The organism is Streptomyces sp. NPDC041135, from assembly GCF_055592085.1.
This window is the reverse complement of record NZ_JBVIYZ010000003.1, coordinates 477,855-534,431: the sequence shown is the minus strand read 5'-3', so window position 1 is coordinate 534,431 and position 56,577 is coordinate 477,855. Positions and strand designations below refer to the sequence as shown.

Annotated in this window: 49 protein-coding genes (1 of these 49 cut by a window edge); 23 read left to right on the top strand and 26 right to left on the bottom strand. The window is 74.1% G+C overall.

The genetic code is table 11. From position 1 onward, the window contains the following. On the bottom strand, positions 1 to 1,326 hold the 5' portion of the coding sequence (locus ACZ6CZ_RS10575; RefSeq protein WP_469017658.1) for an NAD(P)/FAD-dependent oxidoreductase. Its footprint begins 27 nt before the window's first position; 1,326 of the gene's 1,353 nt are visible here — the first part of the coding sequence; the start codon lies at positions 1,324 to 1,326; its stop codon lies off the left edge, out of view. Positions 1,327 to 1,493: 167 nt separating this feature from the next. Between ACZ6CZ_RS10575 and ACZ6CZ_RS10570 the strand changes: the two genes are divergently transcribed. Next, on the top strand, positions 1,494 to 2,459 hold the full coding sequence (locus ACZ6CZ_RS10570; protein WP_469017656.1) for an LLM class F420-dependent oxidoreductase: 966 nt from the start codon (positions 1,494 to 1,496) through the stop codon (positions 2,457 to 2,459). A 61-nt stretch (positions 2,460 to 2,520) separates the two neighbouring features. Here ACZ6CZ_RS10570 and ACZ6CZ_RS10565 read toward each other — a convergent pair whose 3' ends face one another. The 11 genes from ACZ6CZ_RS10565 to ACZ6CZ_RS10515 form a co-directional block, all read right to left on the bottom strand. Further along, positions 2,521 to 2,985 carry a phage holin family protein gene (locus ACZ6CZ_RS10565; protein ID WP_469017653.1) on the bottom strand — a complete coding sequence of 155 codons (465 nt, stop codon included), beginning with the start codon at positions 2,983 to 2,985 and terminating at the stop codon, positions 2,521 to 2,523. A 28-nt stretch (positions 2,986 to 3,013) separates the two neighbouring features. Then, positions 3,014 to 3,577 carry a GNAT family N-acetyltransferase gene (locus ACZ6CZ_RS10560; RefSeq protein WP_469017651.1) on the bottom strand — a complete coding sequence of 188 codons (564 nt, stop codon included), beginning with the start codon at positions 3,575 to 3,577 and terminating at the stop codon, positions 3,014 to 3,016. 39 nt (positions 3,578 to 3,616) lie between these two features. Further along, positions 3,617 to 3,868 carry a LapA family protein gene (locus tag ACZ6CZ_RS10555; RefSeq protein WP_469017649.1) on the bottom strand — a complete coding sequence of 84 codons (252 nt, stop codon included), beginning with the start codon at positions 3,866 to 3,868 and terminating at the stop codon, positions 3,617 to 3,619. A gap of 133 nt (positions 3,869 to 4,001) precedes the next feature. Beyond that, positions 4,002 to 4,925, bottom strand: coding sequence for a S66 peptidase family protein (locus ACZ6CZ_RS10550; protein WP_469017646.1), 924 nt, complete (start codon positions 4,923 to 4,925; stop codon positions 4,002 to 4,004). Then, positions 4,922 to 6,895: a S9 family peptidase gene (locus ACZ6CZ_RS10545; RefSeq protein ID WP_469017643.1), complete on the bottom strand. Its 1,974-nt coding sequence runs from the start codon at positions 6,893 to 6,895 to the stop codon at positions 4,922 to 4,924. Before ACZ6CZ_RS10545 ends, ACZ6CZ_RS10550 begins: the two co-directional genes overlap by 4 nt. 10 nt (positions 6,896 to 6,905) lie before the next feature. Continuing rightward, positions 6,906 to 8,210 carry a M20/M25/M40 family metallo-hydrolase gene (locus tag ACZ6CZ_RS10540; RefSeq protein WP_469017640.1) on the bottom strand — a complete coding sequence of 435 codons (1,305 nt, stop codon included), beginning with the start codon at positions 8,208 to 8,210 and terminating at the stop codon, positions 6,906 to 6,908. After that, entirely contained in the window at positions 8,203 to 9,036 is an 834-nt protein-coding gene (locus ACZ6CZ_RS10535) for a M55 family metallopeptidase (protein WP_469017637.1), read from the bottom strand. The genes ACZ6CZ_RS10540 and ACZ6CZ_RS10535 overlap by 8 nt, the downstream gene beginning before the upstream one ends. Before the next feature lie 99 nt (positions 9,037 to 9,135). After that, the gene (locus ACZ6CZ_RS10530; protein WP_469017635.1) at positions 9,136 to 9,855 is read right to left on the bottom strand and encodes a class I SAM-dependent methyltransferase; all 720 of its coding nucleotides are present in this window, start codon (positions 9,853 to 9,855) and stop codon (positions 9,136 to 9,138) included. Between the two features lie 213 nt (positions 9,856 to 10,068). Next, a complete protein-coding gene (locus tag ACZ6CZ_RS10525; protein ID WP_469017632.1) occupies positions 10,069 to 12,561 on the bottom strand; it encodes a SpoIIE family protein phosphatase in 2,493 nt (830 codons plus the stop codon). A 153-nt stretch (positions 12,562 to 12,714) separates the two neighbouring features. Continuing rightward, complete coding sequence (locus ACZ6CZ_RS10520; protein ID WP_469017630.1) at positions 12,715 to 15,105, bottom strand: MFS transporter; 2,391 nt, start codon at positions 15,103 to 15,105, stop codon at positions 12,715 to 12,717. Positions 15,106 to 15,329: 224 nt separating this feature from the next. After that, positions 15,330 to 15,773 (bottom strand): SRPBCC family protein, encoded by a 444-nt coding sequence (locus ACZ6CZ_RS10515; RefSeq protein ID WP_469017627.1) that lies wholly within the window; start codon positions 15,771 to 15,773, stop codon positions 15,330 to 15,332. Between the two features lie 134 nt (positions 15,774 to 15,907). Here ACZ6CZ_RS10515 and ACZ6CZ_RS10510 point away from each other — a divergent pair, with 134 nt between their 5' ends. Then, positions 15,908 to 16,948 (top strand): Rv2578c family radical SAM protein, encoded by a 1,041-nt coding sequence (locus ACZ6CZ_RS10510; RefSeq protein WP_469017624.1) that lies wholly within the window; start codon positions 15,908 to 15,910, stop codon positions 16,946 to 16,948. 134 nt (positions 16,949 to 17,082) lie between these two features. Next, positions 17,083 to 18,696 carry an alpha/beta hydrolase gene (locus ACZ6CZ_RS10505; protein WP_469017622.1) on the top strand — a complete coding sequence of 538 codons (1,614 nt, stop codon included), beginning with the start codon at positions 17,083 to 17,085 and terminating at the stop codon, positions 18,694 to 18,696. Between the two features lie 68 nt (positions 18,697 to 18,764). On the opposite strand, the gene ACZ6CZ_RS10500 is transcribed toward ACZ6CZ_RS10505, so the two are convergent. Next, entirely contained in the window at positions 18,765 to 19,346 is a 582-nt protein-coding gene (locus ACZ6CZ_RS10500) for an adenylosuccinate lyase (RefSeq protein WP_469017619.1), read from the bottom strand. A 387-nt stretch (positions 19,347 to 19,733) separates the two neighbouring features. Between ACZ6CZ_RS10500 and ACZ6CZ_RS10495 the strand changes: the two genes are divergently transcribed. The 9 genes from ACZ6CZ_RS10495 to pssA all read left to right on the top strand — a co-directional run bounded on the left by ACZ6CZ_RS10495 (position 19,734) and on the right by pssA (position 30,724). Continuing rightward, positions 19,734 to 21,539 (top strand): 3-hydroxyacyl-CoA dehydrogenase family protein, encoded by a 1,806-nt coding sequence (locus tag ACZ6CZ_RS10495; protein ID WP_469017616.1) that lies wholly within the window; start codon positions 19,734 to 19,736, stop codon positions 21,537 to 21,539. A 157-nt stretch (positions 21,540 to 21,696) separates the two neighbouring features. Beyond that, the gene (locus ACZ6CZ_RS10490) at positions 21,697 to 22,512 is read left to right on the top strand and encodes a TetR family transcriptional regulator (protein WP_469017613.1); all 816 of its coding nucleotides are present in this window, start codon (positions 21,697 to 21,699) and stop codon (positions 22,510 to 22,512) included. Positions 22,513 to 22,949: 437 nt separating this feature from the next. Further along, entirely contained in the window at positions 22,950 to 24,287 is a 1,338-nt protein-coding gene (ccrA, locus tag ACZ6CZ_RS10485) for a crotonyl-CoA carboxylase/reductase (RefSeq protein ID WP_469017913.1), read from the top strand. 9 nt (positions 24,288 to 24,296) lie between these two features. After that, positions 24,297 to 26,345, top strand: coding sequence for a protein meaA (locus ACZ6CZ_RS10480; RefSeq protein ID WP_469017610.1), 2,049 nt, complete (start codon positions 24,297 to 24,299; stop codon positions 26,343 to 26,345). Further along, the gene (locus ACZ6CZ_RS10475; RefSeq protein ID WP_469017607.1) at positions 26,342 to 27,304 is read left to right on the top strand and encodes an HpcH/HpaI aldolase/citrate lyase family protein; all 963 of its coding nucleotides are present in this window, start codon (positions 26,342 to 26,344) and stop codon (positions 27,302 to 27,304) included. The genes ACZ6CZ_RS10480 and ACZ6CZ_RS10475 overlap by 4 nt, the downstream gene beginning before the upstream one ends. A gap of 15 nt (positions 27,305 to 27,319) precedes the next feature. Then, positions 27,320 to 27,847: a MaoC family dehydratase gene (locus ACZ6CZ_RS10470; protein ID WP_469017604.1), complete on the top strand. Its 528-nt coding sequence runs from the start codon at positions 27,320 to 27,322 to the stop codon at positions 27,845 to 27,847. A gap of 3 nt (positions 27,848 to 27,850) precedes the next feature. Further along, a complete protein-coding gene (locus ACZ6CZ_RS10465; protein ID WP_469017602.1) occupies positions 27,851 to 29,056 on the top strand; it encodes an acyl-CoA dehydrogenase family protein in 1,206 nt (401 codons plus the stop codon). A gap of 170 nt (positions 29,057 to 29,226) precedes the next feature. Continuing rightward, positions 29,227 to 29,883: a phosphatidylserine decarboxylase gene (locus ACZ6CZ_RS10460; protein WP_469017600.1), complete on the top strand. Its 657-nt coding sequence runs from the start codon at positions 29,227 to 29,229 to the stop codon at positions 29,881 to 29,883. 22 nt (positions 29,884 to 29,905) lie between these two features. Further along, entirely contained in the window at positions 29,906 to 30,724 is an 819-nt protein-coding gene (pssA, locus tag ACZ6CZ_RS10455) for a CDP-diacylglycerol--serine O-phosphatidyltransferase (protein ID WP_469017910.1), read from the top strand. 101 nt (positions 30,725 to 30,825) lie between these two features. Here pssA and ACZ6CZ_RS10450 read toward each other — a convergent pair whose 3' ends face one another. After that, complete coding sequence (locus ACZ6CZ_RS10450) at positions 30,826 to 31,989, bottom strand: glycerate kinase (RefSeq protein ID WP_469017597.1); 1,164 nt, start codon at positions 31,987 to 31,989, stop codon at positions 30,826 to 30,828. 150 nt (positions 31,990 to 32,139) lie between these two features. Here ACZ6CZ_RS10450 and ACZ6CZ_RS10445 point away from each other — a divergent pair, with 150 nt between their 5' ends. The 3 genes from ACZ6CZ_RS10445 to ACZ6CZ_RS10435 all read left to right on the top strand — a co-directional run bounded on the left by ACZ6CZ_RS10445 (position 32,140) and on the right by ACZ6CZ_RS10435 (position 34,556). Continuing rightward, positions 32,140 to 33,234, top strand: coding sequence for an ADP-ribosylglycohydrolase family protein (locus tag ACZ6CZ_RS10445; RefSeq protein ID WP_469017594.1), 1,095 nt, complete (start codon positions 32,140 to 32,142; stop codon positions 33,232 to 33,234). 37 nt (positions 33,235 to 33,271) lie between these two features. Beyond that, complete coding sequence (locus ACZ6CZ_RS10440) at positions 33,272 to 33,763, top strand: NUDIX domain-containing protein (RefSeq protein ID WP_469017591.1); 492 nt, start codon at positions 33,272 to 33,274, stop codon at positions 33,761 to 33,763. Positions 33,764 to 33,830: 67 nt separating this feature from the next. After that, a complete protein-coding gene (locus ACZ6CZ_RS10435; RefSeq protein ID WP_469017588.1) occupies positions 33,831 to 34,556 on the top strand; it encodes an SIR2 family NAD-dependent protein deacylase in 726 nt (241 codons plus the stop codon). 123 nt (positions 34,557 to 34,679) lie between these two features. On the opposite strand, the gene ACZ6CZ_RS10430 is transcribed toward ACZ6CZ_RS10435, so the two are convergent. From ACZ6CZ_RS10430 to ACZ6CZ_RS10405, 6 genes are all read right to left on the bottom strand, one after another. Beyond that, positions 34,680 to 35,162, bottom strand: a complete 483-nt coding sequence (locus ACZ6CZ_RS10430; RefSeq protein WP_469017907.1) for a methylated-DNA--[protein]-cysteine S-methyltransferase — start codon at positions 35,160 to 35,162, stop codon at positions 34,680 to 34,682. Positions 35,163 to 35,167: 5 nt separating this feature from the next. Next, on the bottom strand, positions 35,168 to 36,673 hold the full coding sequence (locus ACZ6CZ_RS10425) for an AlkA N-terminal domain-containing protein (protein WP_469017585.1): 1,506 nt from the start codon (positions 36,671 to 36,673) through the stop codon (positions 35,168 to 35,170). 69 nt (positions 36,674 to 36,742) lie between these two features. Beyond that, a complete protein-coding gene (locus ACZ6CZ_RS10420; RefSeq protein ID WP_469017582.1) occupies positions 36,743 to 37,252 on the bottom strand; it encodes an O-acetyl-ADP-ribose deacetylase in 510 nt (169 codons plus the stop codon). Then, a complete protein-coding gene (locus ACZ6CZ_RS10415) occupies positions 37,249 to 38,658 on the bottom strand; it encodes a phytoene desaturase family protein (protein WP_469017579.1) in 1,410 nt (469 codons plus the stop codon). Before ACZ6CZ_RS10415 ends, ACZ6CZ_RS10420 begins: the two co-directional genes overlap by 4 nt. Before the next feature lie 87 nt (positions 38,659 to 38,745). Then, positions 38,746 to 39,591: an inositol monophosphatase family protein gene (locus tag ACZ6CZ_RS10410; protein WP_469017576.1), complete on the bottom strand. Its 846-nt coding sequence runs from the start codon at positions 39,589 to 39,591 to the stop codon at positions 38,746 to 38,748. A gap of 129 nt (positions 39,592 to 39,720) precedes the next feature. Further along, positions 39,721 to 41,532, bottom strand: a complete 1,812-nt coding sequence (locus tag ACZ6CZ_RS10405; RefSeq protein WP_469017573.1) for a gamma-glutamyltransferase family protein — start codon at positions 41,530 to 41,532, stop codon at positions 39,721 to 39,723. Positions 41,533 to 41,876: 344 nt separating this feature from the next. Between ACZ6CZ_RS10405 and ACZ6CZ_RS10400 the strand changes: the two genes are divergently transcribed. The 8 genes from ACZ6CZ_RS10400 (at position 41,877) to ACZ6CZ_RS10365 (ending at position 48,153) form a co-directional block, all read left to right on the top strand. After that, positions 41,877 to 42,542 carry a hypothetical protein gene (locus tag ACZ6CZ_RS10400; RefSeq protein WP_469017570.1) on the top strand — a complete coding sequence of 222 codons (666 nt, stop codon included), beginning with the start codon at positions 41,877 to 41,879 and terminating at the stop codon, positions 42,540 to 42,542. Between the two features lie 86 nt (positions 42,543 to 42,628). Then, positions 42,629 to 43,153, top strand: coding sequence for an SRPBCC family protein (locus tag ACZ6CZ_RS10395; RefSeq protein ID WP_469017567.1), 525 nt, complete (start codon positions 42,629 to 42,631; stop codon positions 43,151 to 43,153). Next, positions 43,146 to 44,765 carry a phytoene desaturase family protein gene (locus ACZ6CZ_RS10390; RefSeq protein WP_469017565.1) on the top strand — a complete coding sequence of 540 codons (1,620 nt, stop codon included), beginning with the start codon at positions 43,146 to 43,148 and terminating at the stop codon, positions 44,763 to 44,765. Before ACZ6CZ_RS10395 ends, ACZ6CZ_RS10390 begins: the two co-directional genes overlap by 8 nt. 90 nt (positions 44,766 to 44,855) lie before the next feature. After that, a complete protein-coding gene (locus ACZ6CZ_RS10385) occupies positions 44,856 to 45,311 on the top strand; it encodes a hypothetical protein (protein WP_469017562.1) in 456 nt (151 codons plus the stop codon). 113 nt (positions 45,312 to 45,424) lie between these two features. Continuing rightward, entirely contained in the window at positions 45,425 to 46,303 is an 879-nt protein-coding gene (locus tag ACZ6CZ_RS10380) for an SDR family oxidoreductase (protein ID WP_469017560.1), read from the top strand. A 105-nt stretch (positions 46,304 to 46,408) separates the two neighbouring features. Continuing rightward, positions 46,409 to 46,663 (top strand): hypervirulence associated TUDOR domain-containing protein, encoded by a 255-nt coding sequence (locus ACZ6CZ_RS10375; RefSeq protein WP_469017558.1) that lies wholly within the window; start codon positions 46,409 to 46,411, stop codon positions 46,661 to 46,663. Between the two features lie 63 nt (positions 46,664 to 46,726). Beyond that, positions 46,727 to 47,215 carry an MSMEG_6728 family protein gene (locus tag ACZ6CZ_RS10370; protein ID WP_469017555.1) on the top strand — a complete coding sequence of 163 codons (489 nt, stop codon included), beginning with the start codon at positions 46,727 to 46,729 and terminating at the stop codon, positions 47,213 to 47,215. A 74-nt stretch (positions 47,216 to 47,289) separates the two neighbouring features. Further along, on the top strand, positions 47,290 to 48,153 hold the full coding sequence (locus ACZ6CZ_RS10365) for an oxygenase MpaB family protein (protein WP_469017904.1): 864 nt from the start codon (positions 47,290 to 47,292) through the stop codon (positions 48,151 to 48,153). Between the two features lie 18 nt (positions 48,154 to 48,171). On the opposite strand, the gene ACZ6CZ_RS10360 is transcribed toward ACZ6CZ_RS10365, so the two are convergent. The 6 genes from ACZ6CZ_RS10360 to ACZ6CZ_RS10335 all read right to left on the bottom strand — a co-directional run bounded on the left by ACZ6CZ_RS10360 (position 48,172) and on the right by ACZ6CZ_RS10335 (position 56,251). Then, positions 48,172 to 49,704 (bottom strand): NCS1 family nucleobase:cation symporter-1, encoded by a 1,533-nt coding sequence (locus tag ACZ6CZ_RS10360; RefSeq protein WP_469017552.1) that lies wholly within the window; start codon positions 49,702 to 49,704, stop codon positions 48,172 to 48,174. A gap of 139 nt (positions 49,705 to 49,843) precedes the next feature. Further along, positions 49,844 to 50,863 carry a TIGR03842 family LLM class F420-dependent oxidoreductase gene (locus ACZ6CZ_RS10355; RefSeq protein WP_469017550.1) on the bottom strand — a complete coding sequence of 340 codons (1,020 nt, stop codon included), beginning with the start codon at positions 50,861 to 50,863 and terminating at the stop codon, positions 49,844 to 49,846. Positions 50,864 to 50,872: 9 nt separating this feature from the next. Beyond that, entirely contained in the window at positions 50,873 to 52,312 is a 1,440-nt protein-coding gene (gene hydA / locus ACZ6CZ_RS10350; RefSeq protein WP_469017547.1) for a dihydropyrimidinase, read from the bottom strand. Between the two features lie 173 nt (positions 52,313 to 52,485). Continuing rightward, positions 52,486 to 53,769: an aspartate aminotransferase family protein gene (locus ACZ6CZ_RS10345; RefSeq protein WP_469017544.1), complete on the bottom strand. Its 1,284-nt coding sequence runs from the start codon at positions 53,767 to 53,769 to the stop codon at positions 52,486 to 52,488. Continuing rightward, positions 53,766 to 54,608 carry a nitrilase-related carbon-nitrogen hydrolase gene (locus ACZ6CZ_RS10340; protein WP_469017541.1) on the bottom strand — a complete coding sequence of 281 codons (843 nt, stop codon included), beginning with the start codon at positions 54,606 to 54,608 and terminating at the stop codon, positions 53,766 to 53,768. The genes ACZ6CZ_RS10345 and ACZ6CZ_RS10340 overlap by 4 nt, the downstream gene beginning before the upstream one ends. Positions 54,609 to 54,796: 188 nt before the next feature. Further along, complete coding sequence (locus tag ACZ6CZ_RS10335; protein WP_469017538.1) at positions 54,797 to 56,251, bottom strand: hypothetical protein; 1,455 nt, start codon at positions 56,249 to 56,251, stop codon at positions 54,797 to 54,799. Positions 56,252 to 56,577: the final 326 nt, after the last annotated feature.

Genomic DNA, 56,577 nt, shown 5'->3' with positions numbered 1-56,577 from the left:
AAGGTTCTGGGGGCCGGGGGCGGGCCGGTGCCCGGCGCTCGGGGAGGCGGTGTCCAGCGGCGCGTGACCGGACCGCGCGAGCCCCAACTGGGCGCCGTGGTGCGGCAGTACGGCGTCCAGCAGCCAGTCGGCGGCGACGCGTACGCGGCTGCCGGGCAGCGCGGCGAGGTGGTGGCCGCGGGTGACCGCACCGGCCAGCGGGCCGGAGAGCGGCAGACCGAACGGGTCGGCGGCGGCCTTGGCGCCGCCGAGGTCGACGGCGTCACCCAGGTCGCGGTGGCGGTAGGGCCGCGGGCGTGCCGGGCCGAGGCCGAGCGAGGCGGCCACGTTCCGCGCGGCCACCCGGCCCTGCCGCCAGGCGTGCCGGGCGGTCGCCGGGGTGAGCGCTCCCGGGTCGTCGAGGTCGGGCACCGCGGCGGCGTCGCCGCAGGCGAACACCGCGGGGCGGCCCGGCACCTGGAGGTAGGGGTCGACGATCAGGCGGCCCCGCTCCAGGGGTTGCCCGATGCCCGCCACGAGCGGGTCGGGCCGGGCGCCTACGCACCACACCAGGGTCCGTGACGGAACGAACTCGCCGTCGCCGAGCAGCACCCCGTCCTGGGCGGCCTCCTTCACCGAGGTTCCCGTGCGCACCTCGACGCCGCGTTCCCGCAGGGCCCGGGCGGCCGTCCGGGACAGCCGTCCGGCCAGGTCGGGCAGTACCCGCGGGGCGCTGTCGAGCAGGATCCAGCGCGGCCGGGGCCCGTCGCGCAGCGGTGAGCGGCGTACCAGGCCGTCGGTGAACCTCCGCAGGTGCGCGGCGACTTCGGTGCCGGTGTAGCCGGCGCCCGCGACCACGAAGGTGAGGCGGGCGGCGCGGATCTTGGGGTCGTCGCAGGCGGCGGCGAGTTCCACCTGCCGGGTCACGTGGTCGCGCAGGTACAGGGCCTCGGACAGCCCCCGGAACCCGTGCGCGCAGGTGGCGTCGCCGGGCACCGGCGCCAGTGTGCCGGCGCCGCCGGTGGCCAGCACCAGCCGGTCGTAGCGGACCGAACCGACGCCGCCCTCGGGGTCGGTGTAGTCCACGGTGCGCGCGTCGAGGTCGGCGTGGACCGCCCGGCCCAGCAGCAGGCGGACCCCGCGCAGGGTGCCGGGCAGCGAGACGGTGACCCGGCGGGCGTCCAGGACCCCGACGCAGACCTGCGGCAGCAGCGGCAGGTACAGGAAGTGGTCGGTGGGGTTGAGCAGCGTGACGTCGGCCCGGTCCCGGGTCAGCCGGACCAGGGTGCGGGCCGTGCGGTACCCGGCGAACCCGGCGCCGACGATCACGATGCGGGGTCGGCTCACGCTGCGCCTCCGGCGGTGGTGTCGGCCGCTGACTCGTCTCGTGCCTTCCGCGTAACCGGGGGCACAGCCCCCAAACGCCGCGCGCCGGGCGTTTCGCCCGTGCGGGCCCTGGTTACCCGTCGCCGGATCCGTCCCGGCCCGCCCCCACCCGCGGAGGTGCACTGTCCATGCCCGCATACGGCTACTTCCTGTCCACCGAGGAGTTCTCTCCCGCCGAGCTGATCGAGCAGGCCCGGATGGCCGAACAGGCCGGTTTCGAGGCGCTGTGGATCTCGGACCACTACCACCCGTGGAACGACGAGCAGGGGCAGAGCCCGTTCGTGTGGTCCGTGATCGGCGCCCTGTCGGAGGCGGTGTCGCTGCCCATCGAGACGGCCGTGACGTGCCCGACGGTCCGGATGCACCCGGCCGTGGTGGCCCAGGCCGCGGCGACCAGCGCGGTGCTGACCGGCGGCCGCTTCCGGCTCGGCGTCGGCACCGGCGAGGCGCTGAACGAGCACATCCTCGGCGACCGCTGGCCGGCCCTGCACGTCCGCCTGGAGATGCTGGAGGAGGCGATCCAGGTGATGCGCCGGCTGTTCACCGGCGAGGAGGTCAACCACCACGGCACGCACTACACGGTCGAGAACGCCCGCCTCTACACCGTCCCCGACGAGCCCGTGCCGATCGACATCTCCGGCTTCGGCCCGAAGGCGACCTCGCTCGCCGCGCGCGTCGGCGACGGCTACATCACGATGATGCCGGACGAGGACATGGTCGCCCAGTACCGCAAGGGCGGCGGCGGCGCCAAGCCGGTCAGCGGCGGCACGAAGGTCTGTTACGGCACCGACCGCGAGGAGGCGGTGCGCACCGTGCACCGGCTGTGGCCGAACCAGTACCTGCCCGGCGAGATGGGCCAGATCCTGCCCACGCCGCGCCACTTCGAGCAGCTGTCCCCGCTGGTCACCGAGGACATGGTCCGTGACAACACGGTCTGCGGCGACGACGTGGACGAACACGTCGCCACGCTCCGCGGCTTCGCCGACGCCGGCTTCGACCGCGTCTACGTCAACCAGATCGGCCCCGACCAGCGCGGCTTCTTCGACTTCTACCGCACGAAGGTGCTGCCGCAACTGCGCGGCGCCGGCGGCTGAGCAGCAGGGAGACGGGGGCGGCCGGTGTCGGTGACACCGGCCGCCCCCCGTCCACTGCCGGTCAGGCGCGGTGGTGCGGGCCGCCCGGGTCGATGTCCGGGGCCTGCGGCGGCATGGCCGGGTACGGCAGGCCCATCCCGCTCGGCGGCCCGGCGGGCGGCGTGCCCCCGACCACCCGGTGCGGAGCGGCGGGCTCATCGCCGTGGTCGTGCCCATGGCCGTGGCCGTGGCCGCGGCCCCGGTGGGCGGCGCCGCGCAACGCGTAGGCGATGACGCCCAGGAGTGCCGCGGTGATCAGCGCCGCGGCCCAGCCGGGCAGCCCGCTCGCCAGGCCGAGCCCCACCGCGAGCGCCACGGCGGCGCCCGCGTACAGGGCGACGGCGCCGGACGCGGCGTACATCATGGCCGTACGGCGTTGCCGGCGGGTCTGTTCCCGCAGTTCCTCGCGCACCGTCTCACGTGCCACCTGTGCCAGCTCGTCGACGAGGTGCCTGTCCAGATGTTCCAGGTGATCCAAGCGGTCCATGCGCCACGGGTACCCGGGTGGCGGACGGCTAGGCCCCGAGGGCTGTGTCCCGCATCTCCGTGGTGAGGGCCCAGCGCTCGTGGTCGCGCCAGGCGCCGTCGACGTGGAGCATGCCCGGGGAGAAGCCCTCGAGGCGGAACCCGGCGCCGCGGGCGAGCGCGATGGACGCGGCGTTGCCGGGCTGCACGTTGATCTCCAGCCGGTGCAGCCCCAGCGGGCCGAACGCGTGGCCGATGACCAGGTCGAGGCCCTCGCGCATCAGGCCGCGCCCGGCGGCGTGCGCGAAGGCGCCGTAGCCGAGGGCGCCGCAGCGGAAGCCGCCCATGACGATGTTGTTGATGTTGATGAACCCGGCGATGGCGCCGCCGTCGTTCTCGCAGACCAGGAAGCCGACCCGGGTGGGGTCCTCGATCAGGCTCCGGGCGTAGACGGCGTAGGCCCGGTCGCTGTCGGGCGGGAACAGCCACGGCCGGTGCAGATCCTTGCTCTCCCGGACCCGGGCGGTGAACTCGGGGCCGTCCGCGTAGGTGAAGGGGCGGATGCCCACCCGACGGCCCTCGGCCGGCCGGCGGGAGGAGGTGGTGTGCGGCATCCGGACAGCGTAACGCCGGGCTGGTCCCGGCGAGAGACCCTAACCGCGCCGTCGCGCGAGATAGGCCCCGCACACCCCGCCGATGACGCCGGTGGCGAGCAGGGCCGTCCACAGCGGTGTGCTGACCTCCGGGACCAGCAGCCGGATCCGGACGGCACCGGTGTTCTGGAAGATGAAGATCAGGGCGAGGACGGCGATGGCCGGCACGGAGAGCCGGGCGGACGTCGGCAGGCCGTTCCGGGCGCCGTCCTGCCCGGTGGTGGCCGCGCTCTCGGAGGTCTTCGGGCTCATGCGACCAGGGTGCGGCCACCGACCGGCCGCCCGCACCGCGAGCGGCGCCCTCCGGGTGACCCGGGGACCGCCCGGACCCGGCGGCGGACCCGCCCGGGCGCCCCGCGGCCACGCGCATCCCAGGGTGCCGGGCTCAGCGCAGGGCGGGCGCGTCCAGGGTCAAGGTCCCGGCGTCCGCGTCCAGTTCGGCGGCGACACCGAAGGGGACCGTCGACGCCGACGCGCAGTGGCCGAAGCCGAACTCCTCCACGACCGGCACACCGAGCCCGCCGAGCCGGTCGGCCAGCACCGCGCGCAGCTCGTCGTACGGCCCGCACCGGGTCCAGGAGCCGAGGGCGATCCCGGCGACCCCGTCCAGCCAGCCGGAGCGCAGCAGCTGGGTCAGCATCCGGTCCACCCGGTACGGCTGCTCCCCGACGTCCTCGATCAGCAGCAGCCCGCCGCGGGCGCCGGGGTGGGCGAGGGGGGTGCCCAGGTCGCAGGCGAGCATGCTGAGACAGCCGCCGAGGGTCACTCCCCGGGCCCGGCCGGGCACCAGCGCCGGTCCGGTGCCGGTGAGGGTGCGCACGCTCTCCGGGGCGAGGAGCGTGGCCCTGAGGTGGTCCTGCGCCCGGGCGCTCTTGACGAAGTCGACGCCGGCGGCCGCCGGGCCGTGCAGGGTGACCAGGCCGAGCCGGGTGGCGAAGGCCTGGTGCAGGGCGGTGATGTCGCTGAAGCCGACGAAGACCTTGTCGCCCGCGGCCCGCATCGCGGGCCAGTCGAGCAGGTCCGCCATGCGCTGGGCGCCGTAACCGCCGCGGGCGCACAGCACCGCGTCCACGGACGGGTCGCACCAGGCCGCCTGGAGGTCGGCGGCGCGGTCGGCGTCGCTGCCGGCGAGGTAGCCCAACCGGGCGTGCCGGTCCAGGACATGGGGTGCCACGACCGGGTCGAGGTCCCAGCCGCGCAGGATGTCCAGGCCCGCCTGGAGCCGCTCCTCCACCACCGGCCCGCTGGGCGCGACGACGGCGACCCGGGCGCCGGGGGCGAGCCGCGCGGGCCGTCTCAGTTCCCTCACGTGGTCAGCTCCAGCTCGGGCACACCGGGTACGTCCAGGCCGAACACCTGGGCGTACAGGGACAGTTCGGCCTCCAGTGCGCGCACCATGGTCTCGGCCCGCCGGAACCCGTGCCCCTCCCCGGGGAAGGTGAGGTAGGCGTGCGGCACGCCCCGGCCGGCGATCCGGGAGAGGAAGCGGTCGCACTGGGCGGGCGGGCAGATGACGTCGTCCAGGCCCTGGAGCAGCAGGAACGGCGCGGTCAGCGCCTCGGCGTGTTCGCAGGGCGAGCGTTCGGCGTACCGGGCGGGCACCTCGGCGGCCGGGCCGATCAGGCTCTCCAGGTAGTGCGACTCGAAGTCGTGGGTGTCCCCCGGGCCCCACCCGGCCAGGTCCAGGACCGGGTAGAGGATCGTGCCGCAGGCGTAGACGCCGGTCGTCGTCAGGGAGGCGGCCGCGGTCCAGCCGCCCGCGCTGCCGCCCCGGACGGCCAGCCGGCCGGGGTCGGCGGTGCCCTCGTCGGCGAGCGCCCGCGCGACCGCCGCGCAGTCCTCGACGTCGACGACGCCCCACTGCTCGCGCAGCCGCTCCCGGTAGGCGCGGCCGTACCCGGTGGAGCCGCCGTAGTTCACCTCGGCGACGCCGATGCCGCGTGAGGTGAAGTAGGCGATCTCCAGGTCCAGGACGAGCGCGGCCCGGCCGGTGGGGCCGCCGTGCGCCCAGATGACGTAGGGCGGCAGTTCGCCGGCCGGGGCGGTGCGGCCGGGGTGGCGCGGCGGGTAGACGTGGGCGTGCACCTCGCGCCCGCCCGGGCCGGTGAAGGTGCGCAGCTGGGGTTCGGGGTAGTAGGCGGGGTCCACCGGATCGCGGTGGGGGGCGCCGATCACCCGGGCCCGGCCCAGCCGGGCGTCCAGCTCGACGACCTCGTGGGAGGTGCGCGGCCCTGCGCCGACGCCGGCCACCCGGTCGCCGCGCACGGCGAGGGTGGGCGCGAACTCGGTCCAGGGTCCGGCCGCGTCGACGACCTCGCCGCTCTCCGGGTCGAGGATGCCGAGGGCGGCCGAGCCGCGGCCGTGCACGACGGCGACCAGCCCGTTGTCCAGCGGCGCGAACCAGCGGTGGCCGAGCTTCCACAGCGGCCCCGCGAACTCCTCCTCCCGCGGGCACAGCGGGACGCCGTCGCGGTAGAGGTTCCACCAGCCGTCGCGGTCGCTCGCCCACAGCAGCCGGCCGTCCGCCGACCACTCGACCTGCGCCACCGACTCCCGGGGGCCGCCGGCGACCGTCCGCGGCCCGTGCAGCGTGCCGTCGTCGCCGACGTCCGCGACGATCAGCTCGGTGCCGTCCCAGGGCATCCGCGGATGGTCCCAGGCCAGCCAGGCGGCCCGCCGGCCGTCGGGCGAGAGCCGGGGGCCGGTGACGAACCGGTGCCGGTCGTCGGTGAGTTCGCGTACGGCGGACCGGTCCTCGGCGGCCGACCCGTCGAGCGGCACGGCGGCCGCCACCCGCCGCACGTCTCCCGGGCCCTCGCCGGTGAACTCCTCCAGCACGCACCACACCTCGCCGCGCTCGAGGTCCAGCAGCGGCTCCGCCCAGCGCAGTCCGCCGCCCACGGGCGAGAGGGGGGTCAGCGGGCGCGGCTGCCCGCCGGGTTCGAAACGGTAGAGCCGCTGGTCGGCGAAGTGGGTGAACACCACGAGGGGCGTGTCCGCCGCCGTGCCCGCCGCGGTCCCGGCCCAGGGCCGGCCGCCGTACTCCACGACCCGGCTGCGCACGTTCCACGGCTCGGGCAGCACCGACTCCTGGGTGCCGTCGGGGCGTCTGCGCACCAGCGCCCGGCGGCCGCCCTCGGCCGGCCGGGGCTCGGTCCACCAGACCTCCTCGCCGACGAAGCCCACCCACTCGGGATGCCCGTCGTGCGCGGCGGCCAGCGCCGCGTCGATGGGCGAGGGCCAGCAACCGTACGCCGTCGTCCGCACCGCGTCCTCCATGTCCTGTCTCCTAGGCCGTGCGCAGGAACCGGTCGAGGACGCGGACGCCGAAGTGCAGTGCCTCGACCGGGACGCGCTCGTCGACCCCGTGGAACAGCGCCTGGTAGTCGAAGCCCTCCGGGAGCTTCAGCGGGGCGAAGCCGTAGCCGGTGATCCCCAGCCGTGAGAACTGCTTGGCGTCGGTGCCGCCCGACATGCAGTACGGCACCACGTGTCCCTCCGGCGCGAACTCCCGGACGGCGGCCCGCATCCGGGCGTACGTCGGCGAGTCCACCGGTGCCTGGAGGGCGACCTCGCGGTGCTCGAACTCCCAGTCGACGTCGGGGCCGGTGAGGGCGTCGAGGGTGTCGCGGAACTCCTCCTCGCCGCCGGGCAGGCAGCGGCCGTCCACGTAGGCCACCGCCTCCCCCGGGATGACGTTGACCTTGTAACCGGCTTTCAGCATGGTCGGGTTGGCGCTGTTGCGCACGGTCGCCTCGACGATCCGGGCGGCCGGGCCGAGCTTGCCCAGCAGCCGGTCCACGTCGCTCAGGTCGGGCTCGACGCCGTACAGCGCGGCGAGTTCGGTGAGCGCGGCCCGCACGGTCGGGGTGATCCGCACCGGCCACTCGTGTTCGCCGATCCGGGCGACCGCCGCGGCCAGCCGGGTCACCGCGTTCTCGTCGTTGACCTTGGAGCCGTGCCCGGCGCGGCCGCGGGCGGTGAGCTTCAGCCAGCAGGTGCCGCGCTCCCCGGCGGCGATCGGGTAGATCTGCCGTCCGGCGCCGTCGTGGAACGTGAACGCGCCGGACTCGCCGACGGCCTCCGTGCACCCCTCGAACAGCTCGGGATGGTGGTCGGCGAGGAACCCGGAGCCGTCCTCGGCGCTGGCCTCCTCGTCCGCGGTGAACGCGATCACCAGGTCGCGCCGGGGGCGTACGCCCTGCCGGGCCCAGGAGCGCAGGACCGCGAGGATCATCGCGTCCATGTTCTTCATGTCGACCGCGCCGCGCCCCCACACCACGCCGTCGCGCACCTCACCGGAGAACGGGTGCACGCTCCAGTCCGCGGCCCGCGCCGGCACCACGTCCAGGTGACCGTGCACCAGCAGCGCGTCGGCGCCCGGGTCGGTGCCCTCGACGCGGGCGACCACGTTGGTCCGCCCCGGGGTCCGCTCCAGCAGCACCGGCCGGCATCCCGCGCCGGCCAGCTGCTCGGCCGCGTACTCGGCGGCGGGCCGCTCCCGGCAGTCCCCGCCGCCGTGGTTGGAGGTGTCGATCCGGATCAGCTCGGAGGTGAACCGGACGACCTCGTCCAGCGCCGACTGGTCAGCCATACTGCTCCTCCACCGCGGCCGAGGCGATCGTCGTGACCGCCTTGAAGGTACGGATCGCCTCGTACATGGTCTCGTTGGTGTACGCCACCCGTCGTTCGCCGGTCCGCTCGACGCCGGGGACGACGGTCACCGCCGACGCCAGGTGCTCGGCGTCGAACTCGACGGCGACGGTGTGCGGCCCGTCCGCGGCCGGGTCCCGGCGTACCGCCAGCGCGGTCGCCTCCGCGGCCGCCGCGCGGATGTCGGCGGCCGTCCGGGCCGGCGTCCGGCACACGGCCGCGTACCGCGACACATGGTCCTTGACGGCGACCTTCAGTGCCTCGGGCGCGTAGCCGAGCGCGTCCTCGCAGGCCGCGTCGTCGCCGGTGACGAGCACGACGGGGACGCCGAACTCGGCCACGACCCGGGCGTTGAGCAGACCCTCGCTGGCCCGGTCGCCGTCCAGCCACACCCCGGTGATCTGGTTGGCGAGGTAGGTGTGAGCCAGGACGCCCTCGGCGCCGGCGCCCGCGTGGTAGCCGACGAAGGCGATGCCGTCCACGTCCCCGTGCTGCACGCCCTCCACCATGGACAGCGACTTGTGCCGTCCGGTGAGCATCTCGACCCGTTCGTCGAGCCGCTCCAGCAGCAGGTTGCGCATCGTCCAGTGCGCCTCGTTGACCAGCACCCGGTCCGCGCCGCCGTCGAAGAAGCCCCGGGCCGCGGCGTCGACGTCCGAGGTGAACAGGGCCCGGCAGCGCTCCCACTGCGGTGTCCCCGGCAACACGTCGGCGGGCCAGGTGATGCCCGTGGCACCCTCCATGTCGGCGCTGATGAGGATCTTCATGCTCCGTCACGTTACCCGGTGGGCGCGGCCCCCGACAGTCACGGCGGAGGCATTTCGGCAGGTGGTGCCGGGGGCCGCGCACCGGTGGCGGATCGCTGGTCAGCCGGCCGACAGGACGAACCAGCGGGCGGGCAGGTCGATGCGGGTGCCGTCGGCCAGGTACTCGGTCTGCGGCAGGGTGGTGTCGCCTGCGGCGAGTATCTCCAGGCCGGCCGCGCGCAGCAGCTCGGGGATCTCCTCGTCCGCGGCGTCGGCGGGCTTGAGGCCGTGGTGGAAGACCCGGCGCAGCTTGGGCGGCGGGCCGTCCGGGCCGGCGGCGGCGCGCTGGATCACGTCCCGGGAGGCGGCGGTGAGTTCGACGACGAACGCCCGTCCGGCGGAGCCGATGAACCGGGCGACCGCGGCGGCCACCAGGGGGCGGGCGGCCGGCTCGCTCTGGTGGATGACGGCCCGCATGTAGACGTTGCTGTCGCCGAGCCGGGTGTGCAGTTCGCGCACCGCCTCGGCGTCGGTCAGGTCGAGCTGCTGGAACTCGACGGGTTCGCCGTTCGCCGCGCGGCGGGCGTGCTCTATCGCGGCGTGCGACAGGTCGACGCCTACGGCCCGTGCGAACCGGGAGGCGAGGTAGCGGGTCTGGGTGCCGTTGCCGCAGCCCAGGTCGACTATGGGACGGGCGGTGTCGGCGTACGGCAGGAACAGCTCGCTGTGCGGTGCCGAGGTCAGGGAGGGGTCCGAGTCCCAGATCGCCTCGCCCCGGGCGTCCGAGGTCTCCCTCCAGTAACTCTCCCAGGCGGTCCGGTAGTTCTCCGAGACATTCATGCGCGCTCCCCACGGGTCGGTTCCGTGATCGGGATATCGCGCCGGCGGGGACGTCGGCAAGAGGCAGGAGCCCGTCTTTGCGAGACCCGAGCGATCCGGAGCGCCCGGAGGGCGTACGCGCGGCGCGTCACGCCCCCGCCGCGTCGGCGCCGCGCCGGCCGTCCGGCCCGGCTGTCCGGCCCGGCCCTCAGGCGTCGTGCCGGGTCCTGTCTCTCACGAGGCCCCGGGCGGGGTCAGGGCCTGTTCGAACCACACGGTCTTGTGGTGCCCGGTGGCGCTGGCGCCCCATTCGCGGGCCAGCCGGCTGACCACGCGCAGCCCGCGGCCCGACTCGTCGAGGAGGTCCGCGGCGAGCATGGTGGGCAGGGCCGGTTCCTCGTCGGTCACCTCGACCAGCAGCGCGTCGGTGCGCACCAGCCGCAGCCCGGTCCGCCGCCCGCCCGCGTGCCGTACGGCGTTGGTGAGGACCTCGCTGACCAGCAGCTCCGCCGTCTCCACCGCGCCGGGCAGGTTCCACTTCAGCAGCTGGGCACGGACCAGCCGCCGGGCCCGGCCGACCTCGCGCGGGTCGCCGACGAACTCCCACTCGGCGACGTGGTCGTCCGGGATGCCGTTGAGGCGGGCCATGAGCAGGGCGACGTCGTCCTTGCGGCCGTCGCCGGTGTTCAGGGCGCGGATGATGGTGTCGCAGGCGTCGTCCATCGAGGCCGCGGGGTGCGCGGCGGACTCGCAGAGCGCGGCGAGGCCGTCCCCGATGTCGGACCCGCGCACCTCCACCAGACCGTCGGTGCACAGCACCAGCCGGTCACCGGGCGCGACCCGGACGACGCTGGACTCGAACGCCACCCCGCCCACCCCTATGGGGGCGCCGGTGGGCAGCTCCAGCAACTCGCTGCGCCCGTCCGCGGCGCGCACCAGCACGGGCGGGATGTGACCGGCGTTGGCCAGGTGCAGCTCGCCGCGGATGGGGTCGTAGACCGCGTACAGACAGGTGGCGAGGTAGTTCTCCCCCAGGCGGCGGGCGAGGTCGTCGAGGTTGCGCAGCAGTTGGGCGGGCTCGGTGCCCATGACGGCCATGGTCTGCACGGCCGTGCGCAACTGGCCCATCATGGCGGCGGAGTTGAGCCCGTGGCCCATGACGTCGCCGACGACGAGGGCGGTGCGGGAGCCGGGCAGCTTGATGGTGTCGAACCAGTCGCCGCCGATGCGGCCGAGCCGGGTGCCGGGCAGGTAGCGGGTCGCCACGTCGCAGCCGGCCATACGCGGCGTCACCTGGGGCAGCATGCTGTCCTGGAGGGTGTCGGCGACGTTCTCCTGGAAGGTGTACATACGGGCGTTGTCCAGCACCAGACCGGCGCGGGCGGCGAGTTCGGCGCCGGTGGTGCGGTCCATGTCGTCGAACTGCGGCCGGTCCGGGCGGCGCATCAGGACCATGAAGCCGAGGACGACGTTGCGGGCCTTGAGCGGGACGATGAGCAGGGAGCGGCCGTTGATGAGCGGTCTGAGGTCGCGCTTCTCGAACTCCCCGGAGATCTTGTTGCCCAGTTCGTCGCTGATCCTGGGGATGAGCACCGGCTCGCCGGTGCTCATGCACTGGAAGAACGGGGTGTGCTCGGGGAAGGCGATGGACTCGCCGGTGGGCACGGTGTCGTCCCAGCGGCCCGGCTCGTCGTTGTGCTCGACCCACACCCGGTGCCAGACGGTGGTCACGTCCGGCGGGCCGTCCGGGAAGCCCTCGCCGGCCAGGACGGCGGCGCGCAGGTGGGTGCCGGCGAAGTCGGCGAAGCGGGGCACGGCGGCGCTGGTGACCTCGCGGATGGTCTCGCCCAGGTCGAGCGAGGAACCGATGCCGGAGCTGACCTCGTTGAGGAACTCCAGCCGCTCGCGCACGGCGGCGTACTCCAGGTCCTGTTCGGCGCCGACCGGGACCAGCGGCGCGGCCGGTGTCCGCCGCACGGCTTCGGCCCGCGCGCGTCCCGGGCGGCGCGGCACGCCCCAGTACGGCGTCACCGGCACCCGCTCGAACTGGCTGAACTCCAGCACGGGATAGCCCAGTTCGAGGATCTGGGAGACGATGCGGCCGCTGAGGCCGGGGCCCATGTTGGGCAGGATCTCGGGCAGCCGGCGGGCGAGTTCCTCGTAGTCGGACAGCTCGGTCCAGCGGGCGAAGCCGGGCGAGACGCGCTCGGTGACCGGGTCCGCGCAGCCGCGGTCGACCTGGAGCCGGCCGGCGTCGGCGGCGAGCACCAGCCGCCGCGCGGGGCCGGGGCCGACCAGCGGGTAGGCCCACCACAGCACGTCGATGCGGTCGTCGTCCGCGCCGCCGGCCGGTTCCCGCCCGGCTCGCGGGTCCGCCTCGGGCGCGCGGATGCGGATGCGGCCGGCCGTCGGGTAGCCGGTGCGGCCGCCGAGCGAGGCCTCCAGGTCGGGGCCGAGCCCGTCGTATGCCTCGTACGGGCCGTAGGCGTCCGCCGTGGGCTCGCCGTCGAGGTCGTCCGGGAGGGTGCCGGCGACGGGCAGCAGGTCCGCGGCGGGGCGGCCCACGGCGTCCTCGCGCGGGACGCCGAACAACCGGCGCGCGCCGCTGCTCCAGTGCGAGACGGTGCCTTCGCGGTCGACGACGACCACGCCCAGGGGAACGCGGCCGGCCGCGCCCTCCCCCGCGCCGCGGCCGGGAGGTGTGTCCCGCTCGCTGCCACGGTCCATGGCCCAGGCCCTCTCTCCCCAACGGCTGTCGTAAAAGATCTGCGCCGCCCGCCACCACGGTACGGCGACGGCCGGTCGGGATGTGTGGCAATACTGGAATTGATGTACCGGGCCGAACCGGCGCGCGGGGACGTGCGCCCCCGCGCGCCCGGCTCAGTCCTGGTGGCCCAGCTGGAGATCGCGTTCGGTCCGGCCGCCGCCCGCGACGCACAGCACGGTGGCGATCGGCGGGTAGCCGGCCGCGATGACGGTGTACTCGCCGGAGGACAGGTCGACGAACCGGAAGGTGCCGTCGGCGCCGGTGGTCAGGGAGTCGACGACGTTGCCGGCCGAGTCGAGCAGGGTCACCCGCGCGTCCTCGACGGGCCGGCCGCCGCCCGCCCGGACGGTGCCCCGCAGGACCGCGCCGCCCGCCAGCTCGACGTCCTGGCGGGTCTCCCGGGCGGCCTGGACGGTGACGGGCAGCGCGGCGGGCCGGAAGGCGGGCGCGCTCGCGGCCAGGGTGTACTCGCCGGCCACCAGCTCGGTGATGAGGTAGCCGCCCTCGTGGCCGCTGCGGGTGCTGGCGACGACCTCGCCGTGCACGTCGGTGAGCGTGACGGTGGCGTCCCGCACGGGCGAGCCGTCGGCGGCGAGCACCGCGCCCGCGAGGCGTCCGGCGCCGCCGAGGACCACGTCGAGGTCGACGGGCCGCTCGCCCACGGTGACCGAGACGGCCTGCGGCTGGTGGCCGCCCGCGGCGGCGATGAGGACGTACGAGCCCGGGCCCGGCGTGGGGAGCGTGTACCGCCCGTCCTCACCGCTGGTGCCCCGTCCGATCTGCAGCCCGGCGGCGTCGATCAGGGTGAGCGCCGCGCGGGGCACCGCGGTGGCGTCGGGGTGCCGCACCGCGCCCCGGACGGGGAACGAGCCGGGGTGGGGCGAGCGGGCCTGCGGGACCGGGGCGTCGGCCGGCGCGCTCTCCTGGCCGGCGGCGGGGGCGTTGTGGGACACCAGCGGTCTCTCCTTGAGGAAGAAGGCGATGAGCAGGCCGAGGACGAGCACCGGGACCAGGTAGAGGAAGACCCGGGGCATCGCGTCGGCGTAGGCGCGGACGTACGCGTCGCGCAGGGCCGGGGGCAGCGCGTGGACGAGCCCCGGGGTGAGCGACTCGGGGTCGGGCAGCCGGGCACCCGCGCCGGCGGGCAGGCGCCGGGCGAGGGCGTCGGTGAGCCGGTCGGCGAACAGGGTGCCGAAGACGGCGGCGCCGACGCTGCCGCCGATCTGCCGGAAGTAGTTGTTGGCGCTGGTCGCCGTGCCCAGGTCGGCGGGGCGCACCGAGTTCTGCACGGCGAGGACCAGGACGGGCAGCACCATGCCGATGCCGGCGCCGAGGACGGCCATCCAGATGCTGTAGTGCAGCCGGGGCGTGTCCGTCTCCAGCCGGGACAGCAGCCACATGCCGACGGCGGCGAGGGCGCTGCCGAGGACGGGGAAGACCTTGTAGCGGCCGGTGTGGCTGATGAGCTGCCCGGAGATCACCGAGGCGCCGACGATGCCCGCCATCATGGGCAGCATCAGCAGCCCGGACCCGGTGGCGGAGGCGCCGTCGACCATCTGCAGGAAGGTCGGCAGATAGCTGGCCGCGCCGAACAGGGCGACGCCGATGACCAGCCCGACCAGGGCGGTGACGGTGAAGACGGGGTCCCGGAACAGCCGCGGCGGGATGAGGGGTTCGGCGGCGTGGTGCTCGGCGACGAGGAAGAGGACGGCGGCGGCGGCCGCGCCCGCGCCGAGTCCGAGGATCTGCCGCGAGTCCCAGGCGTACTCGGTGCCGCCCCAGCTGGTGAGCAGCACCAGGCAGGTGGAGGCGGTGGCCAGCAGCAGCGCGCCGGGCACGTCGAGGCGGCCGCGGGAGGCCGGCTTGGGCAGTTTCAGCACGGCGGTGATCACGGCCAGGGTGAGCAGCCCGAAGGGGACGTTGATGTAGAAGCACCAGCGCCAGGAGAGGTGGTCGGTGAAGTAGCCGCCGAGCAGCGGGCCGGCGACGGAGGCGACGCCGAAGGCGGCGCCGATCAGGCCCATGTAGCGGCCGCGCTGCCGGGGCGGCACGATGTCGGCGATGATCGCCTGCACGCCGATCATCAGCCCGCCCGCACCGGTGCCCTGCACGGCACGGAAGGCGATCAGCTGGTCCATGCTCTGGGCGCGCCCGGCGAGCGCGGAGCCGGCGACGAAGACGAGGATCGCGAACTGGAAGACGCCCTTGCGGCCGAAGAGGTCACCGAGCTTGCCGTACAGCGGGAGGCCGACGGTGGAGGTGAGCAGGTAGGCGGTGATCGCCCAGGACATCCGGTCCAGGCCGTGCAGTTCGCCGACGATCCTGGGCAGGGCGGTGGCGACGATCATCTGCTCCAGGGCGGCCAGGAGCAGGGCGAGCATCAGCCCGACGAAGATCAGCCGTACCCGGCGCGGGGCGAGGCCGGTCTCCGCGGGGGGCGGCGGCGCGGGGGCCCGCACCGGCGCCGTGGCCGGCTCGTCCTGCACCAGAGTCGTGCCGCCCACGTCCCGCTCCCCTCGTCACGCCGCCCCACGCTTCCCGCGTAAGGCGACAACCGTGAAGGAGGACGGCGGGTTACGGCGTCCGGTACGGGCGCGGGGAGTTCCACCCGAACCGGTGAGACGCCGGTGCCCGAAGGGGCCGGTGAGCGGCCGGTGAGGGGCCGGGACCGGAGCCGGCGGGGCGGCCGGTGCGGGGGCAACGCCCGCGCACCGGCGGCCTCTTGGGCTCAGCCCTCGACCTCGCGGGCGAGGTTGGCGAGCACGGCGCCGTAGATGCGGCCGAGGCCCTTGGGGGCGAAGGTCCGCTCGAAGAAGCCGCCGATCCCGCCGGCGCCCTGCCAGGTGGTGGTGACGACCACGCGTGAGGCGCCCTCACCGGCGGGCGTGACGCGCCAGGTGGTGACCATGGAGGAGTTGCGGTCCTTCTCGACCAGTTCGCCGTCGGTGGGCTCGCTCACCTCCAGCAGGCAGTCGCGCACGCGCTTGCTGGTGGCCTGGAGCTTCCAGTGCACGAGGGTGCCCTCGCCGTCGCCGCCCTCGCGCACCTCGTACTCGCTGAAGTGCTCGGGCAGCAGCTTCGCGCGCGTGCCGCTGTAGTCGGCGAGGGCGTCGAACACCTTCTCCGCGTCCGCCGTGACGACCCGCTCCGTAGTGGCCTCGACCTGCGCCATTGACTTCCTCCAGGACCTGAGTGCTCGGGGTTGGGGCAAGCCAACCACCCCGGCGCCCGGCGCCCCAAATCGGGGCCCGCACGATCATGGGAACAGATGTTCTATTGTGTGGGCAGTGCTACCGAGGAGGCGTCATGCGCTGGGAGAACCTCACGGCGGAACCCGAACACGGCCGGGCCGACCCCGCGCTGTTCGGCGCGGACGCGGTCACCACCCGCACGTTCGACACGCCGGAGTTCCGCGGGATCACCTTCCACGAGATCCGGGCCCGCTCGGTCCTGAACCGGGTGCCGGGCGCCTCGCGCATGCCGTTCGAATGGACGGTCAACCCCTACCGGGGCTGCACGCACGCGTGCGTGTACTGCTTCGCCCGCAAGACCCACAGCTACCTGGACCTCGACACCGGGATCGGCTTCGACACCCAGATCGTGGTCAAGGTGAACGCGCCCGAGCTGCTGCGCCGTCAGCTCGCCTCGCCGCGCTGGCGGGGCGAGCACGTGGCCATGGGCACGAACGTCGACTGCTACCAGCGCGCGGAGGGCCGCTACCGCCTGATGCCGGGCATCATCACCGCCCTCACCGAGCACGCCAACCCCTTCTCGATCCTGACGAAGGGCACGCTGATCCTGCGCGACCTGGACCTGCTGACGCGGGCGGCGCAGGTGACGGACGTCGGCATCTCGGTGTCCGTCGGCTTCACCGACCCCGAGCTGTGGCGCACCGTGGAGCCGGGCACGCCCGCGCCCGAGCGCCGCCTGGAGGTGGTGCGCACCCTGGGTGAGCACGGCATCGGCTGCGGGGTGCTGATGGCCCCGGTCATCCCCTTCCTGGGCGACGACCCGGACCGGCTGCGGGCCACCGTGCGCGCGATCGCGGCCGCCGGGGCCACCTCGGTCACCCCGCTGGTGCTGCATCTGCGGCCCGGCGCCCGGGAGTGGTTCATGGCGTGGCTCGGGCAGCACCACCCGCACCTGGTGCGTCGCTACGAGCGGCTGTACGCGGAGGGCGCCTACGCGCCGCGCTGGTACCAGCGCCGGATCACCCGTCAGGTGCACGAGCTGGCCACCGAGTACGGCATCGGCCCCGCGCGGGCGGGCACGCCCCGCCGGGTCCGGCCCACCGGTCCGGCCGGGCCGGACCCGGCGCCCGGGCCGACCCAGCTCACCCTGCTCTGAGCGCGTTCGGGGTCTTCCGGCGGCCCGATCGGGTCACATGACGCCCCGGAGCGTTCCTTCCGGTGCTCCCGCCGGGACGATCCGGCGGGGACCGTCAGCCGCGCGGTCCGCGCCCGTCCGTCCCGGGAGGACCCATGAGCACACGCGCAGCCGCACTGTGCGCCGCCGCCGCGGTGGTGGTGGCCGGCCCGGTCACGGCCGCTCCCGCGCGGGCGACCGGCCCCGCCGCCCCGGCCGCGGAGACGGTCCGGAGCACGCCGGTCCGGAGCACGCCGGTCCGGGTCACGCCGGTCTGGAAGAAGTGCGCCACCACCGGCTACCCGGCGCTCCAGTGCTCCTCGCTCACGGTGCCCCTCGACCACGCGCACCCGGAGGGCCGGCGGATCACGCTGGCCCTCTCCCGCGTCCCGCACACCGCGAAGACCTTCCAGGGCCCGCTGGTGGTCAACCCCGGCGGCCCCGGGGGCAGCGGGCTGGCGCTGGCCGGGTTCGTCGCCGCGTCGCTGCCGAAGGCGGTGGCGGCCCAGTACGACGTCATCGGCTTCGACCCGCGGGGCGTGGGCCGCAGCACCCCCGCGCTGGACTGCGTGCCGGGGCACTTCCGGCCGGTGCGCGCCGACTCCCTGCCCAGCACGCCCGCCCTGGAGCGGGCCGGCGTCACACGCGCGCGGTCGTTCGCGGCCGCCTGCGGCCGGAAGTACGCGGGCCTGCTGCCGTACCTGGACACCGTCAGCGCGGCCCGGGACATCGACGCCGTCCGGGAGGCGCTGGGCGCGGAGCGGGTCAGCTACTTCGGCTACTCCTACGGCACCTACCTCGGCGCGGTGTACGCGAAGCTGTTCCCACAGCGGGTGCGGCGCCTGGCGCTGGACTCGGTCGTCGACCCGACGGGCGTCTGGTACGACGACAACCTGGGCCAGGACGTCGCCTTCGACGCCCGGCACCGCGCCCTGATGGCGTGGATCGCCGCCCACGACGGGACCTACCGGCTCGGCACCGACCCGGCGGGGGTCGAGGCCCGGTGGTACGCGATGCGGGCGGCCCTGGCCCGCAGGCCGGCCGGCGGCCGGGTGGGCGCGGCGGAACTGGAGGACACCTTCGTCCCCGGCGGCTACTACGACGGCTACTGGCCCCGCCTCGCCGCCGCGTTCGCCGCCTACGCGCGGCGTGGGGACACCGGGCCGCTGATCGAGGCCTACGACGACCTCGGCGCCGTGGACGCCGCCGACGACAACGGCTACAGCGTCTACACGGCCGTGCAGTGCCGTGACGCCTCCTGGCCGCGCGACTGGGACCAGTGGCGCAAGGACAACTGGGCCGTCCACGCCCGGGCGCCCTTCATGGTCTGGAACAACGCCTGGTACAACGCGCCGTGCGCGTTCTGGCCGGCGGACCCGCTGAAGCCGGTGGACATCGCCAACCGCACGCTGCCGCCGGCGCTGCTGTTCCAGGCGACGGACGACGCCGCGACGCCGTACCACGGCGGGGTGACGGTCCATCACCTGCTGGCCGGCTCCGGCCTGGTCGTCGAGCGAGGGGGCGGCAACCACGGCATCACACTGAGCGGCAACGACTGCCTCGACCGCCATCTGGCCGCCTATCTCGCGGACGGCACGGTGCCCCGGGGCGACGGCGAGGCGGACGCGGTCTGCCCCGCGGCCCCCGGCCCGGAGCCCCTCGCCGCCAAGGCGGCACCGGCGCCCTCGCGCGGCTCGACCCTGCACCGCCTGCTCGGTTTCCGCCGCTGAGGGACCGCTGAGGGACCGCTGACGGCTGACGACGCCTCGCTCGCGGGACCGCTGCGGCGGCGGCCGGGTCAGCCGCCGCGCTGCCGGGGGATGCGGGCCAGCGCGCGGACCGCGGCCTCGGCGAGGACCGGGTGCGCCAGGGCCTCGCTCAGCACGCGGCGGGCGCGGGTGTCGCCCAGGTCGCCCAGGCCCTCCACGCAGGCGAGGGCCACCCGGCGGTAGGGGTCGAGCGGGTGCAGCCGGCGCTCCAGGGTGGTGATCAGCGCGGGGACGGACTCCGGGGCGCGCAGTTCGACCAGCAGCCGCACCGGGTGCAGGGCGTAGGCGACGCGCAGTTCGTTGGTGGCGAGGGCGGCGGCCGCGCGGGCGGTGCGCGGGTCCTTCAGCCGGGCGAGGGCGTGCGCGGCGGAGGCGCAGCGCGGGGGGTCGCGATGGTTCAGGAGCAGGACGAGGGCCTCGAAGGCGCGCCGGTCCCCCGCGGTGCCCAGCCGGAAGGCGGCCAGTTCGCGGGCCCACAGCGGCTGTCCGGGCGCGGTGAGCACCTCCGCCAGCGTCTCGGGGTCGTCGGCCGCCAGCAGCTGTTCGAAGGCGGGCGATCCGTGCGACTCCCGCCGTAAGCGCTCCGTGAGCGATCGCAACTCTTCGTCCACGAGGTCCAGCGTAGGCGGGCCGGGCACGCGGAGGGACGTACATCACAAACTCCGGGGGCTGGCGCGCTCGTTACCCGCCGGTTAAGCTCATACGAGCGAGACAACCCCCTCGCATCGCCCGCGGCGGTTTGGTGACGCAGCCGTCGTGGGTTCAGGTCGGTTCGGTACCTCGGTACCGCAGTACGGCCCGGCTCCGGGACAGAGCCGGTCGGATTCCGCCGCTCCCGGGCGTGTGCAACGCCCGCGGCCCGGCACCGGGCGTGTGCGCTCGCAGCCCGGCAACACCCGCACCTCGCACCGCTCCGGCGTGCGCCCTCGGGCGCACCCCGGCGCTCTTCGCGCCTTCGGCGCGCCCCTCGTCGTCACCCTCATTCCTGGAGTCCCGCGATGGCCACTCCCCTGTCCCACACCCCTCTGTCCCCGCTGAGGACGATCGCCGTCGTCGGTCTCGGCACCATGGGCACCGGCATCACCGAAGTCCTCGCCAAGGCCGGCCGCGAGGTGATCGGCATCGACATCAGCGAGGACCGGGCCGCGCGGTCCGTCACCGCCCTGGAGTCCTCCACCGCCCGCGCCGTGGTCCGGGGCCGGCTGACCGAGCAGGAGCGCGCCGGCGTCCTGGCCCGGGTCCGCACCGCCACCGACCTGCGCGCGGCGGCCGACGCCGACCTCGTCATCGAGGTGGCGCCGGAGTCGTACGAGATCAAGCACCAGATCTTCCGGGAACTGGACGGCATCGTCCGGCCGGAGACGATCCTGGCCACCGGCACCAACGCCCTGTCGGTGACCCGCCTGGCCGCCGACTCGGCCCGCCCGGAGCGGGTGCTGGGCCTGCACTTCTTCAACCCGGCGCCGGCCATGAAGCTGGTCGAGGTCGTCTCCTGCGTGCTCACCGCCCCGCAGGCCGTCGCCGCCGTGACCGACCTGGCCGTGGAACTGGGCAAGGAGCCGGTCGCGGTCGGCGACCGGCCCGGGTTCGTCGCGGACGGGCTGCTGTTCGGCTACCTCAACCAGGCGGCGGCGATGTACGAGGCCAGGTACGCCTCCCGCGAGGACATCGACGCGGCGATGCGCCTCGGCTGCGGCCTGCCGATGGGCCCGCTGGCCCTGCTGGACCTGATCGGCATCGACACCGCGCGGACGGTCCTGGAGGCCATGTACGCCGAGTCCCACGACCGGCTGCACGCCCCCGCGCCGATCCTGAAGCAGCTCAGCGAGGCGGGCCTGACCGGCCGCAAGACGGGCCGCGGCTTCTACACCTACGCGGCGCCCGGCAGCGCCACGGTCGTGGCCGACGCCCTGACCGCCGCGCAGGACACGGCGCCCCGGCCGGGCCGCGAGGTCCGCTCGGTCGGTGTCGCGGGCTCGGGGACCATGGCCTCCGGCATCGCGGAGGTCTTCGCCAAGGCCGGCTACGACGTGGTCCTTGCCGCCCGCAGCGAGGAGAAGGCGCAGACCGCCAAGGCCCGCATCGGCACGTCCCTGTCCCGTTCCGTGGACAAGGGCCGGCTCACCGCCGAGGCCGCCGCCCAGACCCTGGACCGGATCACCGCGGCAGGCTCCTACGACGCGTTCGCCGACGTCGACCTGGCCGTCGAGGCGGTCGCCGAGGACCTGGCGGTCAAGCAGCAGCTGTTCGCGGCGCTGGACAAGGTCTGCAAGCCCGGAGCGGTGCTGGCCACCACCACCTCCTCGCTGCCCGTCGTCGCCTGCGCCCGCGCCACCTCGCGCCCGCAGGACGTGATCGGCATGCACTTCTTCAACCCGGCGCCGGCCATGAAGCTGGTCGAGGTGGTCCGGACGGTGCTCACCGCGGACGACGTCCACGCCACCGTCCGCGAGGTCTGCACGAGGATCAGGAAGCACGCCGTGGACTGCGGCGACCGGGCCGGGTTCATCGTGAACGCGCTGCTCTTCCCGTACCTCAACAACGCGATCAAGATGGTCCAGGAGCACTACGCCTCGCTGGACGACATCGACGCCGCGATGAAGCTGGGCGGCGGCTACCCGATGGGCCCCTTCGAGCTGCTGGACGTGGTCGGGCTCGACGTCTCGCTCGCCATCGAGAAGGTCCTGCACCGCGAGTTCCGGGACCCCGGGCTGGCCCCCGCGCCGCTGCTGGAGCACCTGGTGGCCGCGGGCTGCCTCGGCCGCAAGACGGGCCGCGGCTTCCGCGAGTATGCCCGCCGCTGACGGCGCCGGCGACCGGTTGCGGGTGGAGGCGGACTGGGGCGGGCTGCTGGGCCCGGCGGGCCCCGGCCGCCCCGACCCGGGCGGCACGCGGCCCGGGGCGGGGCGGGAAACCCCCGGACCTGCGCACCGAGCTGCGCACATGCAGTACGTTCGGGTCATGTCCCAGCCCGCCAAGTCCTCCCGTACCCCCGCCACGCCCGACGCGCCGGAACGTGCCGCAGGCAGCCGCGCCGCCGCCCAGCGGCTGAAAATGCGCCGGGAACTGGCGGCGGCCGCGATGGAGTTGTTCGCGACCAAGGGGTACGAGGCGACCACCGTCGACGAGATCGCGGCCGCGGCCGGGGTCGCGCGCCGCACCTTCTTCCGCCACTTCCGCTCCAAGGAAGAGGCGATCTTCCCCGACCACGACGACACGCTGACCCGTGCCGAGGCCGTCCTGAACGCCGCGCCCGCGCACGAGCATCCGCTGGACACCGTGTGCCGGGGCATCAAGGAGGTCATGCGGATGTACGCGGCCCGGCCGGAGATCTCGGTCGCCCGCTACAAGCTGACGCGCGAGGTGCCCACCCTGCGGGAGGCCGAGATCGCCTCGGTGGCCCGCTACGAGCGCCTGTTCACCCGGTATCTGCTGGGCCACTTCGACGAGCACGCGCACGACGACGACGCCAACGACGACCCGCTGCTGGCGGAGGTCGCCGCCTCGGCGGTCGTCACCGCCCACAACCACGTGCTGCGGCGCTGGCTGCGGGCGGGCGGCCAGGGTGACGTGGAGGCCCAGCTCGACCACGCCTTCGCGATCGTCCGCAAGACCTTCGGCTCCGGCATCGGCGCCGGGCGCAGCACGGCGCCGCAGCGGCCCGCGCCGCCGGCCGCGGTGTCCTCGCACGGCGAGGTGCTCGTCACGGTGGCCCGCACGGACGCCCCGCTGGACGAGGTCATGCGCACCATCGAGGAGGCCCTGAAGGAGCGCTGAGCGCCCCCCGCCTCCTACGCCGACCGCTGCTCGACCTGTGATGACGGCCACCCCTCGGGGTGGCCGTTTCGGCATGTCAGGGCACCTTTTCGGCTGGATTTCAGGGGCGGTTCGATCGATCATCGCTCATGTGTTACGTAAAGATTTCACCTGAGAGGAAGTTCTGGCACTCAGTGCCTTGCGAGGTGACACGCGGTGTCATACGTTGAAGGAGTCCGGGCGGCCGGCGTGCAGCGACCGAACGCACGCCGGCTGTCCCAGCAAGCCGATGGCCTGCCCGCCCGGACGCCTGCGTCACAGGCAACCTCCCGCGCCACAAAGCGCTGCCGAACCACCCGCCGAACCGACGGCCCGCTCCATCCCACCCTCAGCAGCATCGACGTAACCCCCAGCGCCCCTCCCTCAGGGCGCTCACCGCCGGAGGCAACACCGTGACCATGAAGGACATCCTGGCCGCGATCCAGTCGCCCGACTCCACGTCCGCCGACTTCGCCGCCCTTCCCCTCCCCGAGTCGTACCGCGCGATCACCGTGCACAAGGACGAGACGGAGATGTTCGCCGGGCTCGCCACCCGGGACAAGGACCCGCGCAAGTCGCTGCACCTGGACGAAGTGCCGCTGCCCGAGCTGGGCCCGGGCGAGGCGCTGGTGGCCGTCATGGCCTCCTCCGTCAACTACAACTCCGTGTGGACCTCGATCTTCGAGCCGCTGTCCACGTTCGGGTTCCTGGAGCGCTACGGCAAGGTCAGCGAGCTGACCAAGCGCCACGACCTGCCGTACCACATCATCGGCTCCGACCTCGCGGGCGTCGTCCTGCGCACCGGCCCCGGCGTCAACGCCTGGAAGCCCGGCGACGAGGTCGTCGCGCACTGCCTGTCGGTCGAGCTGGAGTCCTCCGACGGCCACAACGACACCATGCTCGACCCCGAGCAGCGCATCTGGGGCTTCGAGACCAACTTCGGCGGCCTGGCCGAGATCGCCCTGGTCAAGTCCAACCAGCTGATGCCCAAGCCGGGCCACCTCAGCTGGGAGGAGGCCGCCGCGCCGGGCCTGGTGAACTCCACCGCCTACCGCCAGCTGGTCTCCCGCAACGGTGCCGGCATGAAGCAGGGCGACAACGTCCTGATCTGGGGCGCGAGCGGCGGCCTCGGCTCCTACGCCACCCAGTTCGCCCTCGCCGGCGGCGCCAACCCGATCTGTGTCGTCTCCTCGCCCCAGAAGGCGGACATCTGCCGCGCCATGGGCGCCGAGGCGATCATCGACCGCAACGCCGAGGGCTACAGGTTCTGGAAGGACGAGCAGACCCAGGACCCCAAGGAGTGGAAGCGCTTCGGCAAGCGCATCCGCGAACTCACCGGCGGCGAGGACATCGACATCGTCTTCGAGCACCCCGGCCGCGAGACCTTCGGCGCGAGCGTCTACGTGACCCGCAAGGGCGGCACCATCACCACCTGCGCCTCGACCTCGGGCTACATGCACGAGTACGACAACCGCTACCTGTGGATGTCGCTGAAGCGGATCATCGGCTCGCACTTCGCCAACTACCGTGAGGCGTGGGAGGCCAACCGCCTCATCGCCAAGGGCAAGATCCACCCGACGCTGTCCAAGGTGTACTCCCTGGAGGACACCGGCCAGGCCGCCCACGACGTCCACCGCAACGCGCACCAGGGCAAGGTCGGCGTGCTGTGCCTGGCGCCCGAGGAGGGCCTGGGCGTGCGCGACCAGGAGCTGCGCGCCCGGCACGCCGACGCCATCAACCGCTTCCGCGACATCTGAGAGGCGTCCATGACCGAGCGTCAGCCCGCCCCCGAGCGGCGTGCGAAGGACCGGCCGTGGCTCATGCGCACGTACGCCGGCCACTCCACGGCCGAGGCGTCCAACGAGCTGTACCGGCGCAACCTCGCCAAGGGCCAGACCGGCCTGTCGGTGGCGTTCGACCTGCCGACGCAGACCGGCTACGACCCCGACCACATCCTCGCCCGCGGCGAGGTCGGCCGGGTCGGGGTACCGGTCTCGCACCTCGGTGACATGCGCCGGCTGTTCCAGGACATCCCCCTGGAGCAGATGAACACCTCGATGACGATCAACGCCACCGCCATGTGGCTGCTGGCGCTCTACCAGGTCGTCGCCGAGGAGCAGGGCGCGGACGTCACCAGGCTCCAGGGCACGACCCAGAACGACATCGTCAAGGAGTACCTGTCCCGGGGCACCCACGTGTTCCCGCCCGGGCCCTCGCTCCGCCTGACGACGGACATGATCGCGTACACGGTCTCCCACCTGCCCAAGTGGAACCCGATCAACATCTGCAGCTACCACCTGCAGGAGGCCGGGGCCACGCCGGTGCAGGAGATCGCGTACGCGATGTCCACCGCGATCGCCGTCCTCGACGCCGTGCGCGACTCCGGGCAGGTGCCCCAGGAGCGGATGGGTGACGTGGTCGCCCGGATCTCCTTCTTCGTCAACGCGGGCGTCCGCTTCGTCGAGGAGATGTGCAAGATGCGGGCGTTCGGCCGCATCTGGGACCGCGTCACCCGCGAGCGGTACGGCATCGAGGACCCCCGCCTGCGCCGCTTCCGCTACGGCGTCCAGGTCAACTCCCTGGGGCTGACCGAGGCGCAGCCGGAGAACAACGTCCAGCGGATCGTGCTGGAGATGCTGGCCGTGACGCTGTCGAAGGACGCCCGCGCGCGTGCCGTGCAGCTGCCGGCCTGGAACGAGGCGCTCGGCCTGCCCCGGCCCTGGGACCAGCAGTGGTCGCTGCGCATCCAGCAGGTGCTGGCGCACGAGAGCGACCTGCTGGAGTACGAGGACATCTTCGAGGGCTCGCACGTCGTCGAGGCCAAGGTGGCCCAGCTGGTCGAGGACTCCTTCGCGGAGATCGAGCGGATCGAGGAGATGGGCGGCGCGATGGCGGCCGTCGAGTCCGGCTACCTGAAGTCGCAGCTCGTCGCCTCGCACGCCGAGCGCCGGGCCCGGATCGAGTCCGGCGAGGACAAGATCATCGGTGTCAACATCTTCGAGACGACCGAGCCGAGCCCGCTGACGGCCGACCTGGACACCGCGATCCAGACGGTGGACCCGGCCGTGGAGGCGCGGGTCGTCGGCGCCCTGAGCACCTGGCGCGAGACCCGCTACCAGCCGCCCTTCAACCACCCGCGCCCGTGCAAGGCGCTGGAGCGGCTGAAGGAGGCCGCCAAGGGCACCGACAACCTGATGGAGGCCACGCTGGAGTGCGCCCGCGCCGGGGTCACGACCGGCGAGTGGGCGGGCGCCCTGCGCGAGGTGTTCGGCGAGTTCCGCGCGCCGACGGGCGTGTCGTCGGCGCCCGTCGCCGTCCCGGCCGAGGCCGGCTCGGCCATGGCGGAGGTCCGCGCCAGGGTGGACGCCACCGCCCGCGACCTGGGCGTCGGCAAGCTGCGCTTCCTGGTCGGCAAGCCGGGCCTCGACGGGCACTCCAACGGCGCCGAGCAGATAGCCGTACGGGCCCGGGACGCCGGCTTCGAGGTGGTCTACCAGGGCATCCGGCTCACCCCGGAGCAGATCGTGGACGCGGCCCTCGCCGAGGACGTGCACGCGGTCGGCCTATCCATCCTCTCCGGCTCCCACGCCCAGCTGGTGCCGGACGTGCTGGAGCGGCTGCGGGAGGCCGGCGCGGCCGACATCCCGGTGATCGCCGGCGGCATCATCCCCAACGCCGACGCCGAGCAGCTCAGGGCCGCCGGAGTGGCCGCGGTGTTCACCCCGAAGGACTTCGACATCACCGGGATCATCGGCCGTATCGTCGACGAGATCCGCACAGCGAACAAGCTCGACCCCCTGGAGGTCCCCGCATGACGACCGTCAACCGCCTGCGCCCGCGGCGCTCCTGCCTGGCCGTACCGGGCAGCAACCCGCGCTTCCTGGAGAAGGCCCAGGGCCTCCCGGCGGACCAGGTCTTCCTCGACCTGGAGGACGCGTGCGCGCCGCTCGCCAAGCCCGAGGCGCGGCACACCATCGTCAAGTTCCTCAACGAGGGCGACTGGACGGGCAAGACGCGGGTCGTGCGCGTGAACGACTGGACGACCGAGTGGACGTACCGCGACGTCGTGACGGTCGTCGAGGGCGCGGGCCCCAACCTCGACTGCATCATGCTGCCGAAGGTGCAGAACGCCCAGCAGATCGTCGCCCTGGACCTGCTGCTGACGCAGATCGAGAAGACGATGGGCTTCGAGGTCGGCCGGATCGGCATCGAGGCGCAGATCGAGAACGCCCAGGGGCTGAACAACGTCAACGAGATCGCGCAGGCCTCCGCGCGCACCGAGACGATCATCTTCGGCCCGGCCGACTTCATGGCGTCGATCAACATGAAGTCGCTGGTCGTGGGCGAGCAGCCGCCCGGCTACCCGGCGGACGCCTACCACTACATCCTGATGAAGATCCTGATGGCTGCCCGCGCCAACGACCTCCAGGCGATCGACGGCCCCTACCTCCAGATCCGCAACGTCGACGGCTACCGCGAGGTCGCCCGGCGCGCGGCCGCCCTCGGCTTCGACGGCAAGTGGGTGCTGCACCCGGGCCAGGTCGAGGCGTCCAACGAGATCTTCTCGCCCTCCCAGGAGGACTACGACCACGCCGAGCTGATCCTGGACGCGTACGACTACTACACCTCCGAGGCCGGCGGCAAGAAGGGCTCGGCGATGCTCGGCGACGAGATGATCGACGAGGCCAGCCGCAAGATGGCGCTGGTCGTCTCCGGCAAGGGACGCGCGGCCGGCATGCGGCGCACGTCGAAGTTCGAGATCCCCGTCGACTGAGGAGCCCTGAGCACGATGCAGTTCGGACGCACTTACGAGGAGTTCGAGGTCGGGGCCGTATACAAGCACTGGCCCGGCAAGACGGTCACCGAGTACGACGACCACCTGTTCTGTCTCCTCACCATGAACCACCACCCGCTCCACATGGACAGCAACTACGCGGAGCACACGACGGACTTCGGCAAGAACGTCGTCGTCGGCAACTACATCTACTCGCTGCTGCTCGGCATGAGCGTGCCGGACGTCTCCGGCAAGGCGATCGCCAACCTGGAGATCGAGTCGCTCAAGCACGTGGCGCCGACCTTCCACGGCGACACGATCTACGGCGAGACGACCGTGCTCGACAAGTGGCCGTCGAAGTCGAAGAACGACCGCGGCATCGTCCACGTCGAGACCCGGGGCCACAAGCAGGACGGCACGCTGGTGTGCGTCTTCCGCCGCAAGGTGATGGTGCCCACCGCGACGTACATCAAGGAACGCGGCGGCGAGCAGCCGGGCCGCCCGGAGCCGACCGCGCCCGCGGAGAAGAAGTCGGAGAAGTAAGCCATGGCCCGTCTCGCCCAGACCGCCGGTCTGACCGATGTCCAGCAGGAGATCCTCTCCACCGTCCGGGACTTCGTCGACAAGGAGATCATCCCGGTCGCGACCGAGCTGGAGCACCGCGACGAGTATCCGCAGCAGATCGTCGACGGCCTGAAGGAACTGGGCCTGTTCGGCCTGATGATCCCCGAGGAGTACGGGGGCCTGGGCGAGTCGCTCCTGACCTACGCGCTGTGCGTGGAGGAGATCGCCCGCGGCTGGATGTCGGTCTCCGGCATCATCAACACGCACTTCATCGTGGCGTACATGCTCAAGCAGCACGGCACCCAGGAGCAGAAGGACCACTATCTGCCCCGGATGGCGGCCGGCGACGTCCGGGGCGCCTTCTCGATGTCGGAGCCGGGCCTGGGCTCGGACGTGTCGGCCATCACGTCCAAGGCGGTCCGGGACGGCGACGAGTACGTGCTGAACGGCCAGAAGATGTGGCTGACGAACGGCGGCACGTCCTCCCTCGTGGCCGTTCTGGTCCGAAGTGACGAAGGACACCCCGAGGGCACGGCCCCGCACCGGTCGATGACCACCTTCCTGATCGAGAAGGAGCCCGGTTTCGGCGAGGTCCGCCCTGGCCTGACCATCCCGGGCAAGATCGACAAGATGGGCTACAAGGGCGTCGACACCACCGAGATGATCATGGACGGCCTGCGGCTGCCGGCCGACCGGGTGCTCGGCGGGGTCACCGGCCGAGGTTTTTACCAAATGATGGACGGCGTGGAGGTCGGCCGCGTCAACGTCGCCGCGCGCGGCTGCGGAGTGGCCCAGCGGGCCTTCGAGCTGGGCGTCCGCTACGCGCAGCAGCGGCACACCTTCGGCAAGGCCATCGCCCAGCACCAGGCCATCCAGTTCAAGTTGGCCGAGATGGCTACCAAGGTCGAGGCCGCGCATGCCATGATGGTCAACGCGGCACGCAAAAAGGACTCCGGGCAGCGAAACGACCTCGAGGCTGGGATGGCGAAGTACCTCGCCTCCGAGTACTGCAAGGAGGTCGTGGAGGATGCCTTCCGGATCCACGGCGGCTACGGCTTCTCCAAGGAGTACGAGATCGAGCGCCTCTACCGCGAGGCGCCGATGCTGCTCATCGGTGAAGGTACCGCCGAGATCCAGAAAATGATCATCGGGCGCAGGTTGCTCGAAGAGTATCGGTTCCAGGGCTGATCGTCCTGGTACGGGGTGTTTTCTTCGAGAAGAAGATCACACCCCGTAGGCACTCTTCGGGTGCCGACTCGGCTTCCTGGCTTGCCCAGTTGTGGCCCGCGACCGGTACGATCCCGGGAAAGCCGCCGTCCCCCGTCAGTGCGCGGCATCATCCGCTACGAAGGTCATCCATGCCCCACAGCCAAACCTCTGCATCTCGCGACAGCCTGGCGGGCGTACGCCTCGCGCGCGGAGCATCGCCGTGGCTCCTGCCGACCGTCGCCACCGCAGCCCTCAGCCTGGTCCGGGCCCGCCGCTCGGGCGCCGCCAAGGCCGTCGCCGTGCCCGCCACCGCGCTCGCGGCGGGCATGCTGTGGTTCTTCCGCGACCCCGAGCGCGAGATCGCCCGGGGCCGGGTCATCTCGCCCGCCGACGGCGTGGTGCAGAGCATCATGCCGTGGAAGGACGGGCGCACCCGCGTCGCGATCTTCATGAGCCCGCTCAACGTCCACGTCAACCGGGCGCCCCTCGCGGGCACCGTGACGTCGGTCGAGCACATCCCCGGCGGCTTCGTTCCCGCGTTCAACAAGGAGAGCGAGAACAACGAGCGCGTAGTCTGGCATTTCGACACCGAACTCGGCGACATCGAGATGATCCAGATCGCCGGCGCGGTGGCCCGTCGCATCGTGCCCTACCTCCCGCAGGGCACGAAGGTCGAGCAGGGCGACCGTATCGGTCTGATCCGTTTCGGCTCGCGTGTCGACCTCTACCTCCCGGAGGGCGTGGAGGTCGCGGTCGAGGTCGGCCAGAAGACCGTGGCTGGGGTGACTCGCATTGACCGTGATTGATCCGGAGACACAGGCGGGCTGGGTGCCCGAGGCCGACGAGGAGGACGACGAGGAGGAGATGCCTCTCTCGCTCCGCCTCTCGATAGCGGACACCCTCACCCTCGGCAACGCCACGTGCGGCTTCATGGCGGTGTACTTCACCACCACCGGCATCCTGATCCCGCACCTCACGGGCAGCCAGGAGTCCGGCATGGCCCGCCACAGCGCGGCCACGGCGGTCATCCTGATGCTCTGCGCGGCCGTCTTCGACCTGTTCGACGGGCTGGTGGCGCGCAAGCTGCGCTCCTCCCCCATGGGCGCGGAGCTGGACAACCTCTCCGACCTGATCAGCTTCGGCCTGGCACCCGCGTACTTCGTCCTCGTCTACGGCATGGTCGCGGACGACGCCTACCAGCGGGTGGCGGCGCTCGGGGCGATCGTGGTGCTGCTGGCCGTCGTCCTGAGACTGGCGCGCTTCTCCTGCGTGACCCTGAAGGACGGCATGTTCCAGGGCATGCCGTCGCCCTTCGGCGCGCTGACGGTCGTCTCCATCGTGCTGCTGGAACTGCCCTTCGTGGCGACCCTGCTGGCCATCCTGGGTACCGCGTGGCTGATGGTGAGCCGGGTGGAGTACCCCAAGCCGCGCGGCCGGCTCGCCGGCGCGATGCTCGGCTGGATCGTGCTGTCCATGGGCCTGCTGGCCGCCTGGGCCTTCGAGGCCCCGAGCGGTCAGCTGCTGCTCCAGACCGGGTGCGCGCTCCAGCTGGTCATGGGCGCGGTGATCCCGCTGTTCGCCACGGCCCGCCGGGTGAACAACTTCCGCGGCAACCGGCGTGAGGCGCGCGCGGCCCAGCTGCCGTAACGCCTCCGCCCGTCCGGCTCGGCAGAGGGCCCCGGAACTCCCTCAGGAGTTCCGGGGCCCTCTGCCATTCCTCGGGGCACTCGGGGTGTCCTCGCCGTGCGTCAGTCCGCGTCGCGGCCCAGCAGGTCCTCGGCGATCCGCGCCGCGACCCGCTCCAGGATCGGCCCGGCGTCGGCGATGCACCGGGCGACGTCGGGCTCGACGGAGGTCAGCGGGTAGGCGCGGGCGATACCGGCCCGCAGCAGCGCCTCCTCGGGCAGGGCCAGCCGCCCGCACACCGCGACGACCTCCTTGCCGGCCGACCGGGCCGCCGCGGCCACCCCGGCCGGCGCCTTCCCGTGCAGCGTCTGCTCGTCCAGCGACCCCTCACCGGTGATCACCAGCGACGCCCGGTCCAGCGCCGGGGCGAAGCCGAGGACGTCCAGCATGACGTCGATGCCGGCCCGGAACCGGGCGCCCAGCAGCAGCGCGCCGAAGCCGATGCCGCCCGCCGCGCCGGCTCCCGGCGAGTCCGCGTACCCGGCGGCGCGCGGGCCCGCGGCCGTCTCCAGCACCTTCGCGAAGTGGCCGAGGGCCGCGTCCAGGGCCGCCACGTCGTCCGGCGAGGCGCCCTTCTGCGGGCCGTACACCGCGGGCGCGCCCGCCGGCCCGGTCAGCGGATTGTCGACGTCGCTGGCCAGCACCAGGTCCACCGACGACAGCCGCGGGTCCAGACCGGACAGGTCGGCGCGGGCCAGTGCGCCGAGGCCGCCGCCGCCCGGGGGCACCGGCTCCCCCTCCGCGTCCAGGAACCGGGCGCCGAGCGCCGTCAGCATCCCGGCGCCGCCGTCCGTCGTGGCACTGCCGCCCACGCCGAACACGAGGGTGCGCGCCCCCGCGTCCAGCGCGGCCCGCAGCAGCTCGCCCGAGCCGTACGTCGACGCCGTCAGCGGCGCGAAGACACCGGCCGGCAGCCGCTGCAACCCGCTGGCCTCGGCCATCTCCACAACCGCGGTGTCGCCGCGCAGCGCGAACGCGGCCGTGACCTCCTGGCCCAGCGGCCCCGCGACCCGCAGCTCCCGCCGCTCGAAACCGGCCGCCACCGCCGCGTCGACGGTGCCGTCACCGCCGTCGGCCACCGGCAGCGACTCGACCACCAGGCCCGGCGCCACCCGGCGCAGCCCGGCCGTCACCCGCTCCGCGACCTGCACGGCCGTGAGCGAGCCCTTGAACTTGTCCGCGGCGATGAGCACCCGTCGGGTCCCGTCCGCTGCAGCGTCCGCCACCTTGCATTCCCCTTGCTCTCCGGGCCCCGCGCACGTCAGGGCCAGTCGCGCCGCTGCGACCATAACCTCACCACGCCCCCGCCGTCATGCCCCGACCGGCTGCTGGGCAGCCCCTGGGAGCGGGCCGCGATACCTGGGTACATACCGGTCATGACCAGTGAGGGCACCGGGCCGGCGCTCGCCGACCGCATCCTCGGGGGCTGGCTGGGCCGGATCGCGGGCAACATGCTCGGCAAACCGGTCGAGCAGGGCGAGGTGTGGACACGCGACCGCATCGACCGCTATCTGCGACAGGCCGCCGCCCTGCCGCTCACCGACTACCTCCCCGAACCCGTCGACGAGGCCGACGGCGCCGACCTGCGCCCCGAGTGGCGCCAGTGCGTGCGCGGCCGCATCCACGGCAGCTGCCGCGACGACGACGTCGACTACGCCATCCTCGGCCTGCACCTGCTGGAGACCCACGGCTTCGCCTTCAGCACCGAGCAGGTCGGCGACCTGTGGCTGCTGAGGCTGCCCTACCTGCAGACCTTCACCGCGGAGCGGGCCGCGTACCGCAACCTCGTCAACGGGCTGAAGCCGCCGCTGACGGCCACCAGCGACAACCCCTGCCAGGAGTGGATCGGGGCCCTGATCCGCGCCGACGTCTACGGCTGGACCTCCCCGGCCGACCCCGCCCGCGCCGCCGCCCTGGCCCGCCGGGACGCGGTGCTCTCGCACACCGGCGACGGCGTGTACGGCGCCATGTGGGCGGCGGCGCTGGTCTCGGCGGCGTTCACCGCGCCCAGCGTGCGGCACGCGGTGGACCGGGCGCTGGCCGTGATCCCGGCCGGCTGCCGGCTGGCCCGGACCGTGCGCCGGGTTGCGGCGCTGCACGGGACCCGGCTGCCCTGGGAGGACACGCTCGCCACGGTGTCCGCGGAGACCGCGGGGCTGGGCTGGATCCACACGGTGCCGAACGCGGCCGTGCTGACCGCCGGGCTGCTCTACGGCGACGGCGACTTCACCCGGACCGTCGCGCTGACCGTGCGCGGCGGCCTGGACACCGACTCCAACGGCGCGACGGCGGGCTCGGTGGCCGGCGTCCTCACCGGCGCCGCGGCGATCCCGGCCCGCTGGAAGGACCCGCTGGAGGACACCGTGCGCAGCGCCGTCCTCGGCTTCGACGGGGTACGCGTCAGCGACCTGGCCGAGCGGACCCTGCGGCTGGCGGAGGCGGGGGCGGGGGCGGGCCTGGACGGGGTGTGAGCGGGGTGCGCCGTCCCCGCGCGTTAGCCTCTCCAGAATGAGCACCACGGACTTCGCCACCTACATCGCGAGCCTGCCCCGCGTCCTGGCCGGCGCCGCCGCCCTGTTCCGGGACGCGCAGGGGCGGGTGCTGCTCGTCGAGCCGAACTACCGCGAGGGCTGGGCGCTGCCGGGCGGGACGGTCGAGTCGGACGACGGCGAGACCCCGCGCCAGGGCGCGCGCCGTGAGACGGCCGAGGAGATCGGCCTGGACAAGGAGCTGGGCCGGCTGCTGGCGGTGGACTGGGTGCACGGCACCGGGCGGCCGCCGCTGGTGGCGTACCTGTACGACGGCGGTGTGCTCACCGAGGCCGAGTTCGCGGCGATCCGCCTCCAGGAGGAGGAGCTGCTGTCCTGGCGGCTGGTGCCCCGCGAGGAGCTGGCCGCCCACCTCCCGGGCGCCCTGGGCCGCCGGGTGCTGACCGCGCTGGACGTGCTGGCCGAGGGGTCGGGCACGGCGGAGCTGGAGAACGGGCACCGGGTGGCGTGAGCGGCGTGCCGCGCCCGGTGCGATATCCGTTCGCGGCGCCGGGCGCGTCCCGCCTACCCTCGGCGGCATGACCAGGCCCCTCGTCGCCCTCCTCAGCGGTGCCGGTGTGTCCACGGACTCCGGCATCCCCGACTACCGCGGCCCCGACGGGCTGTGGCGGCGGGACCCCGAGGCGGAGAAGCTCGTGACGTACGACTTCTACATGGCCGACCCGGAGATCCGCCGCCGGGCGTGGCGGATGCGGCGCGCGACCGGCGCGCTGGACGCGCAGCCCAACGCCGCGCACCGGGCGGTGGCCGAGCTGGAGCGCTCGGGCGTGCCGGTGCGGGTGATCACGCAGAACGTCGACGGACTGCACCAGCTCGCCGGGCTGCCCGCCCGCAAGGTGCTGGAACTGCACGGCACCGCACGGCAGGTGGTGTGCACCGGGTGCCACGCCCGCGGGCCCATGACGGACGCCCTGGCCCGGGTCGAGGCCGGGGAGGACGATCCGGCGTGCCTGGTGTGCGGCGGGGTGCTGAAGCCGGCGACGGTGATGTTCGGCGAGCGGCTCGACCCCGTGGTGCTGGGCGAGGCCGTCGCCGTCACCAAGGCCTGCCAGGTGTTCATCGCCGTCGGCACCAGCCTCCAGGTGCAGCCCGCCGCCGGGCTGGCCGGTGTCGCCGCGGATCACGGGGCCCGGCTGGTCATCGTCAACGCCGAGCCGACGCCCTACGACGACCGGGCCGACGAGGTCGTCCGCGAACCGATCGGCACCGCCCTGCCACGGCTGCTGCGCGGGCTGAGCGACTGAGGCCTGTCGTCTGGATCAGGTCGGCGGAGCGGAGCTGCGCCTTTCGGCCGACCCGAGCCCCGCGACGCCGACATGATCCGAACGACAGGCCCTGGGGGCTTTCGGCTGTCGGCCGACCCCGGGTCAGAAGAGGGCCGACGCGCTCTCGAAGTCCAGCAGGCGCCGCTTGCGGTCCAGGCCGCCGCCGTAGCCCGTCAGGCCGCCGCCCGCGCCGACGACGCGGTGACAGGGGACGATGATGCCGACCGGATTGCGCCCGTTGGCCAGGCCGACGGCGCGGGAGGCGGCGGGGTTGCCGAGGGCGCCGGCCAGTTCGCCGTAGGAGCGGGTCTCGCCGTAGGGGATCGTGCGCAGGTGGTTCCAGACCGAGCGCTGGAACGGGGTGCCGGTGAGGCGGAGTTCGAGGGTGAACCGCGTCAGCTCGCCCGCGAAGTAGGCGGCCAGCTGCTCCCGCGCCGCGCCGAACGGCGTGTCGTCGCGGGCGCCGAAGCTCTCCTGCGGCGGGCGGTGGCGCTGTCCGGCCATGTACAGGCCGCACAGGACGCCGTCGTCGGCCACCAGGGTGAGGGGGCCGTAGGGGCTGTCCACCACGGTGTGGTGCTTCACGGGGGTCATCGCGAACATCCTTGCTCGGGGAGGAAGTTGATCGGGTGGCTGTCGGTCGCCCACAGGTACTGGACGGCGTACGCCCGCCAGGGCCGCCAGGCGGCCGCCCGGGCGGTGAGCGCGGCCGGGGTGGCGGGCAGGCCCAGTTCCCGGGCGGCGCGGCGGACGCCGAGGTCGGTGGGGAGGAAGGCGTCGGGGTCGCCGAGCGCGCGCATGGCGATGACGTCGGCGGTCCAGGGGCCGAAGCCGGGCAGGGCGAGGAGGCGGGCGCGGGCCTCGGCGCGGTCGCACTCGACGCCCAGGGGCAGGCTGCCGTCGGCCAGCCGGCCGACGAGGGTGGTGAACGTGGTGCGCCGGCTCCGCGGCATCGCCAGGGACTCGGGGTCCACCGCCGCGAGCGCCCCGGGCGTGGGGAAGAGGTGGGTCAGGCCGCCCTCGGGGTCGTCGACCCGGTCGCCGTGCGCGGTGACCAGGCGGGCGGCGTGGGTGCGGGCGGCGGCGGTGGAGACCTGCTGCCCGAGGACGGCGCGGACGGCGAACTCGGCCTCGTCGACGGTGCGCGGCACCCGGCGCCCGGGAGCCTTGTCCACCAGCGGGGCGAGCACCGGATCGGCGCGCAGCTGCTCGTCGACGGCGACCGGGTCGGCGTCCAGGTCGAGCAGCCGGCGGCACCGGCTGATGGCCACGGTCAGGTCGCGCAGGTCGCTGAGGGTGAGCAGGCAGGCGATGTGGTCGGGGCGCGGCGCCAGGGCGACCACCGCGTGGCCGTACGGCAGGCGCAGGGTGCGCCGGTAGGCGCCGTCGCGCCACTCCTCCACGCCGGGTACGGCCGTGGCGGCCAGGTGGCCGAAGAGGTTGTCGGGGTGGAGCGGGGCGCGGAAGGGCAGCCGCAGGCGGATCGTCCCGGGTGCGGCCGCCGGCGCCGCCGGGTCGGTGCGCGGCGTCCGGGCGCGCAGGTCGCTCGGGGAGAGGGCGAAGACCTCGCGCACGGTGTCGTTGAAGGCGCGGACGGAGGAGAAGCCGGCCGCGAAGGCGATCTCCGCCATCGGCAGCGGGGTCGTCTCGACGAGCAGGCGGGCGGTCTGGGCGCGCTGGGCCCGGGCCAGCGCGAGCGGGCCGGCGCCCAGCTCGGCCAGCAGCTGGCGCTCGATCTGCCGGGTGCTGTAGCCGAGGCGGGCGGCGAGTCCGGGCACGCCCTCGCGGTCCACGACGCCGTCGGCGATGAGCCGCATGGCACGGGCGACGAGGTCGGCGCGCAGGTTCCACTCCGGGGACCCGGGGCCGGCGTCGGGGCGGCACCGCTTGCAGGCCCGGAAGCCCGCCTGCTGGCAGGCGGCCGCGCTCGGGTGGAACGTCATGTTCTCCGCCTTGGGCGGGACCACCGGGCAGCTGGGCCGGCAGTAGATCCGCGTGGTCAGCACGGCGGTGTAGAACCAGCCGTCGAACCGCGCGTCCTTGGACCGCACGGCGCGTACGCAGTGCTCCCGGTCGAGATGCATCCCTGTCCGCATGCCTCAAGGATCGGCCAGGGCGGGCCGTGGGGCTGGCGGGAATCCGACACGTGCGTCGCGGCGCGGGGCTCAGTCCAGCTGGGCGGCGAAGGCCTGGTGGGCCCGGTCGTCGAAGAGGACGAAGCGGACCTCCTCGACGGTGGTGTGCGTGGCATGGACCGTCTCCACGGCGATGCGGGCGCCGTCGTCGATCGGCCAGCCGTAGACGCCGGTGGAGATGGCCGGGAAGGCGACCGTGCGGGCCCCGAGTCCGGCGGCCAGCCTCAGGGACTCGCGGTAGCAGGAGGCCAGCAGCGCGGAGCGGTCCTCGGTGGCGGACCAGACCGGGCCGACGGTGTGGATGACCCAGCGTGCGTCCAGGTCGCCCGCGGTGGTGGCGACCGCCTGCCCGGTCGGCAGGCCTCCGCCGTAGTGGGAGGCGCGCAGCCGGCGGCAGTCCTCCAGGATGGCCGGGCCGCCGCGCCGGTGGATGGCGCCGTCGACGCCACCGCCGCCGAGGAGGGAGGAGTTGGCCGCGTTGACGAGGGCATCGGCGCGCTGCCGGGTGAGGTCGCCGCGGACGAGGGTGAGGGTGGTCATGTCTGCCGCAGCCTCCGCCAGACGGCCTTGGCCGCGTTGTGGCCCGGCATGCCGTGCACGCCGGGGCCGGGCGGGGTGGCCGAGGAGCAGATGAAGACGGCCGGGTGCGGGGTGCCGTAGGGGAACAGCGAGAGCTTGGGGCGCAGCACGCTCTGGAGGCCGGAGACCGCGCCGGAGGCGATGTCGCCGCCGACGTAGTTGGCGTTGCGGGCGGCGAGTTCGGGCGGGCCGGCGGTGGCGCGGGCCAGGACCAGGTCGCGGAAGCCGGGGGCGAAGCGCTCCAGCTGGCGCTCGATGACGTCGGTGAGGTCGCCGTCCCAGCCGTTGGGCACGTGGCCGTAGGCCCAGAAGACCTGCTTGCCCTCGGGGGCGCGGCCCGGATCGGCCACGCCGGGCTGCACGGTGATCAGGAACGGCTTGTCGGGGGCGCGGGCGGTGCGGGAGGCGGCGTGCAGGGCGGCCGCGATCTCCGTGTGGTCGGCGCCGATCTGCACGGTGCCGGCCCGGCGGGCCTCGGGCGCGGTCCAGGGGACGGGGCCGTCCAGGGCGTAGTCGACCTTGAAGACGCCGGGGCCGTAGCGGTAGCCGTCGTAGTGGCCGCCGAAACCGGCGATGCGGGCGAGGGCGGTGGGCGAGGTGTCGAAGACGTACGCCCGCGCGGGCGGCAGGTCGTCGAGGCGCTTGACCTCGTAGTCGGTGTGCACGGCGCCGCCGAGGTCGGTGAGGTAGGCGGCCAGGGCGTCGGAGATCGACTGGGAGCCGCCGCGGGCCACGGGCCAGCCGCGGGCGTGCGCCGCGAGGGCGAAGACCAGTCCGATGGCGCTGGTGGCGAGGCCGCCGAGCGGGGCCATCACATGGGCGACCAGGCCGGCGAAGAGGGTCTTGGCCCGCTCGTCGCGGAACCGGCGCATCAGCCAGGTGGAGGGCGGCAGCCCCGCCAGGCCGAAGCGGGCGAGCGTGACGGGGTCGCGGGGCAGCGCGGTCAGCGGCAGGGACATGAAGTCCCGTGCCAGCGTGTCCCACGTGGGCAGGAAGGGTCGCACCAGCCGGCGGTACGCGCCCGCGTCGCGCGGCCCGAAGGAGGCGGCCGTCTCGGCCACGGAGCGGGCCAGCACGGCGGCGGTGCCGTCCGGGAACGGGTGCGCCATCGGCAGCGGGGGGTGCAGCCACTCCAGGCCGTAGCGCGCCAGGGGCATGGTGCGGAACACGGGCGAGTTGACGCCGAGCGGGTGGGCGGCGGCACACGGGTCGTGGCGGAAGCCCGGGAGGGTCAGCTCCTCGGTGCGGGCACCGCCGCCCACCGTGTCCTTCGCCTCGAACAGGGCGACGGAGAAGCCACGGCGGGCCAGCTCCACGGCGGCCGTCAGCCCGTTGGGCCCCGCACCCACCACGACCGCATCGAGCATCGACGCCACCTTGGGACCCCTTCGTCAGCCGATGGCCACTGCGGATCAGGATATGCCGCACGGCCGGGACTTCCCCGCCCGGGTGCCTCAGGAAGCCCCGCGCAGCAGGTCCGCCACCCGGCGGGCGGTCGCGGTGTCACGGGCCGCGGTGAACGGCAGCGCGTTGCGGCCGGTGACGCGGAACGGTTCGCCGCTCAGGGTGAGGTGGGCGCCGCCCGCCTCCTCGACGAGCAGCAGGCCCGCCGCGTGGTCCCAGGCGGCCTCCCAGGAGAAGGCGACGGCGTCGAGCTCGCCGCGGGCGACGGCGAGGTACTCCAGCCCCGCGGAGCCGCAGGGGCGCGGGCGCACGCCGTCGGTCCACAGGGCGCGCAGGGCGCGCTTCTGCGGCTCGGTGGTGTAGTCCGGGTGGGAGGTGGCCAGGGCGAGGCCGGCTCCGGGCGCGGGCGGCCCGGCGAACAGCCGCTCGCCGTCGAGGAACGCACCGCGGCCGCGCACCGCGGTGGCGAACTGGCCACGGGCGGCGGCGTAGGTCCAGGAGGCGTGGACGGTGCCGCGCCGGGCGAGCGCGACGAGCGTGCAGAAGCCGTCGTCGCCGTGCACGAACTGGCGGGTGCCGTCGACGGGGTCGACGATCCAGACCGGCGCGTCGCCCTGGAGCGCCTCGTACGTCGCCGGGTCGGCGTGCACCGCCTCCTCGCCGACCACGACGGAGCCGGGCAGCAGGGCGCCGAGGGTCTCGGTGAGCTGCCGTTCGGCGAGGCGGTCGGCGTCCGTCACCAGGTCGTGGGGGCCGCTCTTGTGGTCGATCTCGTGCGCGGCCAGGCGGCGGAAGCGGGGCAGAATCTCGGTCGCGGCCGCCGTGCGGACCGCGTCCTCCACGTCGGCGGCGTGCCGGGTGAGAAACTCGTCGATGGTTTCGGTGTCGTCGATCATGCCTCCATGAGAGCACGCGCCGCTGACAGTCCCCGCCCTGCGGGTGCATCGCCGGTGGAATCGGGCTGAACGGGAGGAAGGGGCGGTCCCGGCTCGCCGGGTGCGCGGGAGGGCGTCATGGGCTTGCTTTCAGCGGCCCACGGCGTAGCCCTGCATGCCGCGCGGGTTGGCGGCGGCCGACAGCACGCCGGTGCGCGGGTCGCGGGCCACCGCGCACAGGCGGCCCTCGGACCAGTCCGGGCCGACGGTGACGTCGTGGCCGCGACGCCGCAGTTCCGCGACCACGGCCGGGTCCAGGCGGGCTTCGACGGTGACGCTGCCGGGGCGGGCGGCGCGCGGGTGGAAGGAGCTGGGGAACGCGTCGTTGTGCCAGTTCGGGGCGTCGACGGCGCCCTGGAGGTCGAGGCCGCCGCGGACCGGGGCGCGCAGCGCGACGGCGAGGAAGAAGTGCAGCTGCCACTGGTCCTGCTGGTCGCCGCCGGGGGTGCCGAACGCCAGCACCGGCTCGCCGTCGCGCAGCGCCAGGGACGGCGTGAGCGTGGTGCGCGGGCGGCGGCCCGGGGTGAGGGTGTTGGGCAGCCCCTCCTCCAGCCAGGCCATCTGCAGCCGGGTGCCGAGCGGGAAGCCGAGTTCGGGCACGACGGGGTTGGACTGGAGCCAGCCGCCGCTCGGGGTGGCGGCGACCATGTTGCCCCAGCGGTCGACGACGTCGAGGTGGCAGGTGTCGCCGAGGGTCGCGCCGCGGGCGGTGACGCCGGGCTCGCCCGGGTCCTGCTGGACGGTCGGCTCGCCCGCACCCAGCGGGCTGAACCCCGGTTCGGCGGGGGCCGCCGCTCCCCCGTGCACGCACAGCCGGGGGGTGCGTCCGCCGGGGCTGCCGGGGCGCAGTTCGCGGGACGCCTCCGGGCCGACGAGGGCCCGCCGGCCGGCGTTGTAGCGGTCCGACAGCAGGTCGGCGAGCGGCACTTCGGCGGCGTCGCCGTACCAGGCCTCGCGGTCGGCCATGGCGAGCTTGCAGCCCTCGACGAGCAGGTGGACGTAGTCGGCGGAGCCGTACGGGGGCAGCTCGGGCGGGAGCAGGGCGAGTTGCTGGAGGAAGGCGGGGCCCTGGCTCCAGGGGCCCGCCTTGCACAGGGTCCAGCCGTTCCAGTCGTACGTGGCGGGCGCCTCGTAGGTCGCGGACCAGCCCGCCAGGTCGGCGGCGGTGAGGGTGCCGGTGTGCCGCTCGCCGCTGGTGTCCAGGGTGGGCCGCGCGGCCTGGCGTACCAGCGCCTCGGCGATGAACCCGCGGCGCCACACCTCGCGGGCGGCGTCGATCCGCGCCTCCCGGTCGCCGGCCCCGGCGGTCTCGGCGAGCAGCCGCCGCCAGGTGGCGGCGAGGACTGGGTTGCGGAAGCGTTCGCCGGGGCGGGGAGCCCGGCCGCCGGGCAGGTACACGCGCGCCGAGGAGGTCCACTCCGTCTCGAACAGCCGCTGTACGGCGCGTACGGTCGCGCCGAGGTTCTCCACGGGCGGGTGCCCGTGTTCGGCGTAGCCGACGGCGTACCGCAGCACGTCGTCGAGGGACTTGGTGCCGTGGTCGCGCAGCAGGAGCAGCCAGGCGTCGAAGGCGCCGGGGACGGCGGCCGCCAGGGGGCCGGTGCCGGGTATCAGGTCCAGGCCCAGCCCGCGGTAGTGCGCGGCCGTGGCGCCGGCCGGTGCGACGCCCTGTCCGCACAGCACGCGCACCTCGCCGCCGGCCGGGGCGAGCAGCACCGGCACCTCGCCGGCCGGTCCGTTGAGGTGGGGTTCCACCACGTGCAGGACGAAGGCGCCGGCGACGGCGGCGTCGAAGGCGTTGCCGCCGCTCTCCAGGACCGCCATCGCCGACTGGGAGGCGAGCCAGTGGGTGGAGGACACCATGCCGAAGGTCCCCTGGAGGGTGGGCCGGGTCGTGAACACGGGCGTGGCTCCTCACGTCTGCGGCGGCGCCACGTCCGCGGCGGCGCCGACGCCGTGATCGTACGCAGTGCCGGGCGGGGCGCCCACGGTCGGACGCGATCGCCCCGGGTCGCCGGGCGGCCGCCGGAGAATCGGCGACGGGCGGAACCGACGGCCGGGAAAGTGCCGGGAAACCGCGGGGAGAAGGGAGATTTCACTGCCAATCGCCCGGGGAGCGCACCGAAGGGGAGCCGGCACTTCCGCGCCACGGACAGTCGTGTGACACTGACGTCCCCGTCTGACACTGACGTTCCCGTCCGCCGTGCGGACCCGCTCCGCACTCCCCGCCCCGTGAGAAGTGCGCCGTGCCTTCCCTTCCCCTGCCGCTCGCCCTGGCCGCGCGCCTGACGCCGGTCGCCGTCCTCGCCTGTGCCGGCTGGGCGCTGACGTCGGATCCGGCCGTCCCGTCCGCGTCGGGCCCCCGCACGGCCCAGGACGCCCCCGCCCGGCCGGCCTCCACGCCCTCGGCGACCGCGGCCCCCAAGGTCTACGCCGGTGCTCCCGCGCCCTGCCGCAGCGTGGCCGCGGCGACCGTCAAGTCCCTGGTGCCGGGGGCCGCGACGGCCGGCAAGGAGATCCCGTCGACGGACACCGAGGTGCGCCGCACCTGCTCCTGGAACGCCCTCAAGGGCTACGACTACCGCTGGCTCGACGTCTCCTTCGAGATACTCGGCTCCGATGCGGCGGCCCGCGCGGAGTACACGCGGCGGCTGGCGCAGAAGAGCGGTGGCGGGGACGTCCCGGGCCTCGGGGACAGCGCGTACTCGGTGGTGAACCTGACCACCGAGGACAAGCAGCAGACACGTGAGGGCGTGGTGGTGGCCCGGCTCTCCAACGCCCTGGTGGTCGTCACCTACAACGGCAGCGACTTCGAGACGAAGAAGGCGCCGGGCACCGACGAGATCAACAAGGGCGCCATCAAGGCGGCGAAGAACGCCGTCGCGGCACTGCGGGGCGGCGCGGCGGACTGAGCCGTCACCCGGGCGCATGGTTGAGCCCGCGCGCGGGTGGGCACTCGGCGGGGACGTGAGAGTCGGCCGAGTGCGGGGAGGCGTACGTGGCGGTCCGTCATCGTCTGGTCAAAGCGAGTCCGGCGGCGGTGTGGGAAGTCCTCGCCGACGGCAGCCGGTACGCCGAATGGGTGGTGGGCACCGCGTCCTCCCGCCCCACGCGCGGACAGTGGCCGCAGCAGGGCGCCGCCCTCCAGTACGAGGTCCGGCTGGGCCCGGTGCGGCTCAGCAACGAGACCGTCGTACGGCGCTGCCGTGAGGGCTCGGAGCTGGAGCTGGAGGCGCAGGCGGGGGTCCTGGGCAGCGCCCGGATCGCGATCGAGCTGCGCGAGTGGGGCGAGCACTGCCTGGTGATCGTCGACGAGCACCCGTTGCAGGGTGCGGGCGGCACCCTGCACAACATGGGCTTCGAGGCGATGATCCAGCTGCGCCACCGGGCCATGCTCGCCCGTCTCGCACACCTGTGCGAAGAGACCGAGGAGGCCGAGGAGTCCGGGGCGGCCCGGAGCGCGGACGCCGCCGGCGCCGGGAGGCGTGCCGCCGGCGGTCACGGCGGTGCCCGACATGCCTGACGCCGTGGTGATCGGGGCCGGCCCCAACGGGCTGGTCGCCGCGAACCTGCTGGCCGACGCCGGCTGGAGCGTGCAGGTTTTGGAGGAACAGCCCGAGCCCGGCGGCGCGGTCCGGCACGACCGCGGGGTCGATCCCGACTTCGTCAGCGACCTCTTCAGCTCCTTCTACCCGCTGGCGGCCGCGTCCCCCGTGCTGGCCGGCCTGCGGCTGCAGGACCACGGGCTGCGCTGGAGCCACGCCCCGCACGTGTTGGCCCACCCGCTGAGCGACGACAGGTGCGCCGTGCTGGACCGGCGGATCGACGTCACCGCCGCGTCCCTCGAGGAGTTCGCGCCCGGCGACGGGGCGGCCTGGCGCCGGCTGCACTCGATGTGGCAGGACCTGCGCCGCGACCTGCTGGAGTGCCTGTTCACACCGTTCCCCCCGGTGCGGGCCGGTGCCCGGCTGGCGCTGCGGCTGCGGGCCGCGGGCGGCCTGCGGATGGCCCGGTCCCTGGTGCTGCCGGTGCGGCGGCTGGGCGAGGAGGAGTTCCGCGGCGAGGGCGGCCGGCTGCTGCTGGCCGGCAACGCACTGCACGCCGACCTCGCCCCCGAGGCGGCGGGCAGCGGGGGCTTCGGCTGGCTGATGTCGATGCTGGGACAGTCGTACGGCTTCCCGGTGCCGGTCGGCGGGGCCGGCGCGCTCACCGAGGCGCTGTTGCGGCGGCTGGCCGTCCGCGGCGGGCAGGTGCGCTGCGGGGAGCGCGTCACCGAGGTCGTCGTCCGCGACGGCCGGGCGGTGGGGGTGCGCACCGCCGGCGGCGAGACCGTGACCGCGAGCCGGGCCGTGCTGGCGGACGTCTCGGTGCCCGCCCTGTACGGCCACCTGGTCCGCCCCGAGCACCTGCCCGGCCAGGTGCTGGAGGATTTGCGCCGCTTCCAGTGGGACTTCGCCACCTTCAAGGTCGACTGGGCGCTGGACGGCCCGGTGCCGTGGCGGGCCGGGCAGGCGGCGCGGGCCGGGACCGTCCACCTGGCCGACGGGGTCGACGAACTCACCCGGTTCGCCGCCCAGATCGCCATGCACCAGGTGCCCGAGCGGCCCTTCGCCCTCTTCGGCCAGATGACCACGTCGGACGCCACGCGCTCCCCGCAGGGCACCGAGTCCGCGTGGGCCTACACCCACGTCCCCCAGGAGGTCCGCGGGGACGCCGGGGGCGAGGGCATCACCGGGGACTGGGGACCCGCGGACCAGGAACGCATGGCGGACCGGATGGAGAGCCAGGTGGAGCGGTTCGCACCCGGATTCCGCTCCCTGGTCCGCTCCCGGCGCATCCTGGCCCCGACCACCCTCCAGTCGCTGGACGCCAATCTCCACGGCGGCGCCATCAACGGCGGTACCACCGCCCTGCACCAGCAGCTGGTGTTCCGGCCCGTGCCGGGCACCGGGCGCCCGGAGACCCCCGTCAGGGGCCTGTTCCTGGCCTCCGCGGGCGCCCACCCGGGCGGCGGTGTGCACGGCGGGCCCGGCGCCAACGCGGCCCGCGCGGTGCTCCGCGCGCACCGCGCACCCGGCCTGGCACGCGCCCAGCGCCTGCTGGCCCGGCGCGACCGCACCGGACGGAAACGCTGACGACACGGCGGACGCGGCCCGGCCAGGAGCCGGACGCACGGTACGAGCAGGACGAGGAGACGGCATGAGCACAGAGCAGGACGGAACAGCATGAGCACAGAGCAGGACGCCGGACCCGACCGGTGCCACCGGCGGCCCGACGGGGTCGGCGACAAGACCGTCGAGGCCCTCGGCGCGCTGTCGAAGGCGCTGGAGACGACCGAGCGGGCCCGCGGCCACCTGTACGGATTCCACCAGCTGACCGGCACCGCCGACCTCGAGCTGGACCGGGCGGTGCGGCTGCTGCGCGAGGCCGGGCACGACCGCTGGGCCGACGAGGTGGAGACGCAGATCCTCGGGCGCAACGTCATTCCCGGCCACTGGACGTTCCAGATCGTCGAGGCGTACAACGACACCTACTACCGCCCGTTCCAGCAGCTGGAGACCGCCGCCGTGCGGGAGCTGGCCGGGGGGCGCGACCATCTGTACGAGGCGGAGATGAAAGAGGCCCGCCGCACCACGGGACACCCCGACCACACCGCCCGCCCGGCCGACGAACGGACTTAGGACCTGCCGCATCCGGGCGGCGGCGCGCGCCGGAAACACCACCGGAAGGCCCCTCGTGACCGCATGACCGCCATGACCGGCGCGCGGGGCACCCGGGAAGGGAGGACGGAGCCGTGCGGAGCAGTCCCCTGAAGGACCGGACGGTCGTGGTGACCGGCGCGGCACGCGGCGTGGGCGCCGCGTTCGCCCGCGAGGCCGCCCGGCGGGGCGCGAACCTGGCGTTGCTCGGCCACGAGAAGGACCGGCTCGACGCCCTCGCGGCCGACCTGCCGGGCCGGGCCCTGGCCGTCGAGGTCGACGTCACCGACGACCCGGCCCTGCGGACCGCCGCCCGTGAGGTGCGCGCCCGGCTCGGGCCCGCCTCCGCCGTCGTCGCCAACGCGGGCATCGCCGAGGGCGGCCCGTTCGCCTCCTCCGACCCGGCCGACTGGCGCCGGGTGGTCGACGTGAACCTCACCGGCAGCGCCCAGACGGCCCGCGTGTTCCTGCCCGACCTCCTCACGACGGCCGGCTACTACCTCCAGGTCGCCTCGCTGGCCGCGATCGGTGCCGCTCCCATGATGAGCGCCTACTGCGCCTCCAAGGCCGGCGTGGAGGCCTTCGCGCACTCCCTGCGCGCGGAGGTGGCCCACCGCGGCGTGGGCGTGGGCATCGCCTACCTGAACTGGACGGACACCGACATGATCCACGACGCCGACCGCTACCCCGTGCTGCGCGAGCTGCGCGGTCACATGCCGTCGCCGGCCCGTCGGGTCTACCCGGTCGAGACGGTCGCCGCCCGCATGGTGGACGGCCTGGAGCGCCGCCGTACCGCCGTGTACGCGCCGGCGTGGCTGCGGCTGGCGCAGCCGGTGCGGGCCGCCATGCCGCCGGTCGTGATGCGGGTGGCGCGCCGCGAACTGCCCCGCCTGGAGGCCACCGAGCCGTTCCGGCCCACCGGGCTGCTCGGCGCGGGCGGACAGGCCGACGACGCGACGCGGGCCTCGGCCTGACAACCCCCGAAGACGTCCCCTGGGACGCCGGAGAACGCCGGCGGAAGGAGAGTGGGATCAGGACCTGACGAGGAAGGCACGTCGACGAGCGAAGGGAGCGGCACCATGGCCGCGAGCGGCAAGGGCAAGGGCAAGAGCGGCAAGCAGGGCGGGGACGACGGGCTCGCCGAGGGCGACGAGGTCACCTGGAAGAGCCACGGCTCCACCGCGGAGGGAAAGGTCGAGCGGAAGATCACCCGCAGGACGGAGGCCGCCGGCCGCACGGTGGACGCCTCCCCCGAGGACCCGCAGTACGAGGTCCGCAGCGAGAAATCGGGCAACTCGGCCGTCCACAAGCCGTCCGCCCTGCGCAAGAAGTGAGCGCCCCGGCGCGGCGGGCCCGCCCGTACCGCCCGCCGCGCCCCACCGGAGAGGACGACGCCCATGCAGACGTTCCTGCCCGATCCCGACTTCCACCGCTCGGCCCTGCTGCTGGACCGCCGCCGGCTCGGCAAGCAGCGGGTCGAGGCGCTCCAGGTGCTGCGCGGGCTGACCGTGCCGGGCTACGGCTGGCGCCGGCATCCGGCGGTCCGCATGTGGGCCGGGTACGAGGAGGCGCTGGTCCGCTACGGCCTGGAGATCTGCCGGGTGTGGCGGGAGCAGGGCCATCAGGACAGCTGCGCCGCCTCGCTCGTCGCCGGTCTGGCGGCGTGCCGGCCGGGCGCCCCGGTGCGTGACCAGGACGCGCTCGCGGAGGCCGGGGAGCTGCCGCCGTGGCTCGGTGACGAGGCCTTCCACCGCAGTCACCGGTCCGCGCTGGTCCGCAAGGACCCGGAGGTGTACGCCGCCGAGTTCCCGGGGGTGCCGGACGACCTGCCGTACGTGTGGCCGCGGTCGGACCGGGAGCGCGGTGCCACGCCCGCCTCCCGGTGACGGCGTCGGCGTCGGCGTCGGCGTCAGTGGGTAGGGAAAGACATGCGGGGAACGACGGGAGGCGGGGAGTGGACGTGCTGCCGGACGTGCGGGCCCGCCTGGGCACGGTGCTGTTCCGCCGGGTCGCGGGACCGGACGGGGCTGCCCTGCGCGCCCGTATCCACCACACCCCCGGCCCCCGCTGGTTCGGGCCCGACCGCCCCATCCGCACCGTCCACGGCGACGCCTCGATGTTCGTCGGCGGGGTCGCCGCGCTGCTGCTGCAGTCCCTGCACCCGCTCGCCATGGCGGCCGTGGCCGGGCACTCGGGCTACCGCGGCGATCCCTGGGGCCGGTTGCAGCGCACCAGCGCCTTCCTGGCCGTGACGACGTACGGGACGGCGGCGCACGCACAGCGGGCGGTCGACGACGTGCGCGCCATCCACGAGCGGGTGCGCGGCACCACGGCCGGCGGCGAGCCCTACCACGCGGCCGACCCCCACCTGCTGGGCTGGGTGCACGCGGCCGAGGCCGACTGCTTCCTGCGCGCCCACCAGCGCTACGGCGCCCGCCCGCTGGACGACGCGGGCCAGGACGCCTACGTCGCCGACACCGCGCGGGTGGCCGAGCGGCTGGGCGTGGTCGACCCCCCGCGCGACCGCGACGCCCTGGCCGCGCGCCTGGCGGCCTACCGGCCCGAGCTGCGGGCCACCGCCGACGCCCGCGCCGCGGCGCGCTTCCTGCTGCTTCAGCCGCCCGTGCCCCTCGTGGTGCGGCCCCCGTACGCCGTCCTGGCCGCGAACGCCGTGACGCTGCTGCCTCCCTGGGCCCGGAGCCTGCTGCGGCTGCCGCCGCTCCCGGTGGTCGAGGGCCTCGCGGTGCGCCCGGCCGGGCAGCTGCTCACGCGCACCATCCGCTGGGCGATGACCCCGCCGCCGGCCGCGGGGGCGGCCGGCTGAAGCGGTCGCCCCGCGCGCTCACCCGGTCGCCGGGCGTCCGGTCAGCCGGGTCAGCCGGGTCAGCGCCAGATACAGCACCAGTGAGGTGCCCAGGCCCACCGCCCAGCCGTAGTCGGCCAGCGGGGACAGCGCCGGGACGGGCCGGCCGTCGATCAGCGGGTCGAGACGGGCGCCGCCGACGGCCAGCACCCCGCCGGACAGGAAGGCGGCGACCGCCCGCCAGTTCCAGCCGCCCCGGTACCAGTACCGCCCGTCCCTGCGGTAGAGGTCGCCCAGGTCCAGGCGGGTGCGGCGCAGGACCCAGTAGTCGGCGACGAGGATGCCGGCGACCGTGCCCAGCAGGCCGCCGACCAGACCGAGCCAGGTGAAGATGTAGCCCCGCGGGTCGGAGTACAGCTTCCACGGCAGGATCAGCACGCCGAGCACGCAGGTGGCGAGGGCGCCGGCCCGGAAGCCGATCCTGCGGGGCGCGATGTTGGAGAAGTCGAAGGCCGGGGAGACCAGGTTGGCCGCGATGTTCACCGACAGGGTGGCGACCAGGACCGTGACCAGTGCGTAGACCAGCCCGACCGCGTTGTCCGTGCGGGCGGCCAGCTGCACCGGGTCCCAGATCGCGGTCCCGTACACCGCCTGCGACCCGGAGGTGACCAGCACCGACAGGAAGGCGAAGAGGGTCATGGTGGTCGGCAGGCCGAGCGCCTGGCCCCAGGTCTGGGCCCGCTGGCTCCTCCCGTACCGGGTGAAGTCCGGGATGTTCAGCGACAGGGTGGACCAGAAGCCGATCATGCCCATCAGGGAGGGCCAGAACAGCTTCCAGAAGTCACCGCCCCAGCCCAGTTTGGAGGGCTGGTCGAACAGCGGGCCGAGCCCGCCGGCCCGGCTGCTCATCCACCACAGCATCACGAACGCGCCGGCCAGCACGAAGGGCGCCGCCCAGTTCTCGAAGCGGCGGACGGTCTCCATGCCCCGGCAGATGATCGCGACCTGGAGCGCCCAGAACACCGCGAACGACAGCCACATCGTCCAGGGGTGGCCCCCGATGTGCGACGCGTTCGCCCAGCCGCCCCCGATCAGCTTGCCGGCCAGGAAGTAGATCGCCTCGCCGCCGATCCAGGTCTGGATGCCGAACCAGCCGCAGGCCACCAACGCCCGTACGACGGCGGGCAGGTTGGCGCCGCGTACACCGAAGGACGCGCGGGCGAACACCGGGAACGGGATGCCGTACTTCGGTCCGGCGTGCCCGGTGAGCAGCATGGGCACCAGCACGATCAGGTTGGCCAGGGCGATGGTGAACACGGCCTGCTTCCAGTCCATGCCCACCGCGATCAGCCCGGACGCCAGGGTCCAGGAGGCCGTGTTGTGGGCCATGCCGACCCACAGCGCGCAGAAGTTGTACGTGGTCCAGGTGCGCCGGGCCGTGGGGACCGGCAGCAGGTCCTCGTTGGCGTAGGGACCGCCGGGCGGCGGGGTGCCGGGGGCGAGTTCCACGCGTCCGTCGGGGAGGGTGACGTGTCCGGGGGCCGGTATGGCGGGTGGTGCGGTGTCGGTCATGGGCTGGCCAATCGGGATGAGGTGGGTCGTCAGAGGCCGTGCGGGCACCAGCCCCCTCCCCGGGACGGCGGGGAGGGGAGACCAAGGGGGGTGTGGGGGCTCAGCGGGGTCCGGAACCGGACAGGGGGGAGCGGGTCGGTCAGGAGTTGACCGCCGGGATGATCTCCCGGCCGTAGGCGTCGATGGTGGTCTCCTGCGCGTCGTGCATGTCGTAGACGGCGAACTGGTCGACGCCCAGGGCGCGCAGCGCGGTCAGCTTCTCGATGTGCTTCTCGGCGGGGCCGATGACGCAGAAGCGGTCCACGATCTCGTCGGGCACGAACGCGGTGTCGGGGTTGCCGCTGCGCCCGTGGTGGGAGTAGTCGTAGCCCTGCCGTGCCCGGATGTAGTCGGTGAGTTCGGCGGGGACCAGGGAGGAGTGCTCGCCGTACCGGGTGACCAGGTCGGCGACGTGGTTGCCGACCATGCCGCCGAACCAGCGGCACTGGTCGCGGGCGTGGGCGAGCGCCGCGGGCGAGTCGTCCTCGGTGACGTAGGCGGGGGCCGCGACGCAGATGGTCACCTCGGCCGGGTCGCGCCCAGCGGCGACGGCGGCGTCCTTGACGGCCTTCACCATGTACTCGGTCAGGTACAGGTCGGCCAGCTGGAGGATGAACCCGTCGGCCTCCTCGCCGGTCATCCTGAGCGCCTTCGGCCCGTACGCGGCCATCCAGACCGGGAGTCGGGCGCCCTCCTTGACCCAGGGGATCTTGAGCTTGGTGCCGCCCAGGTCGGCCTCGCGGCCGCCGGCGAGGGCCCGGATGACCTTCATGGCCTCGCTGATGCGCGCGAGGGTGTTGGGCTTGCGGCCCGCCACCCGCATGGCGGAGTCGCCGCGGCCGATGCCGCACACCGTGCGGTTGCCGAACATGTCGTTGAGGGTGGCGAAGGTGGACGCGGTGACCTCCCAGGTGCGGGTGCCCGGGTTGGTGACCATGGGGCCGACCTTCAGCCTGGAGGTGTTGGCCAGGATCTGGCTGTAGATCACGAACGGCTCCTGCCAGAGCACGGCGGAGTCGAACGTCCAGCCGTGGGTGAACCCGTTGCGCTCGGCGCGCTTCATCAGGCTGACGACGCGCGAGGCCGGCGGGTCGGTCTGCAGGACGAGTCCGAAGTCCATGGGCCACTCCTAGCCGAGGTACTGACAGGTGGAGCGGGGGGTGAAGACGCCGTGACCGGGGCGTCCGGTGTACTCCCGCTGGTCGATGACGAGTTCGCCGCGTGAGAGCACGCTCTCCACCCGGCCGGTCGTGCGCCTGCCCTCGTACGCCGAGTAGTCGACGTTCATGTGGTGCGTGGCCGCGGACATCACCTGTTCGGCGTGCGGGTCGTAGATCACCACGTCGGCGTCGGCGCCCGGGGCGATGGTGCCCTTCTTCGGGTACAGGCCGAACATGCGGGCCGGGGTGGCGCAGGCGATCTCGATCCAGCGGCGGCGCGAGATGTGCCCGTCGAGGACGGCCTGGTGCAGCAGGTCCATCCGGTTCTCCACGCCCGGCAGACCGTTGGGGATCTTGGAGAAGTCGCCGCGGCCCAGCTCCTTCTGGCCGGTGAAGCAGAAGGGGCAGTGGTCGGTGGAGACCACCTGGAGGTCGTTGGTGCGCAGGCCCCTCCACAGCGCCGCCTGGTGCTCGCGGGGCCGCAGGGGCGTGCTGCACACGTACTTGGCGCCCTCGAAGTCCGGCTCGGCGAGGTTGTCGGTGGACAGGAACAGGTACTGCGGGCAGGTCTCGCCGAACACGGGCAGGCCCTCGTCGCGCGCCCGGGTCAGCTCGGCGACCGCCTCCTGCGCCGAGACGTGCACGACGTACAGCGGGGCGCCCGCGACCTGGGCGAGCCTGATGGCGCGGTGCGTCGCCTCCGCCTCCAGCAGGGCCTTGCGGACCTCGCCGTGGTAGCGGGGGTCGGACTGGCCGCGGGCGAGGGCCTGTTCGACGAGGACGTCGATGGCGATGCCGTTCTCCGCGTGCATCATGATCAGGCCGCCGTTGTCCGCGCAGCGCTGCATCGCCCGCAGGATCTGCCCGTCGTCGCTGTAGAAGACGCCCGGGTAGGCCATGAACTGCTTGAAGGACGTGACGCCTTCCCCGACCAGGCGGTCCATCTCCTTCAGCGTGCCCTCGTTCACGTCGGAGACGATCATGTGGAAGCCGTAGTCGACGGCGCAGTTGCCCTCGGCCTTCGCGTGCCAGGCGTCCAGGCCCTCGCGCAGGGTGTGCCCGACGCTCTGCACCGCGAAGTCGATGATCGTGGTGGTCCCGCCCCAGGCGGCGGCCCGGGTGCCGGTCTCGAAGGTGTCGGAGGCGAAGGTGCCGCCGAAGGGCAGCTCCATGTGCGTGTGGGCGTCGACGCCGCCCGGCAGGACGTACTTGCCGGTGGCGTCGATGACCCTCCCCCACCCCTCGTGCGGGGGCGCCCCGCTCTCGCCGCGCCCGGCGGTGAGGGCGTCGGCGGCCGGGGTGGCGGAGGCGGCGAGGGCGGCGACGCGGCCGTCCTCGATCAGGACGTCGGCGTGGATCTCGTCCGACGCGGTGATGACGAGACCACCGCGGATGACGGTACGGCTCATGCTCCCTCTCCTTGCGGTCGTGACCCCACCGGCGGCGCGGTCAGGGGCGCGTGGGTGCCGGGGGCGCGATTCCGGTACGACGGCGGGCGGCCGGGCGGCGCCGGGGGCCGCGGGGCACGCCGTCCGCCGCGGACCGCTCCCCCGCCCGGCGCCGGCGCGGGCCCCGGCGCGCCCTAATGGACGCTCCTCAGCGCCGCTTCGAGGATGTCGGCGCCCTCCTCGGCCTCCGCGACGGTCAGCGACAGCGGCGGGGCGATGCGCAGCGCGCTGGTGGAGTGGCCGCCGCCCTTGCCGATGAGCAGGCCGGCGTCGCGGGCCGCCTCCAGCACGGCGGCGGCTGCCTGCGGATCGGCCTCGTCGGTGCCCGGCCTCACCAGCTCGACGCCGATCATGAGTCCGCGTCCGCGCACCTCACGGACACCGGGGAGCTGGGCGGCGACGGTCCGCAACCGTTCGATGAGCAGTCCGCCGACCCGGCGGGCGTTGCCCTGGAGGTCGTGCTCCAGCAGGTAGGTGAGGTTGGCGAGGCCCGCGGCCATGGTGATCTGGGTGCCGCCGAAGGTGGAGATGCTGTTGGCGTCCAGGCAGTTCATGATCTCGGCGCGGGCGATCACCCCGCCGATGGACATGCCGTTGCCGATGCCCTTGGCGAAGGTGACGATGTCGGGCGGCCCGCTGCGGGCGTGCGCCTGCCAGCCCCAGAAGTGCTCCCCCGTGCGGCCCCAGCCGGTCTGCACCTCGTCGGCGATCCACAGGATGCCGTGCTCGTTCAGCACCTCGCGGAAGGCGGCGTAGAGACCGTCGGGCGGGGAGGTGAAGCCGCCGACGCCCTGCACGGGTTCGGCGATCAGCGCGGCGGGCGGGCGGGTGTGGCCGAGGAGGTCCCTCAGGTCCTCGACGCAGGCGGCGATGAAGGCCCGGTCGTCCAGCGCGGCGTACGGTCCGCGGGTGCGGACGCCGCCGTGGACGTAGAGGGTCTGCAGCGGGGACAGGGAGGTCGGGGACCAGGCGCGGTTGCCGGTGATGCCGACCGCGCTGAAGGAGCGGCCGTGGTAGCTGTTGCGCATCGCCAGGATCGTGTGGGAGCGCCGGTAGGTGGTGGCGAGCAGCAGCGCGGTGTCGTTGGCCTCGGTGCCGGAGGTGGTGAAGAAGACGCGGGCGTCCGGGATGCCGCTCAGCCGGGCGACGCGCTCGGCGAGTTCGACCATCGGCCGGTTGAGGTAGAGGGTGGAGGAGTGGATGATCCGCCCCGCCTGCTCGCTCACCGCCTTCGTCACCTCGGGCAGCGCGTGCGCGGTCATCGTGGTGAGGATGCCGCCGAAGAAGTCCAGGTAGCGCCGGCCGCTCGCGTCCCAGACGTGGCGGCCCTCGCCGTGCGTGATCTCCAGGGGGTCGTCGTAGTAGAGGGCGAGCCAGTCGGGGAGGACGCCGCGGTGGCGGGCGTAGAGGTCGTTCACGGCCGCACCAGCCCGTCGTAGGCGTCCGGGCGGCGGTCGCGGTAGAACGCCCACTGCCGGCGGACCTCGTCGATGAGGTCGAAGTCGAGGTCGCGCACCAGGAGTTCCTCCTCGGTGTCGCCGGCGGTGTCGCCGACGAACTGGCCGCGCGGGTCGACGAAGTAGGACGTGCCGTAGAAGTCGTTGTCCCCGTACTCCTCCTGCCCCACCCGGTTGATGGCGGCGACGAAGTACTCGTTGGCGACGGCCGCCGCGGGCTGTTCCAGGCGCCACAGGTGGGCGGAGAGACCGCGGTGGGTGGCCGACGGGTTGTAGACCAACTGGGCGCCGTTCAGGCCGAGCTGGCGCCAGCCCTCGGGGAAGTGGCGGTCGTAGCAGATGTATACGCCGACCTTCCCGACGGCCGTGTCGAAGACCGGCCAGCCGACGTTGCCGGGCTTGAAGTAGTACTTCTCCCAGAAGCCCTTGACCTGCGGGATGTGGTGCTTGCGGTAGGAGCCGAGGAAGGTGCCGTCGGCGTCGATCACGGCGGCGGTGTTGTAGTAGAAGCCGGACTGCTCGATCTCGAACACCGGCACGACGATGACCATGCCGGTCTCGCGGGCGAGCGCCTGCATGCGCCGCACGGTCGGCCCGTCGGGCACGGGCTCGGCCCAGCGGTAGTGCTCGGGCTCCTGGACCTGGCAGAAGTAGGGGGCGTTGAACACTTCCTGGAAGCCGATGATCCTGGCACCCTGCCGGGCCGCCTCGCGGGCGTGCTCCTCGTGTTTCGCCACCATGGACTCGGTGTCGCCGGTCCAGGTCGCCTGGACCAGAGCGGCACGTACGACATTGGCCATGAGCTGCTCCTTCGGCGGGACGTCAGAGCCTCTACGCCCGTAGACGCGGGCCGTAGAGGGACGAACGTAAGCCTCGCGGACTTCCTTGCCAAGACCATCGTCGTGAACCCGCTGAGTCGATCTCGTTTCACACTCCTGTGGGTGAGCCGGGCGCCGCGGCGCGGGGGCGGGCGGGTACGCCGGCCGGGTCAGGCCGTGAAGCCGGCGACCCGCAGGGCGTGCAGCAGGTCCCAGTGGCGCTCGTCGCCGGCGTCCCGCGCCGCGCGCAGCAGCAGGGGGACCAGGCGATCGGGGCCGGCCTCGGCGCTCCGGGCGGCCTCCTGCGGCGTACGGACCCGGACGTAGGCGCCGAGCAGGGCCGCCACCTCGCGGTCGCGCCCCTCGGCGTCCAGGGCGAGCACCGCCCGGCCGATCTCGGCGGCGTCCCGCGCCACCCCCTGCCGCAGTATCTGCCGCCCGTCGTCCGCCCGCCCCGCCGCGACCAGCGCGTCGGCGGCGGCGACCAGCCGCTCGGGGGGCAGCGACGCGGCCTCCCACAGCAGCGTCGTCCAGTCGGCCTCGAGCCCGGCCCCGTGCAGTGCGCCGGCGAGCGCCGGGATGCGGGCGGGGGGCCACTGTGCGGCCTCCACGAGCAGCACGTGCGCCTCCCCGCTGCGGCCCTGCGCCCGCAGCCGCACCAGCCGCTCCACGGCCGCCGCCGCGGCACGCTCCGCCTCCGGGTCGGCCGCGGGCGGGGCCGGCTCCGCCCGCTCGGGTTCCGCCGCGGCCCCGGCGAACCGGGCGCCCCGCGGGCCACGGCTCCCGGGACCCGCCGCCGGCGCCTCCCCGAGCCCGGGCCCCTGCGGTACGGCGACGGGGGCGTCCGGCGCCTCCGCCATCCCGGCGAAGCGGGCGCTGCCCCGGCGCCGCCTGCGGGGCTTGGCGGAGGCGGCACCGGGGTCCTGGGCGGCGTCGGCGGCGGGCGGTGAGAAGGGCTGCCGGGTGTCCGGGGAGGGCTGCGGGGCGGTGTCCTGCCCGGCGACGGCTCCCGGCCCGGCGTCCTGCCCGGCGACGGGTCCCGGCACGCCGTCGCCCGCCCCGGTCCGCACCACGCGCCCGTCGAAGCCGCGCCGGATGCCCCGGGCGGAGGCGTCCGTCCGCCCGTCCAGCACGGCCAGCCGGGCGCGCAGCTCGGCGCAGCGGGCGCTCGCGCGCGCGTGGTCGTCGTGGGCCCAGGCCAGGTCGAGGCGGAGTGCGTCGGCCTGCTCACCTGGGGCGGCCGCGGCCAGCGAGCGGGTCAGCGCGGCCTGCCGGTCGGCGGCGTACCGCCGCTCGCGGAGCATGACGTCGAGGCGGTCGCCCAGCTCGTCCCGGGCGCCCGGCCGGGCGTCGTACGCCGCCAGCGCGGCCCGGTGCAGGGCACGGGCGCGTTCGGCCTCGGCGTGGGCGGCGGCAGGGCCGTACGCCGCCGCGAGGTCCTGCAGCAGCGCCTCCACCACGTCCCAGGGCGGCAGTTCGCGCCCCTGGACGCAGGCCCGCATGCCCTCCGGGTCGCGCTGCCAGAACACGCCGCACCAGCCGTCGCCCTGGTCCAGGCGGGCCAGCAGACCGTCGAGGTAGTTCGCGAACTCCCGTACCCGCACGGGGAGCAGTTCCACAGCCATCGCCCAACTCCCGCCTGACCGGAGCACTCCGGCCCGTAGGCAACACCAGTCGTGTTACGGCGCTGCTACGCAGAGTTTTCGGTGGCGGTGCCCCGGGAGTCATTGCCGGGGTTTGACCGGGATGGTGGCCGGGGTTCGACCGGCGCTCTGGCCGGAACCGTACGGAGCCGGGAGCCAGGGCCGTACGGGAGCGCGACCGGCGAACCGGATGGAAGGCAGGGCGGGGGCCGGCCCGGGACCGCGACGGGAACCGGACCGGTTTCGCGGCCGGGGCCGGACCGAGACCGTGGCCGGAAGCGAACCGAGGTCATGACTGGAGCCGGGCC

Coding starts and splice junctions, on each gene's coding strand:
- ACZ6CZ_RS10425 (WP_469017585.1), bottom strand. CDS start 36,673: ATGCGGACAGGGATGCATCTCGACCGGGAGCACTGCGTACGCGCCGTG.
- ACZ6CZ_RS10565 (WP_469017653.1), bottom strand. CDS start 2,985: ATGGACCGCTTGGATCACCTGGAACATCTGGACAGGCACCTCGTCGAC.
- ACZ6CZ_RS10420 (WP_469017582.1), bottom strand. CDS start 37,252: ATGACCACCCTCACCCTCGTCCGCGGCGACCTCACCCGGCAGCGCGCC.
- ACZ6CZ_RS10545 (WP_469017643.1), bottom strand. CDS start 6,895: ATGGAGGACGCGGTGCGGACGACGGCGTACGGTTGCTGGCCCTCGCCC.
- ACZ6CZ_RS10385 (WP_469017562.1), top strand. CDS start 44,856: ATGAGCACAGAGCAGGACGCCGGACCCGACCGGTGCCACCGGCGGCCC.
- ACZ6CZ_RS10480 (WP_469017610.1), top strand. CDS start 24,297: ATGACCGAGCGTCAGCCCGCCCCCGAGCGGCGTGCGAAGGACCGGCCG.
- ACZ6CZ_RS10505 (WP_469017622.1), top strand. CDS start 17,083: ATGAGCACACGCGCAGCCGCACTGTGCGCCGCCGCCGCGGTGGTGGTG.
- ACZ6CZ_RS10410 (WP_469017576.1), bottom strand. CDS start 39,591: ATGATCGACGACACCGAAACCATCGACGAGTTTCTCACCCGGCACGCC.
- ACZ6CZ_RS10355 (WP_469017550.1), bottom strand. CDS start 50,863: ATGGACTTCGGACTCGTCCTGCAGACCGACCCGCCGGCCTCGCGCGTC.
- ACZ6CZ_RS10495 (WP_469017616.1), top strand. CDS start 19,734: ATGGCCACTCCCCTGTCCCACACCCCTCTGTCCCCGCTGAGGACGATC.
- ACZ6CZ_RS10335 (WP_469017538.1), bottom strand. CDS start 56,251: ATGGCTGTGGAACTGCTCCCCGTGCGGGTACGGGAGTTCGCGAACTAC.
- ACZ6CZ_RS10470 (WP_469017604.1), top strand. CDS start 27,320: ATGCAGTTCGGACGCACTTACGAGGAGTTCGAGGTCGGGGCCGTATAC.
- ACZ6CZ_RS10415 (WP_469017579.1), bottom strand. CDS start 38,658: ATGCTCGATGCGGTCGTGGTGGGTGCGGGGCCCAACGGGCTGACGGCC.
- ACZ6CZ_RS10445 (WP_469017594.1), top strand. CDS start 32,140: ATGACCAGTGAGGGCACCGGGCCGGCGCTCGCCGACCGCATCCTCGGG.
- ACZ6CZ_RS10530 (WP_469017635.1), bottom strand. CDS start 9,855: ATGAATGTCTCGGAGAACTACCGGACCGCCTGGGAGAGTTACTGGAGG.
- ACZ6CZ_RS10375 (WP_469017558.1), top strand. CDS start 46,409: ATGGCCGCGAGCGGCAAGGGCAAGGGCAAGAGCGGCAAGCAGGGCGGG.
- ACZ6CZ_RS10570 (WP_469017656.1), top strand. CDS start 1,494: ATGCCCGCATACGGCTACTTCCTGTCCACCGAGGAGTTCTCTCCCGCC.
- ACZ6CZ_RS10535 (WP_469017637.1), bottom strand. CDS start 9,036: ATGAAGATCCTCATCAGCGCCGACATGGAGGGTGCCACGGGCATCACC.
- ACZ6CZ_RS10435 (WP_469017588.1), top strand. CDS start 33,831: ATGACCAGGCCCCTCGTCGCCCTCCTCAGCGGTGCCGGTGTGTCCACG.
- ACZ6CZ_RS10525 (WP_469017632.1), bottom strand. CDS start 12,561: ATGGACCGTGGCAGCGAGCGGGACACACCTCCCGGCCGCGGCGCGGGG.
- hydA (WP_469017547.1), bottom strand. CDS start 52,312: ATGAGCCGTACCGTCATCCGCGGTGGTCTCGTCATCACCGCGTCGGAC.
- ACZ6CZ_RS10360 (WP_469017552.1), bottom strand. CDS start 49,704: ATGACCGACACCGCACCACCCGCCATACCGGCCCCCGGACACGTCACC.
- ACZ6CZ_RS10490 (WP_469017613.1), top strand. CDS start 21,697: ATGTCCCAGCCCGCCAAGTCCTCCCGTACCCCCGCCACGCCCGACGCG.
- ACZ6CZ_RS10460 (WP_469017600.1), top strand. CDS start 29,227: ATGCCCCACAGCCAAACCTCTGCATCTCGCGACAGCCTGGCGGGCGTA.
- ACZ6CZ_RS10515 (WP_469017627.1), bottom strand. CDS start 15,773: ATGGCGCAGGTCGAGGCCACTACGGAGCGGGTCGTCACGGCGGACGCG.
- ACZ6CZ_RS10475 (WP_469017607.1), top strand. CDS start 26,342: ATGACGACCGTCAACCGCCTGCGCCCGCGGCGCTCCTGCCTGGCCGTA.
- ACZ6CZ_RS10340 (WP_469017541.1), bottom strand. CDS start 54,608: ATGGCCAATGTCGTACGTGCCGCTCTGGTCCAGGCGACCTGGACCGGC.
- ACZ6CZ_RS10540 (WP_469017640.1), bottom strand. CDS start 8,210: ATGGCTGACCAGTCGGCGCTGGACGAGGTCGTCCGGTTCACCTCCGAG.
- ACZ6CZ_RS10440 (WP_469017591.1), top strand. CDS start 33,272: ATGAGCACCACGGACTTCGCCACCTACATCGCGAGCCTGCCCCGCGTC.
- ACZ6CZ_RS10560 (WP_469017651.1), bottom strand. CDS start 3,577: ATGCCGCACACCACCTCCTCCCGCCGGCCGGCCGAGGGCCGTCGGGTG.
- ACZ6CZ_RS10555 (WP_469017649.1), bottom strand. CDS start 3,868: ATGAGCCCGAAGACCTCCGAGAGCGCGGCCACCACCGGGCAGGACGGC.
- ccrA (WP_469017913.1), top strand. CDS start 22,950: ATGAAGGACATCCTGGCCGCGATCCAGTCGCCCGACTCCACGTCCGCC.
- ACZ6CZ_RS10510 (WP_469017624.1), top strand. CDS start 15,908: ATGCGCTGGGAGAACCTCACGGCGGAACCCGAACACGGCCGGGCCGAC.
- ACZ6CZ_RS10370 (WP_469017555.1), top strand. CDS start 46,727: ATGCAGACGTTCCTGCCCGATCCCGACTTCCACCGCTCGGCCCTGCTG.
- ACZ6CZ_RS10465 (WP_469017602.1), top strand. CDS start 27,851: ATGGCCCGTCTCGCCCAGACCGCCGGTCTGACCGATGTCCAGCAGGAG.
- ACZ6CZ_RS10390 (WP_469017565.1), top strand. CDS start 43,146: ATGCCTGACGCCGTGGTGATCGGGGCCGGCCCCAACGGGCTGGTCGCC.